General features: G+C 73.1%; 43 protein-coding genes and 2 pseudogenes (1 of these 45 only partly in view). 9 read left to right on the top strand and 36 right to left on the bottom strand.

The window, feature by feature from the left end:
- Positions 1–279 precede the first annotated feature (279 nt).
- From AB0J86_RS16800 to ruvC, 8 genes are all read right to left on the bottom strand, one after another.
- The gene (locus AB0J86_RS16800) at positions 280–2,739 is read right to left on the bottom strand and encodes a bifunctional (p)ppGpp synthetase/guanosine-3',5'-bis(diphosphate) 3'-pyrophosphohydrolase (protein ID WP_363858026.1); all 2,460 of its coding nucleotides are present in this window, start codon (positions 2,737–2,739) and stop codon (positions 280–282) included.
- 679 nt (positions 2,740–3,418) lie between these two features.
- A complete protein-coding gene (locus tag AB0J86_RS16795; protein WP_363857909.1) occupies positions 3,419–3,982 on the bottom strand; it encodes an adenine phosphoribosyltransferase in 564 nt (187 codons plus the stop codon).
- A 109-nt stretch (positions 3,983–4,091) separates the two neighbouring features.
- Positions 4,092–5,279, bottom strand: a complete 1,188-nt coding sequence (gene secF, locus AB0J86_RS16790) for a protein translocase subunit SecF (protein WP_363857907.1) — start codon at positions 5,277–5,279, stop codon at positions 4,092–4,094.
- Between the two features lie 81 nt (positions 5,280–5,360).
- Positions 5,361–7,286, bottom strand: coding sequence for a protein translocase subunit SecD (gene secD / locus AB0J86_RS16785; RefSeq protein WP_363857905.1), 1,926 nt, complete (start codon positions 7,284–7,286; stop codon positions 5,361–5,363).
- 161 nt (positions 7,287–7,447) lie between these two features.
- The gene (gene yajC, locus AB0J86_RS16780) at positions 7,448–7,786 is read right to left on the bottom strand and encodes a preprotein translocase subunit YajC (protein ID WP_363857903.1); all 339 of its coding nucleotides are present in this window, start codon (positions 7,784–7,786) and stop codon (positions 7,448–7,450) included.
- A 138-nt stretch (positions 7,787–7,924) separates the two neighbouring features.
- Positions 7,925–8,995 carry a Holliday junction branch migration DNA helicase RuvB gene (gene ruvB / locus AB0J86_RS16775; protein WP_363857901.1) on the bottom strand — a complete coding sequence of 357 codons (1,071 nt, stop codon included), beginning with the start codon at positions 8,993–8,995 and terminating at the stop codon, positions 7,925–7,927.
- On the bottom strand, positions 8,992–9,597 hold the full coding sequence (gene ruvA, locus AB0J86_RS16770; protein WP_363857899.1) for a Holliday junction branch migration protein RuvA: 606 nt from the start codon (positions 9,595–9,597) through the stop codon (positions 8,992–8,994). The genes ruvB and ruvA overlap by 4 nt, the downstream gene beginning before the upstream one ends.
- Positions 9,594–10,121 carry a crossover junction endodeoxyribonuclease RuvC gene (ruvC, locus tag AB0J86_RS16765; protein ID WP_363858024.1) on the bottom strand — a complete coding sequence of 176 codons (528 nt, stop codon included), beginning with the start codon at positions 10,119–10,121 and terminating at the stop codon, positions 9,594–9,596. Before ruvC ends, ruvA begins: the two co-directional genes overlap by 4 nt.
- A gap of 270 nt (positions 10,122–10,391) precedes the next feature.
- Between ruvC and AB0J86_RS16760 the strand changes: the two genes are divergently transcribed.
- On the top strand, positions 10,392–11,213 hold the full coding sequence (locus tag AB0J86_RS16760) for a 3-hydroxybutyrate dehydrogenase (RefSeq protein WP_363857897.1): 822 nt from the start codon (positions 10,392–10,394) through the stop codon (positions 11,211–11,213).
- Positions 11,214–11,231: 18 nt separating this feature from the next.
- Positions 11,232–13,151: a helix-turn-helix domain-containing protein gene (locus AB0J86_RS16755; RefSeq protein WP_363857895.1), complete on the top strand. Its 1,920-nt coding sequence runs from the start codon at positions 11,232–11,234 to the stop codon at positions 13,149–13,151.
- A 63-nt stretch (positions 13,152–13,214) separates the two neighbouring features.
- Here AB0J86_RS16755 and AB0J86_RS16750 read toward each other — a convergent pair whose 3' ends face one another.
- The 3 genes from AB0J86_RS16750 to AB0J86_RS16740 are packed head-to-tail and all read right to left on the bottom strand — an operon-like array spanning position 13,215 to position 16,098.
- On the bottom strand, positions 13,215–14,432 hold the full coding sequence (locus tag AB0J86_RS16750) for an MFS transporter (RefSeq protein ID WP_363857893.1): 1,218 nt from the start codon (positions 14,430–14,432) through the stop codon (positions 13,215–13,217).
- Positions 14,425–15,183 (bottom strand): DeoR/GlpR family DNA-binding transcription regulator, encoded by a 759-nt coding sequence (locus tag AB0J86_RS16745; RefSeq protein ID WP_363857891.1) that lies wholly within the window; start codon positions 15,181–15,183, stop codon positions 14,425–14,427. Before AB0J86_RS16745 ends, AB0J86_RS16750 begins: the two co-directional genes overlap by 8 nt.
- A 12-nt stretch (positions 15,184–15,195) precedes the next feature.
- Positions 15,196–16,098 (bottom strand): alpha/beta hydrolase, encoded by a 903-nt coding sequence (locus tag AB0J86_RS16740; RefSeq protein ID WP_363857890.1) that lies wholly within the window; start codon positions 16,096–16,098, stop codon positions 15,196–15,198.
- 249 nt (positions 16,099–16,347) lie between these two features.
- Between AB0J86_RS16740 and AB0J86_RS16735 the strand changes: the two genes are divergently transcribed.
- The gene (locus AB0J86_RS16735; RefSeq protein ID WP_363857889.1) at positions 16,348–16,830 is read left to right on the top strand and encodes a GNAT family N-acetyltransferase; all 483 of its coding nucleotides are present in this window, start codon (positions 16,348–16,350) and stop codon (positions 16,828–16,830) included.
- Positions 16,831–16,973: 143 nt separating this feature from the next.
- Here the strand turns inward: AB0J86_RS16735 and AB0J86_RS16730 are convergent, their stop codons facing one another.
- From AB0J86_RS16730 to AB0J86_RS16670, 13 genes and pseudogenes are all read right to left on the bottom strand, one after another.
- Positions 16,974–17,573 (bottom strand): TetR/AcrR family transcriptional regulator, encoded by a 600-nt coding sequence (locus AB0J86_RS16730; protein WP_363857887.1) that lies wholly within the window; start codon positions 17,571–17,573, stop codon positions 16,974–16,976.
- A gap of 19 nt (positions 17,574–17,592) precedes the next feature.
- Positions 17,593–19,173 carry an MFS transporter gene (locus AB0J86_RS16725; protein WP_363857885.1) on the bottom strand — a complete coding sequence of 527 codons (1,581 nt, stop codon included), beginning with the start codon at positions 19,171–19,173 and terminating at the stop codon, positions 17,593–17,595.
- Positions 19,174–19,356: 183 nt separating this feature from the next.
- On the bottom strand, positions 19,357–20,358 hold the full coding sequence (locus AB0J86_RS16720) for a branched-chain amino acid ABC transporter permease (RefSeq protein ID WP_363858022.1): 1,002 nt from the start codon (positions 20,356–20,358) through the stop codon (positions 19,357–19,359).
- A 14-nt stretch (positions 20,359–20,372) separates the two neighbouring features.
- Entirely contained in the window at positions 20,373–21,248 is an 876-nt protein-coding gene (locus AB0J86_RS16715) for a branched-chain amino acid ABC transporter permease (RefSeq protein ID WP_363857883.1), read from the bottom strand.
- A gap of 7 nt (positions 21,249–21,255) precedes the next feature.
- Positions 21,256–22,512 (bottom strand): ABC transporter substrate-binding protein, encoded by a 1,257-nt coding sequence (locus AB0J86_RS16710; protein WP_363857882.1) that lies wholly within the window; start codon positions 22,510–22,512, stop codon positions 21,256–21,258.
- Positions 22,513–22,625: 113 nt separating this feature from the next.
- Positions 22,626–23,339 (bottom strand): ABC transporter ATP-binding protein, encoded by a 714-nt coding sequence (locus AB0J86_RS16705; RefSeq protein ID WP_363857880.1) that lies wholly within the window; start codon positions 23,337–23,339, stop codon positions 22,626–22,628.
- Positions 23,340–23,427: 88 nt separating this feature from the next.
- Positions 23,428–24,168, bottom strand: a pseudogene (locus AB0J86_RS16700) (ABC transporter ATP-binding protein); the annotation flags it as partial.
- A 295-nt stretch (positions 24,169–24,463) separates the two neighbouring features.
- Complete coding sequence (locus tag AB0J86_RS16695; protein WP_363857879.1) at positions 24,464–25,501, bottom strand: aminotransferase class V-fold PLP-dependent enzyme; 1,038 nt, start codon at positions 25,499–25,501, stop codon at positions 24,464–24,466.
- Positions 25,502–25,511: 10 nt separating this feature from the next.
- Entirely contained in the window at positions 25,512–26,609 is a 1,098-nt protein-coding gene (locus AB0J86_RS16690) for a hypothetical protein (protein WP_363857877.1), read from the bottom strand.
- Positions 26,609–26,929, bottom strand: a complete 321-nt coding sequence (locus AB0J86_RS16685) for a helix-turn-helix transcriptional regulator (RefSeq protein ID WP_363858020.1) — start codon at positions 26,927–26,929, stop codon at positions 26,609–26,611. Before AB0J86_RS16685 ends, AB0J86_RS16690 begins: the two co-directional genes overlap by 1 nt.
- A 152-nt stretch (positions 26,930–27,081) precedes the next feature.
- Positions 27,082–28,857, bottom strand: coding sequence for an MFS transporter (locus AB0J86_RS16680; RefSeq protein WP_363857875.1), 1,776 nt, complete (start codon positions 28,855–28,857; stop codon positions 27,082–27,084).
- A 160-nt stretch (positions 28,858–29,017) separates the two neighbouring features.
- On the bottom strand, positions 29,018–29,596 hold the full coding sequence (locus AB0J86_RS16675) for a MarR family winged helix-turn-helix transcriptional regulator (RefSeq protein WP_363857873.1): 579 nt from the start codon (positions 29,594–29,596) through the stop codon (positions 29,018–29,020).
- A 128-nt stretch (positions 29,597–29,724) separates the two neighbouring features.
- Positions 29,725–30,897: a YncE family protein gene (locus AB0J86_RS16670; protein WP_363857871.1), complete on the bottom strand. Its 1,173-nt coding sequence runs from the start codon at positions 30,895–30,897 to the stop codon at positions 29,725–29,727.
- Between the two features lie 164 nt (positions 30,898–31,061).
- Here AB0J86_RS16670 and AB0J86_RS16665 point away from each other — a divergent pair, with 164 nt between their 5' ends.
- Entirely contained in the window at positions 31,062–31,463 is a 402-nt protein-coding gene (locus tag AB0J86_RS16665) for a hypothetical protein (protein ID WP_363857869.1), read from the top strand.
- Between the two features lie 136 nt (positions 31,464–31,599).
- Here the strand turns inward: AB0J86_RS16665 and AB0J86_RS16660 are convergent, their stop codons facing one another.
- From AB0J86_RS16660 to pgsA, 7 genes and pseudogenes are all read right to left on the bottom strand, one after another.
- The gene (locus AB0J86_RS16660; RefSeq protein ID WP_363857867.1) at positions 31,600–32,349 is read right to left on the bottom strand and encodes a YebC/PmpR family DNA-binding transcriptional regulator; all 750 of its coding nucleotides are present in this window, start codon (positions 32,347–32,349) and stop codon (positions 31,600–31,602) included.
- Positions 32,350–33,189: 840 nt separating this feature from the next.
- The gene (pdxT, locus tag AB0J86_RS16655) at positions 33,190–33,795 is read right to left on the bottom strand and encodes a pyridoxal 5'-phosphate synthase glutaminase subunit PdxT (protein ID WP_363857865.1); all 606 of its coding nucleotides are present in this window, start codon (positions 33,793–33,795) and stop codon (positions 33,190–33,192) included.
- Between the two features lie 20 nt (positions 33,796–33,815).
- Entirely contained in the window at positions 33,816–34,769 is a 954-nt protein-coding gene (pdxS, locus tag AB0J86_RS16650; protein ID WP_363857863.1) for a pyridoxal 5'-phosphate synthase lyase subunit PdxS, read from the bottom strand.
- Between the two features lie 319 nt (positions 34,770–35,088).
- Positions 35,089–35,592 (bottom strand): hypothetical protein, encoded by a 504-nt coding sequence (locus tag AB0J86_RS16645; RefSeq protein WP_363857861.1) that lies wholly within the window; start codon positions 35,590–35,592, stop codon positions 35,089–35,091.
- Positions 35,593–35,653: 61 nt separating this feature from the next.
- Positions 35,654–36,814 carry a glycosyltransferase family 4 protein gene (locus AB0J86_RS16640; protein WP_363857860.1) on the bottom strand — a complete coding sequence of 387 codons (1,161 nt, stop codon included), beginning with the start codon at positions 36,812–36,814 and terminating at the stop codon, positions 35,654–35,656.
- Between the two features lie 155 nt (positions 36,815–36,969).
- Positions 36,970–37,848: pseudogene (locus AB0J86_RS16635) on the bottom strand (phosphatidylinositol mannoside acyltransferase); the annotation flags it as partial.
- 4 nt (positions 37,849–37,852) lie between these two features.
- The gene (gene pgsA / locus AB0J86_RS16630; RefSeq protein WP_363857858.1) at positions 37,853–38,482 is read right to left on the bottom strand and encodes a phosphatidylinositol phosphate synthase; all 630 of its coding nucleotides are present in this window, start codon (positions 38,480–38,482) and stop codon (positions 37,853–37,855) included.
- Between the two features lie 252 nt (positions 38,483–38,734).
- On the opposite strand from pgsA, the gene AB0J86_RS16625 reads away from it, so the two are divergent.
- Positions 38,735–40,897 (top strand): elongation factor G-like protein EF-G2, encoded by a 2,163-nt coding sequence (locus AB0J86_RS16625; RefSeq protein WP_363857857.1) that lies wholly within the window; start codon positions 38,735–38,737, stop codon positions 40,895–40,897.
- A gap of 99 nt (positions 40,898–40,996) precedes the next feature.
- Here the strand turns inward: AB0J86_RS16625 and AB0J86_RS16620 are convergent, their stop codons facing one another.
- The 3 genes from AB0J86_RS16620 to thrS form a co-directional block, all read right to left on the bottom strand.
- Entirely contained in the window at positions 40,997–42,001 is a 1,005-nt protein-coding gene (locus AB0J86_RS16620) for an aldo/keto reductase (RefSeq protein ID WP_363857855.1), read from the bottom strand.
- Between the two features lie 132 nt (positions 42,002–42,133).
- Positions 42,134–42,607, bottom strand: a complete 474-nt coding sequence (locus AB0J86_RS16615; RefSeq protein WP_363858018.1) for an HIT domain-containing protein — start codon at positions 42,605–42,607, stop codon at positions 42,134–42,136.
- 190 nt (positions 42,608–42,797) lie between these two features.
- Positions 42,798–44,837 (bottom strand): threonine--tRNA ligase, encoded by a 2,040-nt coding sequence (gene thrS, locus AB0J86_RS16610; RefSeq protein ID WP_363857853.1) that lies wholly within the window; start codon positions 44,835–44,837, stop codon positions 42,798–42,800.
- Between the two features lie 117 nt (positions 44,838–44,954).
- Here thrS and AB0J86_RS16605 point away from each other — a divergent pair, with 117 nt between their 5' ends.
- Complete coding sequence (locus AB0J86_RS16605) at positions 44,955–46,097, top strand: class I SAM-dependent methyltransferase (protein ID WP_363857851.1); 1,143 nt, start codon at positions 44,955–44,957, stop codon at positions 46,095–46,097.
- A gap of 117 nt (positions 46,098–46,214) precedes the next feature.
- Here the strand turns inward: AB0J86_RS16605 and AB0J86_RS16600 are convergent, their stop codons facing one another.
- The gene (locus tag AB0J86_RS16600) at positions 46,215–47,132 is read right to left on the bottom strand and encodes an ADP-ribosylglycohydrolase family protein (RefSeq protein WP_363857849.1); all 918 of its coding nucleotides are present in this window, start codon (positions 47,130–47,132) and stop codon (positions 46,215–46,217) included.
- A gap of 231 nt (positions 47,133–47,363) precedes the next feature.
- On the opposite strand from AB0J86_RS16600, the gene AB0J86_RS16595 reads away from it, so the two are divergent.
- From AB0J86_RS16595 to AB0J86_RS16585, 3 genes are all read left to right on the top strand, one after another.
- Positions 47,364–48,053, top strand: coding sequence for a response regulator transcription factor (locus AB0J86_RS16595; protein WP_363857848.1), 690 nt, complete (start codon positions 47,364–47,366; stop codon positions 48,051–48,053).
- Between the two features lie 29 nt (positions 48,054–48,082).
- Positions 48,083–49,474 carry a HAMP domain-containing sensor histidine kinase gene (locus tag AB0J86_RS16590; RefSeq protein ID WP_363858016.1) on the top strand — a complete coding sequence of 464 codons (1,392 nt, stop codon included), beginning with the start codon at positions 48,083–48,085 and terminating at the stop codon, positions 49,472–49,474.
- A 467-nt stretch (positions 49,475–49,941) separates the two neighbouring features.
- Positions 49,942–50,670, top strand: coding sequence for a hypothetical protein (locus AB0J86_RS16585; protein ID WP_363857846.1), 729 nt, complete (start codon positions 49,942–49,944; stop codon positions 50,668–50,670).
- On the opposite strand, the gene AB0J86_RS16580 is transcribed toward AB0J86_RS16585, so the two are convergent.
- Positions 50,651–51,618 carry the 3' portion of an adenosine deaminase gene (locus AB0J86_RS16580; RefSeq protein WP_363857844.1) on the bottom strand. Its footprint extends 61 nt past the window's final position, so the window shows 968 of its 1,029 coding nt (coding positions 62–1,029); its start codon lies beyond the right edge, outside the window; its stop codon occupies positions 50,651–50,653. The two genes, AB0J86_RS16585 and AB0J86_RS16580, sit on opposite strands and share 20 nt — an antisense overlap.

Here is a 51,618-nt window from a genome sequence, read left to right as displayed (position 1 = left end):
GCCGCGTAGTGTTGGGGGGGGGGGGGGGGGGGGGGGGGGGGGGCCGCCGTGACCGCTCCAGCGCCTATCTTTGATTCGCTGCCGGGGCCCCCCCCCCCCCCCAACCCGTCGGTGGTCGCCGTCCGTGCGGACCCGGGCCTTCTCCGCCGGTACGTACCGCGCGCCGCACGGCGTGGGCCCTGCGGCGCGCGCGTCGTCCGCGTCCCGATGTGGTGGCAGCAGCGATCGGATCGCGGCTCGCCTCGGGGCGGTGTGGCGGGGTGCGGGGCCTTCCGTTCGTCAGGCGCCGGAGGTGACGCGGTAGGCGTCGAAGACCCCGTCGACCTTGCGTACGGCGGCCAGCAGGTGACCCAGGTGCTTCGGGTCCGCCATCTCGAAGCTGAACCGGCTCACCGCCACCCGGTCCCGGGTCGTGGTGACCGTGGCCGAGAGGATGTTGACCCGCTCGTCGGAGAGCACCCGGGTGACGTCGGCGAGCAGCTTGTGCCGGTCCAGCGCCTCGACCTGGATCGCCACCAGGAACGTCGAGGCCGAGGTGAGCTTCCAGCTGACCTCGACGATCCGCTCGACCTGCACCTTCAGGTCCTCGGCGTTGGCGCAGTCGTCGCGGTGCACGCTCACCCCGCCGGAACGAGTGACGAAGCCGAAGACCGCGTCCGGCGGTACCGGCGTGCAGCAGCGGGCCAACTTGATCCAGACGTCGCTGACCCCGCGTACCACCACGCCCGGGTCGTGGCTGGTGCCCCGGGACCGCGGCGGACGGGTGGCCACCGCGGTCTCCGCGATGTCCTCGGCCGCGCCCTCCTCGCCCCCGTAGCCGGCCATCAGCCGCTGGACCACCGACTGGGCCGAGACCTGGCTGTCGCCGACCGCCGCGTACAGCGACGCCACGTCGGCCAGGTGCAGGTCCCGGGCGATCGTCATCAGGTTGTCCGAGCTGAGCATCCGCTGCAACGGCATGCCCTGCTTGCGCATCGCCTTGACGATCGCGTCCTTGCCTGCCTCGATCGCCTCCTCGCGGCGCTCCTTGTTGAAGTACTGCCGGATCTTCGTACGCGCCCGCGGGCTCTTCACGAAGCCCAGCCAGTCCTGGCTCGGCCCGGCCGTGTCGGACTTCGACGTGAAGATCTCGATCACGTCGCCGTTCGACAGCGTCGACTCCAACGGCACCAGCTTGCCGTTGACCCGTGCCCCGATGCACTTGTGCCCGACCTCGGTGTGCACCGCGTACGCGAAGTCCACCGGCGTCGAACCCGTCGGCAGCGGGATCACGTCGCCCTTCGGCGTGAAGACGTAGACCTCCTGGCTGGACAGGTCGAACCGCAGCGCGTCCAGGAACTCGCTCGGGTCGCTCGCCTCCCGCTGCCAGTCCAGCAGCTGCCGCAGCCAGGTCATCTCGTCGATGTGCGCCGGCGGGCCCACGATCTGGGTGCCCTTGTGCTCCTTGTACTTCCAGTGCGCGGCGATGCCGAACTCGGCCGTACGGTGCATCGCGTACGTGCGGATCTGCATCTCGACCGGCTTGCCGCTGGGCCCGATGACCGTCGTGTGCAACGACTGGTACATGTTGAACTTGGGCATCGCGATGTAGTCCTTGAACCGGCCCGGGACCGGCTGCCAGTTCGCGTGGATCACGCCCAGCGCCGCGTAGCAGTCCCGCACCGTGTCGACCAGGATCCGCACCCCGACCAGGTCGTAGATGTCGTTGAAGTCCCGGCCCCGGACGATCATCTTCTGGTAGATCGAGTAGAGGTGCTTCGGCCGCCCGGTCACCTCCGCCCGGATCTTGGCGGCCTTGAGGTCGACCTGCACCTTCTGGGTGACCTGCCGCAGCAGCGCCTCGCGCTGCGGCTGGTGCTCACCGATCAGCCGGTTGATCTCCTCGAACCGCTTGGGGAAGAGGTTCGCGAACGCGAGGTCCTCCAGCTCCCACTTGATCGTGTTCATACCCAGCCGGTGGGCCAGCGGCGCCAGGATCTCCAGGGTCTCCTTGGCCTTCTGCTCGCGCTTCGCCGGCGGCAGGAAGGTCAGGGTACGCATGTTGTGCAGCCGGTCGGCCAGCTTGATGACCAGTACCCGCGGGTCCTTCGCCATCGCGACGACCATCTTGCGGATCGTCTCGGCCTTCGCCGCGTCGCCGAGCTTCACCTTGTCGAGCTTGGTGACCCCGTCCACCAGCAGCGCGACCTCGCCGCCGAAGTCGGTGCGCATCTGGTCGAGGCCGTAGTCGGTGTCCTCGATCGTGTCGTGCAGCAGCGCCGCCACCAGCGTGGTGGTGTCCATCCCGAGGTTGGCCAGGATGGTCGCCACCGCCAACGGGTGCGTGATGTACGGGTCGCCGGACTTGCGGTACTGCCCGGAGTGCCAGCGGGCGGCCACGTCGAAGGCGCGCTGCAACAGCCGGGCGTCGGCCTTGGGGTGCGCCGCGCGGTGGGTGGCGATGAGCGGTTCGAGCACCTCGCTGACCTGGGAGGTCTGCCAGGGCGCGTTGAACCGCGCCAGCCGGGCGCGGACCCGCCGGCCGGTCGGGGCGCTGGCCAGGGCGAAGCCGGTGGCGACCGGGCCGGGCTCGTCGGGTGCGGTGCGGCTGGGCCCCGGGAACGGCACCACGACACCGGAGAGCAACTGCCCGTCGGCACCACGGGTCGCGGCGCCGGCGGTCCCGCCGCTCGAACCGGTACCGCCGGCCGGGCGGGCCGGCGCGGGCGACGCGTTCGCGGACGGGGTGCCGGCGGCCACGGAACCACTCGTCGCGGCGGGCACGTCCGTCCCCGCCGTCCCGTTCGGTTGGGTGGCCCGGTCCGGCTCGGTGGGGCGGGTCGCGTGGTCCCGGTCCGGGCCGCCCGTGGCGGCCGGAACGTCGGCGGCCGGCAGGGGCGCCGCGTCGTGGGGGGTCGAGCCGTTCACAGCGGCCTCAGCCTCGCCAGTCGGGTGCACCGTGCCCTCCACCGGAGGGACGACATCGTGGGACACCGGCCTCCTCACACCTCGCCGAAGACAAGCCGACCGTAGCCTGCCGAGCCTGTCCTTCGCTACCGGCGGGCACCGTCGCCCCCGGTACGAAAAAGGCAATGCTACCCGCCACGGCCACCCGATTACCTCTTCCGACCCGCCCACCCGTTCGGGCGAACGCCCCGCCCCGACCCAAAACCCGATGCCAGGCCCGATACCGGACCAACCGGCTCGGGACGGCGCCACGCGGAGCAGGACGCCCCCGGACGACCACCGCTCCCCTCTGATCATCCCCCCAGGGGCCGACCCGGTGTGCGGCCCGGGCACGGACGCGACCACCCGGGACCGGCGGGAAGGTGGGGCCCGCCGTGCCCGGCGAAGACATCAAGCCTGACGGGATTCGCCGGGCATGGCGGGCCCCCACCCAAAAGCGCAACCACCCACCGAAAGCGCAACCACGCACGGCCTAGACGGTCAGCAGCGCGTGCACCTCCCGGGGCGCCAGCCGCTCCCGCCCGCCCAGGAACGACAGCTCCAGCAGGACGGTGAAGCCCGCCACCACCCCGCCGGCCCGCTCGACCAGCTCCAGCGTCGCCTCGGCCGTACCGCCGGTGGCGAGCACGTCGTCGACCACCAGCACCCGGTGGCCGGCCGTGAACGCGTCCTGGTGCACCTCGAGCGTCGCCTCGCCGTACTCCAGGGCGTAGGAGGCGGAGTACGCGGCCCGGGGCAGCTTGCCGGCCTTGCGCACCGGTACGACGCCGATCCCGGTGGCGTACGCGATGGCGGCGGCGATCACGAATCCGCGCGCCTCGATCCCGACGACCACGTCGAAGGAGTCCCGCCCGTGGTGCGCCACGATCCCGTCGATCACCTCGCGGAAGACCGGCCCGTCCGCGAAGAGCGGCATCAGGTCCTTGAACACCACCCCGGGCTTGGGGAAGTCGGGCACATCCAGCACCCGGCTCGCCACCAGCTGGGCGGTTGCCGGGCCGCTGTCTCCCCGTACCCCTGTCTGCGTCTCCGTCACCTGATTTCCCCTCACCGACACGAAGCGTCCCGCATGCCGTTGTACGGCATGCGGGACGCTACCTTGCCACTCGGGTCCGGTCGGCGGGGTCACGCCCCGCCCGGCCGGTTCAGCGCCGCTTGGCGCCGCCGCCGGAACGGTTGCCGCCGCCCGGACGTCCGCCGCGGGCACCGGTCGGGCGCTTGCCGGTCGGCCGGGCGCCGACCTTCGGCGCCGCGCCGGCCAGGGCCGCCGCCTCGGGATCCACCTCGGCCTCCTCCGCCGGTCGCGGGGCGCGGGCACCCTTCGGGGTGACCTCGCCGCGGGCGACGGCGGAGCGCCGGCCGAGCACCCGCCGGGTGTGTGCCTGGATCCGCGGCTCGTAGTCCTTCAGCGTCACCAGCACGGGGGTGGCGAAGAAGATCGACGAGTAGACCGCGATGGCCATACCGACGAAGAGCACCAGGCCCAGGTCCTTCAGCGTGCCGGCGCCGAGCAGGCCGGCCCCGATGAAGAGCAGGCCGCCGACCGGCAGCAGCGCCACCAGACCGGTGTTGATCGACCGCATCAGCGTCTGGTTGATCGCCAGGTTCGCCGCCTCGGCGTACGTCTGGGTGCTGCTCGCCGTGATCGACCTGGTGTTCTCCTGCACCTTGTCGAAGACGACGACGACGTCGTAGAGCGCGAAACCGAGGATCGTCAGGAAGCCGATCACGGTCGACGGGGTGACCTCGAAGCCCACCAGCGAGTAGATGCCGGCCGTGAGGATCAGGTTGAGGAAGAGCGAGGAGACGGCGCCGACCGCCATCCGCCACTCGAACCGCAGAATCAGGTAGATCGCCACCAGGACGATGAAGATCACCAGCGACAGGATGGCCCGCTCGGTGACCTGCCCGCCCCAGGCGGCGCTCACCCGGTTGGCGCTGATCTGCTCCGCCGGGATCTTGAAGTGCGTCGCCAGGTCGTTCTGCACCTGGGTGGCCTGCTCGGGGCTGAGGTCCGTGGTGCGGACCTCGTAGACGGTGCTGGTGCCACCGATCCGCTGGGTCGAGACCACGTGCTCGGTCGGGCCGAGCTTGCCGAGCGCGTTGGCGACCTCGTCCTCGGTCTGCTGCAGCGTGCCGACGCTCGCCGGCACCTGGAACGAGTTACCGCCGCTGAACTCGATGCCGAGGCTGAACTGACGGATCCCCATGCTGAGGATCGCGATCAGGATCCCCACCGCGGCGACCGTGAACCAGACCTTGCGGCGGCCGATGATGTTGAGACCGGCCTCGCCCTGGTAGAGACGATGGGCCAGACCACCGCGCCCGCTCATGCCGATACCTCGTTCTGTTCCGCGCCGGCCGGGCGGGCCGGGGCACTGGGCCTGATGATTCGCTCGCTGGGCCCGCTCATGCTAGGCCTCCTTCACGCGCGGGTTGCCGGGCTTGGCCGAATCCGGCTCGGCCCGGTCCAGCACCCGACCCAGTCCGCTCACGCGCGGCGACAGGAACGCCCGCGTGTTGGCGAACATGGTCATGATCGGGTGCCGGAAGAGGAAGACCACGACCAGGTCGAGCACCGTGGCCAGGCCCAGCGCGAAGGCGAAGCCCTTCACCGTGCCGACCGAGACGATGTAGAGCACCACCGCGGCCATGAGCGAGATCGCGTTGGCCGAGATGATCGTACGGCGGGCCCGGGCCCAGGCCCGCGGTACCGCGCTGCGCGGGCTGCGACCCTCGCGGATCTCGTCCTTGAGCCGTTCGAAGTAGATGACGAACGAGTCCGCCGCCACACCCAGTGACACGATGAAACCGGCTATACCGGCCAGGGTCAGGGTGAAGTCGATCTGCCGGCCGAGCAGCACCAGCGCGCCGAAGACCAGCACGCCCGAGAGCACCAGGCTCAGGAAGATCACCGTGCCGAGCAGGCGGTAGTAGAAGAACGCGTAGATCGCGACCAGCAGCATGCCGATGCCCGCGGCGAGCAGACCCGCCTTGAGGTACGCCGAACCGAGCGTCGCGCTGACCGTCTGCTGCTCCTGCGGCTCGAAGGTCACCGGCAGCGCACCGAACCGCAGCTGGCCGGCCAGCTCGTTGGCGCTCTTGCTGTCGAAGCTGCCGCTGATCTGCGAGTTGCCGGTGAGTACGCCCTGGATCTCCGGCGAGGAGATCACCTTGTTGTCCAGCACCACCGCGACCCGGCACTTGCCCTGGTCACCGAGGGCGGTCTGGTCGCACGCCTGGCCGTCGTTGTTGAACGCCTCGCGGGTCAGGTTGGTCCACTTCTCCTGGCCGCTGCCGGTGAACTCGAGGCTGACCACCCACTGGCTGGTCTGCTGCTCCAGCACCCCGCTGGCGTCCTTGACGTCGGTACCGAGCACCTTGGCGACGTCGAGGAACTCCTTCTGCACGCCCGACTCGCAGGAGACGACCTTCTGCTTCTCGTCCCGGATCGAGGCCGGCGGGCGGCTGTCGAGCTGCTTGCAGGTGATCGTCGGTACGTTGAACTGCATCTCCGGCGTCAGCGCCCAGACCTCGCGCCCCGACAGCTCGCCGAACGGCTTGAGCTTGTCGGCCAGCGTCGGGTCCTGGGAGAAGTCGGCCGGCGCCTGCAGCGCGCTCGCCGCCTGCCAGGCCGCGGCGCCCACCTTCTGCTGCACGGCGGCCCGCTGCTGCTCCAGCGTCAGGTCGGTCGCCGGGGCGGGCGAGCCGGACGGGGCCGGCGAGGCCGAGGCGCTCGGCGCGGGCGAGCCGTTCGGCGACGGGGCACCCGCGCTCGCCGACGTGCTCGGGGCCGGGGCGCCGCCGCCCTGGCCGCCCGCGTTCGGGCTGGACGAGACGGCCGCTCCGCCCGGGGCGGGGCTGCCGGAGGGCACGGCGCTGCCGGACGGGGCCGGGCTGCCCGACGCGCTGGCCGACGGGGCCGGCGCGGCCGCGGCACCGCTGCCGTCGGTGACCTTGAGGACCTTGCGGAAACGCAGCTCGGCGGCGTTACCGATGTCGTCGAGGTTGCGGTTCTGACCCGGCACGGAGACGACGATGTTCTGGTTGCCCTCGGTCACCACCTCGGCCTCGGAGACGCCACGCGCGTTGACCCGGTCCTCGATGATGCGGCGGGCCTCCTCCAGGTTCTGCGAGGTCGGCGGCTGGCCGTTGAGGGTGCTCGCCTTCAGCGTCACGCGGGTGCCGCCGATGAGGTCCAGACCCAGCTTCGGGTGCAACCGCTCCTGCCAGCCCCCGCTGGCGCCGGCGAAGAAGACCAAGAGGTAAAGGACAACGAAGATGAACCCGAGTACGGCCAGTTGCCGCCCGGGGTGCATCTGTCCCTGAGGTGGTGCCACGGCTGTCCAGTCTCCCTGCACGGTTCGGCCGCTGATGGGCGGCTGTCTGATCGGACGCCGGCCTGTCCGGCGACACGCGCGACGCACCGGCGTGGGTCACGCCGGCACGACTATCCACTAGCTTCGATACCAATACCGCCCCGGGGACGCCGGCGCGGGCCTCACTCCTTGACTTCGGCCTCGTCCGGGATCGTCTCGGCGGCCGGCACCTTGGTCACGACGCGCGCGATCGCGGGGCGGGCGTACCGGGTCTGCACGCCCGGGGCCACCTCCAGCATCACCGTCTCGTCGTCGACGCTGGTGACCGTGCCGTAGAGCCCGCCGATGGTGACGACCTCGTCGCCGGGGCCGATGGAGGACTGCATCTGCTCGGCCTCGCGGCGACGCCGCTGCTGCGGTCGGATCATCATGAAGTACATAACTCCGAAGAGCAGAACAATCATGAGGATCGGCACGAAACTACCCGCTCCGCCACCGCTGTTCTGTGCTGCGATTAGCACCGTTTATTACCTTCCCATTGGCATCCGCCACACCGATACCACCGGAGCGGAGGCGTGATCTCACGTGCTGTACAGTTCGGCGGCGATTCTAGTCCCTATGTCTGAGAACACCGAACAGTGGCCGGGATCACGAACAGATTACGAGGATCCCGGCTGCCCTGAGAAGAGATCGGGCAGCCCGGAACTCGGCGCGCCGAAGGTGCCGTTCGGGGGCGTACGCCCCAGATGGTGCCAGGCGGCCTCGGTGGCGACCCGCCCCCGCGGCGTACGGGCCAGCAGCCCGGCCCGGACCAGGAACGGCTCGCAGACCTCCTCCACCGTGTCCGGCTGCTCCCCCACCGCCACGGCCAGCGTGGAGAGCCCGACCGGCCCGCCCCGGAACGAGTCCACCAGCGCGATGAGCACCGCCCGGTCCAGCCGGTCCAGGCCCAGCTCGTCGACGTCGTAGACCTTCAGCGCGGCGCGCGCGATCTCCACGGTCACCACCCCGTCGGCGCGTACCTCGGCGAAGTCGCGGACCCGGCGCAGCAGCCGGTTGGCGATCCGGGGCGTACCGCGCGACCGGCGGGCGACCTCGACCGCCCCGTCCTCGGTGATCGAGACGCCGAGGATGCGCGCCGAGCGCTGCAGCAGCGACTCCAGGTCGGCCGGGGAGTAAAAGTCCAGGTGCGCGACGAAGCCGAACCGGTCCCGCATCGGACCGGTCAGCAGACCGGACCGGGTGGTCGCGCCCACCAGCGTGAACGGCTCGACGTCCAGCGGGATCGCCGTGGCGCCCGGCCCCTTGCCGACCACCACGTCGACGCGGAAGTCCTCCATCGCGCTGTAGAGCAGCTCCTCGGCCGGCTTGGCGATCCGGTGGATCTCGTCGATGAAGAGCACGTCGCCCTCGGCCAGGCTGGTCAGGATCGCCGCAAGGTCCCCCGAGCGCTCGATCGCCGGGCCGCTGGTGATCCGGATGCCCGAGCCCAGCTCCGCCGCCACGATGTTCGCCAGGGTGGTCTTACCTAAGCCAGGCGGCCCGGAGAGGAGGATGTGGTCGGGCGGGCTGCCGCGGCGCATCGCGCCCTTGAGCAGCAGGTCGAGCTGGTCGCGTACCCGGTGCTGGGCGATGAACTCGGCCAGCCGCTTCGGCCGTACGCTCGCCTCGATGTCGCGCTCGGCGTCGCTGGCGTACGCCGAGACCAGGCCCTCGGGGTCGTCGGTCACCGGGTCCTACCCAGCAGCCGGATCGCCTGCTTGAGCAGGACCGGTACCGGCGGGACCTCCCCGCCGGAGACGCTCTCGGCCACCGCCGTCACCGCCTGGTCGGCCTGGGCGGCGGTCCAGCCCAGCCCGACGAGTGCCTGGCGGACCTGCTCCGGCCAGGCGCCCACGGTCGTCCCGGCCGCGCCGTCCGGACCCACCGGCACCGGCCCGATCCGGTCGCGCAGTTCCAGTACGAGTCGCTCGGCGCCCTTCTTGCCGATCCCCGGCACCCGGGTCAGCGCCGCCGTGTCGGCGTTGGCGATCGCCTTGCGCACCGCGTCGGGGCTGTGCACGGCGAGCACCGCCTGGGCCAGCCGCGGCCCGACCCCGCTCGCCGTCTGGAGCAGCTCGAAGAGGTGCCGCTCGTCGTCGTCGGCGAAGCCGTAGAGGGTCAGCGAGTCCTCCCGCACGACCAGGCTGGTGGCCAGCCGGGCCGGCTCGCCGACCCGTAGGTTCGCCAGCGTGCCCGGGGCGCACTGCACGGCCAGCCCGACGCCGCCGACCTCGACCACCGCGCCGTCGGGCGAGACCGCCGCGACGACGCCGCGCACATGCGCGATCATCTCACTCCTCCCCGCCGGGCCCGGTCGGCCGCGGCGGCCAGCTTGGACCGGGTGCCGCCCCGCCAGATGTGGCAGATGGCGAGCGCCAGCGCGTCCGCCGCGTCCGCCGGCTTCGGCGGGGCGTCCAGCCGCAGCAACCGGGTCACCATGGCGGTCACCTGGCTCTTGTCCGCCTGACCGGAACCGGTCACCGCCGCCTTCACCTCGCTCGGCGTGTAGGTCTGCACCGGCAGGCCGGCCCGCGCGCCCGCCAGCACCGCGATCCCGCTGGCCTGCGCGGTGCCCATCACCGTACGCGCGTTGTGCTGGCTGAACACCCGCTCGACGGCCACGCTCTGCGGCTCGTGCTTGGCGACCAGTTCGGTCAGCATGCGGTCCAGGTGCAGCAGGCGCAGCGGCAGTTCGTCGTCCGGGTCGGTGTAGACCACGTAGTAGGCGACCATCGTGCACTGCCGGCCGGGCATCCCCTCGACCACGCCCACCCCGCACCGGGTCAACCCCGGGTCGACGCCGAGCACCCGCACCGCGCCCCGCAAACCCGCTCCCCTCCCCCGGCGCACGCGCCACCACCGCCGGCACGTACGTGTGTTCGACACCTTACTGTCCAGCGGCCCGGCCGCCGACGGCGACACGCCCCCAGCTCCGACGTCAGCCCCGGGCGACGGCGGCCCGGCGGACGGCGAGGGGCGGGCCGACGACGGCGCGGCGCGGACCGGGCGCCACATACCCCCTGCGGCGAGTATGTGTCCGGCGACCATGTGCGACCCGCCGTACGGCTCGTAACTTCATGCGCCATGACGGCACAACCCTCGCCCGAGCGCGGGCCGGCGGACGCCCAGCGGCCGGATGTGGCGGAACTCCACGTCGTCCGGCTCGACCTGTCGGGGCGTACCGCCCTGGTGACCGGCGGTGCCAGCGGCATCGGCCGGGCCTGCGCGGTCCGGCTCGCGGCGGCCGGCGCGAAGGTGCGCGTGGTCGACCGCAACGCCGAGGCGGCCGGGGCGGTCGCCGCCGAGATCGGCGGGTACGCCGAGGGGGTGGACCTGGCCGAGCCGGGCGCGGTGGAGCGGCTCGACGCCGACGTCGACATCGTGGTCAACAACGCCGGCCTGCAACACGTGGCGCCGCTGCCGGACTTCCCGCCCGAGCGCTTCGCCTACCTGCACCGGGTGATGGTCGACGCCCCGTTCCAGCTGATCCGGCGGGCGCTGCCGCACATGTACGCCCGGGGCTGGGGGCGGATCGTCAACATCTCCTCGGTGCACGGGCTACGCGCCTCGCCGTTCAAGGCCGCCTACGTCTCGGCGAAGCACGCGCTGGAGGGGCTCTCCAAGGTCGTCGCGCTGGAGGGCGCCGAACACGGGGTGACCGCGAACTGCATCAACCCCGCGTACGTGCGTACCGCCCTGGTGGAGAGCCAGATCGCCGACCAGGCCGCCACCCACGGCATCCCCGAGGACGAGGTGGTGGAGAAGATCATGCTGGCCCGGGCCGCGATCAAGCGGCTGATCGAGCCGGCGGAGGTGGCCGAGCTGGTCGCGTACCTCTGCTCGCCGCCCGCCTCCTTCATCACCGGTACGTCGATCGCCCTGGACGGGGGCTGGACGGCCAGCTGAGAGATCGGCGCGCGCACAATGGGCCTCATGTCCTCACCGATCGAGTTCCTGGAGCTGCTGGCCCGGGAGGCCGCGGCCGTGGAGTTCGAGGGTCCGCTCGTCGCCGCCCGGGCCGCCGGCCTGGCCCCGGAGCGGCTCGCCGAGCTGGAGCAGGCGAAGCTGGTGGCGCTGCGGGTACGCGGGCTGCTGGAGCGGCGCCGTCAGCGCGAGGTGGAACTCTCCGGCCTGTACGACACCGCCAGCGACCTGGCCGGCCTGCGGGACCTGGACGCGGTGCTGCGGGCGATCGTGCGCCGGGCGCGCACCCTGCTCGGTACCGACGTGGCGTACATGACGCTCAACGACGACGCGCGCGGGGACACCTACATGCGGGTCACCGACGGGTCGATCTCGGCGCGGTTCCAGCGGCTGCGGCTGCCGATGGGCGCCGGGCTGGGCGGCCTGGTGGCGCAGACCGGCACCCCGTACGTGACCGCGAACTACCCGGAGGACGAGCGCTTCCACCACACCGGGGAGATCGACGCGGGGGTCGGCGAGGAAGGGCTGGTCGCGATCCTGGGGGTGCCGCTGCGGCTCGGCCCGAGCGTGATCGGGGTGCTCTACGCGGCGAACCGCTCGGCCCGCCCGTTCGCCCGGGAGGAGGTCGCGCTGCTGGTGTCGCTGGCCGCGCACGCGGCGGTGGCGATCGACACGGCCCGCCTGCTGGCGGAGACCCGGTCGGCGCTGGAGGAGCTCTCCGCGGCCAACACCACCATCCAGGCGCACAGCGCCTCGGTGGAGCGGGCCGCCGCCGCGCACGACCGGATGACGGCGCTGGTGCTGCGCGGCGGCGGGGTGGAGGACGTCGCCTCGGCCGTCACGGACGTGCTCGGCGGGGCGCTGCTCGCGCTGGACGCGCAGGGGCGGCTGCTGGCCCGGGTGGGCGAGATCGCCGAGCCGGAGCGGTCCGCGCTGGGCGAGGCGGTGGCGGCCAGCCGTACGGAGGGGCGCAGCGTCCGCCGGGGCGACCTCTGGTACGCCGCGGTGGTCGCCGGCACCGAGAACCTGGGCGCGCTGGTGCTGCACCCCGACGAGGAGCTGGTCGACGCCGACCAGCGGATCCTGGAGCGGGCGGCGCTGGTGACCGCGCTGCTGCTGCTCTTCCGGCGCACGGTCGCCGAGGCCGAGGGGCGGGTCCGCGGTGAGCTGCTGGACGACCTGATCGCCCGGCCGGTGCGCGACCTGGAGGGGCTGCGCGGGCGGGCCCGGCGCCTCGGCGTGGACCTGGACGCCCCGCACGTGCTGGTGGCGGTGGGCGACGAGACGGTCGCGGGCAGCGGCTCGGCCCGGCAGCGGGTGATGTCCTGGGCGAACACGTACGCCTCGACCCGGGGCGGGCTGGCCGCGGCGCGGGACGGGCGGGTGGTGCTGATGCTGCCCGGCCAGGACGCGGGCGGCGCGGCCCGCGCGGTGGCCCGGGACCTGTCCCGGGTGACCGGGCGGCCGATGACCGCGGGCGCCAGTGGCCCGACCAGCGACCCGGCGGCGCTGCTGACCGCCTTCCGGGAGGCCGACCGGTGCCTGACGGCGCTCTCGGCGCTGGGGCGCGCGGGCGAGGGGGCGAGCACGGCCGAGCTCGGCTTCGTCGGGCTGCTGCTGGGCGCGGTGGGCGACCGGGGCGACCGGGACGTGACCCGCTTCCTCGCCGACACGGTCGGCCCGGTGGTGGACTACGACGCGCGCCGGGGCACCGCGCTGGTGAAGACCCTGGAGGCGTACTTCGGGGTGGGTGGCAGTCTGGCCCGCGCCGCCGAGCTGCTGCACGTGCACGTCAACACGGTCACCCAGCGGTTGGAGCGGGTGGCCCAGCTGCTCGGGCCGGACTGGCAGAAGCCGGAGCGGGCCCTGGAGGTCCAGCTCGCACTCCGGCTGCACCGCCTCCGCCCGCCAGCCGGCTGAACACCAGCGCCGTCGATCTAGGGCAAATCCTCGTTAATGGATATCCATTAACGAGGATTTGCCCTAGATCGACGAGGCGGGCGTCGGGGCGGGGTCGGGGGTCGCGGCCGGGGTGTCGTACCGGGCCTGCTCGATGGCGCGGTTGCGGACCGAGGCCGCCGCGATCAGCAGCATCAGTACGGGCAGCAGGCCGAGCGCGACCGGCTGCGACGTACGGTCGGCGACGAACCCGATCACGGGCGGCCCGCACATGAACCCGGCCCAGCCGATGGCCGAGACGGTCGCCACCGCCGTGCCGGGGGCCAACCCGGGCTGGTTCCCGGCGGCGCTGAAGACGACCGGGATCACCGGCGCGACGCCGACGCCGAGCGCGGCGAAGCCGACGATCGCGACGACCGGGTGGCCCGTGAGCAGCCCGGCCGCCATCCCGGCGGCGGCCAGCACCGACAGGGTCCAGAGCAGCCGGCCCGGACCCAGCCGGTCCTGCAACCGGGCGCCCGAGAGGCGTACCGCGACCATCGCGGCGGCGCAGGCCGCGTAGCCGAGGCCGGCGGTACCGGCGTCCAGGTGCAGGCTCTCCCGCAGATAGACGCTGGACCAGTCGGCCACCGCCCCCTCGCAGACCAGCCCGGCGAACGCGATCCCGCCGAGCACCAGCAGCGCGCGGCTGGCCCGGGGGCCGCCCGCCCGCTCGTTCCGGTCGGCCGGCGGGTCGGCCACGAAGCCGCGGGTGAAGAGCAGCCCCGCCACCAGCAGCGGTACGCCGAGCGACAGCACCTGCGGGGTGAGCGGTACGCCCAGCGCGGCCCCGGCCGCGCCGATGCCGGCGCCGGCGAGCGCGCCCACGCTCCAGGCGCCGTGCAGGGTGGACATGACGGGCCGGCGGCGCAGCCGCTCGACGGCGATGCCCTGGGCGTTCATGGCCACGTCGAGCACGCCGGCGAAGGCGCCCCAGCAGGCGAGCGCGGCGCCCAACTGCGGTCCCGACGCCGCGATGCCGACCAGCGCGCCGGCCAGGCAGTAGCCGACCAGGCAGACCCGGACGACGGTACGGCTGCCGGCGCGGGCCAGCACCAGTCCGGCGAGGACGGTGGCGGTGACCGAGCCGACCGGCGCGCCGAGCAGGGTCAGGCCGAGCGTCCCGTCGGTGAGTCCCAGGTGCGCCTTGATCTGCGGGATGTGCGCGGTCCAGGAGGCGAAGAGGACCCCGTGCAGGGCGAAGATCGCGGTGACCGCGACCCGGGCGGTGCGTACCCGCCCGGCGGGGAGCGGCTCAGACACGGTGCACCTCGATCTCCAGTTCGTCGAGCGCGGCGCCGACCTCCGCCGGCAGCCCGGCGTCGGTCACCACCACGTCGATCCGCTCGAACGGCGCCACCAGCGCCATCGCGGTGCGGCCGAACTTGGCGGCGTCGGCGGCGAGTACGACGCGTCGCGCCGAGGCGATGGCGGCGGACTTCACGGCGGCGTCGGGCAGGTCGTACGCGGTGACGCCGTGCTCGACCGCGGCCCCGCAGCAGCCGAGCACGGCGGTGTCGAAGCGCAGCGCGCGCAGGGCCGCCTCGGCGAGCGGGCCGGAGACCGACAGCTCGCCGGGGAGCAGCTCGCCGCCGGGGAGGATGACCCGGGTCGGCGGGTGGGCGGCGAGCACGTCGGCGGCGGGGAGCGAGAGCGGCATGACCCGTACCCGCCGCCCGGCGAGCGCCCGCGCCACCTCCAGCGTGGTGGTACCGCTGTCGAGGACCACCGCCTCGCCCTCGGCGATCAGGTCGGCGACGGCCGCCCCGATCCGGCGCTTGGCGTCGGCGGCGTCGCGTTCCCGCAGCGCGAACGGGGGTCCCTCGCCCCGGGCCTGCAGGCTCACCGCGCCGCCGCGGACCCGCCGGAGCAGGCCCTGCGCGGCGAGCTGCTCCAGGTCGCGGCGGATCGTCACCTCGGAGGTACCGATCCAGGCGGCCAGCTCGGCGACGCCGAGCCGGTCCGCCACACGAAGCCGCTCTACGATCGCGGCATGCCGTTTCGAAAGCTCCACCCGATCATACGATCAGGTTTCGCTTTCGGAATCAAGGGCAAGTGAGCGGAGGAACCCGTCCACGACCCGCCGGAACTCCGCCGGCCGTTCCACCCACGGGAAGTGCCCGCACCCCTCGATCACCACGGCCCGGCCCGCCGGGAAGAGCCGCGCGAGCGCGCTCACCCGGGCCACCCCGGCGCTGCAGTCCTCGGCTCCCGCGACGGCCAGGACCGGGGCGGCGACCCGGCCCAGGCGCTGCGCGAGGTCCCCGGGCGGGTCGACGCTGAAGTACGCCCGGTTCGCGGCGAAGCTGAACCGCCAGGAGGCCGCGTGGGCCCGTTCCCGCGCACCCCAGGCGGCGTAGCCGAGCGGGGCGGCCCGTTGCTGCCAGGCGTTGAACCCGGCGTCGTCGAGGACCTCGGGTCCGGCCTCCCAGGCGGCGACGGCGGCGTCGAAGGCCGGTTCCCCGCGCCGCCGGTCGATCAGCTCCGGGGTGTCGGAGGGCACGTCGAGGTACTCGGCCGGCGGCGTCACCAGCACCAGGCCGGCGAGCCGTTCCGGGTACCGCGCGGCGTAGCTGACCGCCAGCCGCGTGCCGGCGGAGTGGCCCAGCAGCAGCACCCGGTCGAGACCGAGGTGTCCGCGCAGGCGCTCGATGTCCTCGGCCTGCCGCCAGTACGACGCCAGCTCGACCGCCTCGGGCAGCGGGGACCGGCCGACGCCGCGCAGGTGCGGCACGATCAGGCGTCGGTCGGCGCCGATCCCGGCCAGTTCGCCCAGGTAGTCGGGGTGCAGGGCCGCGCCGCCGGCGAGCGCGACGATCGGTGGGCCCGCCTCGGCGCCGTCGCGGGGGCGCGGTTCGTCGTAGTGGAGGGAGGCTCCGTCGGAGCCCGGGTAGACGCCGTCCGAGATCGGTTCGTGAGTGGAACGCACAGGTTTGTCGCCTTTCGGGGATGCCTCGTGGGCGCCCCGACGGCCACCTGGGTCAGTGGAACCGTGCCGTCCTGACGGAGGGGAGCGCCCAACCGGATGCAGCGGTAATGGGTCTCACCTCCTCGGGTCGTCGTCTGCGGCAGGGGACGCTACCAGAGACCGGCCGCGCCCGGCGGCCGTGGTCACCGTCACGTCGCGCGGTCACGCACGGCCCGCCCGCGCGCGGCCCGACCCGGGTACGGTCCAAACATGATCAACGTACGGAGGGCGCTGGCGTCCGACGTCGACGAGCTGGTACGGCTGCGTGGGGTGATGCTCGGCGCGATCCACGGGCGGACGGTCGAACCCGGTTCCTGGCCGGAGGCGGCGGCGCGGAGCCTGCGTGAGCGGTTGCCGGGGCCGGAGCCCTCGCTGGTCGCCTTCGTGGTCGAGCGACCGGACGAGCCGGGCCGGCTGGCCGCGTGCGTCCTCGGGGCCGTCGAGTCCCGGTTGCCGGGCCCGAGCAACCCCTCCGGGCTGATCGGGCACGTGTTCAACGTGGTCACCGACCCGGACCACCGGCGGCGCGGCTACTCGCGGGCGTGCATGGAGGCGCTGCTCGACTGGTACCGCCGGCGCGGGGTGACCCGGATCGAGCTGAACGCCTCGCCCGCCGGGGAGCCGCTCTACCGTTCGCTGGGCTTCACGCCCCGGACCACCCCGGCCATGCGCCTGACCACCCCGACGAACTGACGCGAGATCGCGCTGCTGCGGGCGGCGCCGGACCGGGGCGAGATCCCGCTCCTGCGGGGAAACAGTGGCCTCGAACGGCGTTCGAGGGGCCGGTTTCCCCGCAGTAGCGCGGCGGCTCGCTCCCCCACGGGCGGAACCGTGGATCAGGCGGGGGCGGCGCCGGCCAGGACGGTGTCGACGACCCGTTCGGCCAGCGTCTGCTCGGCGACCTCCGGTTCCCAACCGAGCATCCGGTGCATCAGCATCGGCCCGGTCAGCAGCCCGATGGTCACCTCGACGTCGAGGTCGGCGCGGAGTTCACCGGTGACCATCCCGCGCTGGAGCACCTCCCGCATCACCTGCCGGCGCGGCGCGGTGATCTCCTGCCAGATCCGCATCCGGTCCGCGCTGCGGTTGATCTCGGGGATCAGGCAGGGCATCACCCGCGCGGCCCGCTCGTCGGGCGTACGGCCGACGGTCACGAGCAGCGTCAGCAGGTCCGCGCGGACCGACTCGCCCCGCGGTACCGGCGGCGGGCCCTTGAGCTTGCGGAGCGCGTCGATCACGAGCGCGTCCTTGCCCGGCCACCGCCGGTAGATCGTGGCCTTCCCGACGCCGGCCCGGCCCGCGATCGCCTCGATGGAGAGGGCCTCGATGCTGGTCCCCTCGCTGATCAGATCGAGGGTCGCCTCGACTATCGCCTCGTCCGCGCGGACGCTCCTCGGTCGGCCGGGCGACCGAGGAGCGTCCGCGGCGGTAATCATGCGGTCCATTGTTACGGTCTTATGACGCCGATGCCAGCTCCGGCTCACCGACCGGCTCCGGCTCCAGCTGGGCCGGCGCGGTGCGTCCGGGCATCCAGCGCAGCACCACCAGCACGCCGAGCGCCGCGATCAGCGTCGACAGCCCCGCCGCCCAGTGCATCGCCACCATGAACGCGTCGTTGGCCGCCGACATCAGGTGCGGGCCGGCCGCGCCGAGCCGCTCGGCGACCCCGTACGCGCCGGAGATCGACTCGTTGGCGGCGTCCCGGAGCGGGCCGGGCAGCGCCCGGGTGGCCGGCTCGATCTCGCCCCGGTAGACCCCGGCGAGCACGGAGCCGAGCACCGCGATGCCGAGCGCACCACCGACCTGCCGCACCGTGTTGCTCACCGCCGAGGCGACGCCGGCCCGCTCCCGGGGCAGCGACGACATGATCGACTCCATCGCGGGCGGCATGATGTTGGCCATGCCGGCGCCCTGCACGAAGAAGGCCAGGGCGACCACCCAGATCGGGGTCTCGGCGCCGATGAAGATGAAGGCGGCGAGCGCGGCGGCGGTCAGCAGCAGGCCGACCGCGGAGACGGCCTTGGCGCCGTACCGCTTGACCAGGGCGGCGCTGCGCGGCGCGAAGACCAGCTGGCCGATCGCGAACGGCAGCAGGCTCACGCCGGTCCGCAACGGCGAGTAGCCCCGCACCAGCTGGAGGTAGAACGAGCCGAAGAAGAAGACGCCCATGGCGGCGAAGAAGACCAGCCCGACCACGCCGACCGGCGCGGCGAACCGGGGCAGCCGGAACAGCCGTACGTCCAGCGACGGGAAGGCGATCCGGCGCTCGTACGCGACGAAGGCCGCCAGCACCGCCAGCCCGCCGACGATGGAGACCCAGACCAGCGGCTGGTCGAAGCCGTGCTCGCCACCGTCGATGATGCCGTACGTGAGGCCGACCAGGCCGATCACCGAGAGCAGCACGCCGATGATGTCGATCTTGTTGGGCTTCGGGTCCTTCGACTCGGGCACCAGCAGCGCGACCGCGATCACGCCGATGGCGACCACCGGGACGTTGATCAGGAAGACCGAGCCCCACCAGAAGTTGCGCAGCAGCAGGCCGCCCAGGATCGGGCCGATCGCGACGCCGAGACCGACGGCGCCGGACCAGATGCCGATCGCCCGGGCCCGGTCCCTCGGGTGGAAGACGTTCGAGATGATCGACAGCGTCACCGGCATGATCGCCGCACCGCCGAGGCCCATCAGCGCCCGGGCGGCGATGAGCTGCCCCGGGTTCTGGGCGTACGCCGACGCGAGCGAGGAGAGGCCGAAGAGGACCAGCCCGACCAGCAGGAAGCGCTTGCGCCCGAGCCGGTCACCGAGGATGCCGAAGGTGAAGAGCAGGCCGGCGAAGACCAGGGTGTAGGAGTTGATCCCCCACTCCAGCTGCCCCTGGGTGGCGCCGAGGCCGTGCTCCGGGTCCGCGATGGTCCGCAGGGCGACGTTGAGGATGGTGTTGTCCAGGACCACCACGAGCAGGCTGATGACCAGCACGCCCAGGATCGCCCACCTTCTCGGGTGGCCGTTGTGGTGTTCCGACAGCTCTTGTGGCTGCATGTACGGTTTCTCCCCCCATGTGGTCCGTCCGTGAATACGAAACGGCACGGACTCGTAACGTCAGCCACGCTAACGGAGGGCGGGAGAAATACGAAACGACTTCGTCTCGTATGTGAGGGAGGACACGCGGCGAGGACCCGCGGGCCGGCGGAGGACCCGCGACGGGGGCCCGCGGGCCGGCGGCTACTCGCGGCGCCGGGCCGACCAACGGGCGACCAGGTCGGCGACGCTGCCCCAGATCCCCTTGCGGAACAGCAGCACCACCAGCACGAAGATCCCGCCGGTGACCAGGCCGATCGACTCGAAGCCGGAGAACGAGAGCCAGTCCTCCAGCCGGACCAAGATCGCCGCGCCGATCAGCCCGCCCCAGAGGGTGCCGATGCCGCCGAGCACGACGACGATGACGGCCTTGCCCGAGATGGTCCAGTGCAGCACATCCAGCGCGACGAACCGGTGCGCGACCGCGAAGAGCCCGCCGCCCAGCCCGGCCACGAACGCAGAGAGCACGAAGGCGACCAGCTTGTACCGGTGCACCGGGTACCCGAGCGCCCGGGCGCGGGCCGGGTTGTCGCAGATGCCGACCAGCACCCGACCGAACGGCGAGTGCACGATCCGCCAGGCGACGAAGAGCCCGACCAGCACGATCGGCAGGGCCGCGTAGTAGAAGTAGTAGTCGTCGGTGAGATCCACACCGGGCAGCACCCGGGGGACGCCCTGGAGGCCGTTCTCGCCCCGGGTCACGCCGCGCCACTCGTTGGCGATGAAGTAGATCATCTGGGCGAAGGCGAGCGTCACCATCGCGAAGTAGATGCCGGTGCGCTTGACCGCGAGGTAGCCGATCGGTACGGCCAGCACCGCCGCCGCCACCGCCCCGGCCAGTACGGCCAGCGGGAACGGCGCGCCGGAGTGGATCGCGACGAGCCCGGTGACGTACGCGGAGGTGCCCCAGAACGCCGCGTGCCCGAAGGACATCAGCCCGGTGAAGCCGAGCAGCAGGTCCACCGCGACGGCGAAGAGCGCCCAGCAGAGCATGTCCACCGCCACGGCCGGATAGAGCCCGTTCGGCAGCCAGAGGGCGAAGCCGAGCCCGGCGGCGAGCAGCGCGTAGCGTACCCAGGCGGGCGCCGTGGCGACGGCGCCGAGCGCCGACCGCGGCCGGCCGGGCGAGGCGGCCGGCGCTTCCACAGTGGAGGTCTCGGTCACGCCGGTGACTCCTCACGTCCGAACAGGCCCGCCGGCCGCCAGAGCAGCACGACGGCCATCACGATGAAGACCAGGGTCTGCGACAGGATCGGCGGCGCGTACGCCTCGCCCCAGGCCTGGATCAGTCCGATGCCGAAGCCGGCGGCGACCGAGCCGAAGATCGAGCCGAGCCCGCCGATCACCACCACGGCGAAGACCACGATGATCAGGTCGGCGCCCATCAGCGGGTTCACGGCCCGCATCGGCGCGGCCAGCACCCCCGCCAGGCCGGCCAGCGCGATGCCGAAGCCGAAGACCGGGGTCACCCAGCGTCCCACGTCGATGCCGAAGGCCCGGGTCAGCTCCGGGCGCTCGGTGGCGGCCCGGACCACCAGGCCGATCCGGGTGTGCGAGAGCAGCCACCAGACGGCGACGCAGACCAGCACCGCGAAGCCGAGGATGAAGACCCGGTAGGTGGGGAAGTCGAAGAGCCCGAGGTCGACCGAGCCGTCCAGCTCGCCCGGGGTGGCGTACGGGCTGGACTGCACCCCGTACCGGGACTTCACCAGGTCCTGGAGGATCAGCGTGAGGCCGAAGGTGAGCAGGAAGTTGTAGAGCGGGTCGAGCCGGGTCAGCCGGTGGATGAGGGTCCGCTCCAGGAGCACGCCGAACAGGCCGAGCCCGACCGGCATGATCACCAGGGCCCACCAGAACGGCACCCCCGCCTCGGCGAGCAGCACGTACGCCCCGAACGCGCCGAGCATGTAGAAGGCGCCGTGGGCGAAGTTCACCACCCGCAGCATGCCGAAGATGACCGCGAGCCCGAGGGCGAGCAGGGCGTAGAACGCCCCGCTCACCAGCCCGTTGAAGGTGTTCTGCAGGAAGCCGGTCATGGCCGGGTCACATCTTGCAGTCCGGCGACGGGGCGCGGAACGCCTCGGCCGCCGGGATGGTCTTGAGGATCTTGACGTAGTCCCACGGCTCGGTGACCTCGGCCGCGGGCTTCACCTGAGCCAGGTACGCGTCGTGCACCACCCGGTGGTCCTCCGGCCGGATCTTGCCGTTGCGCAGGAAGACGTCCTCGATGGTCTTGCCCTCCAGCTGCTTGACGATCGTGTCCGCGTCGTCGGTGCCGGCGGCCTGGACCGCCTCCAGGTACTGCAGCGCGGCGGAGTAGTTGGCCGCGTGGGAGAAGGTGGGGCGCACCCCGGCCACCTTCTGGAACCGGTCGGCGAACTCCCGGTTCTTGGCGTCGAAGTTCCAGTACCAGGCGTCGGTGTAGGTGGTACCGGCGAGCGCGTCGGGGGTCAGCGAGTGGATGTCGGTCAGGAACATCAGCCCGACCGCCAGCCCGACGCCCTTGTCCCGCAGCTTGAACTCGTTGTACTGCTTGACCAGGTTGACCAGCTCGGCCCCGGCCTGCATGGTGCCGAGCACGTCCGGCTTCGGGTTCAGCGTCGGCGCCTTGAGCAGGTAGGTCGAGTAGTCACCGGAGGTGTTCGGGAACGGCGCCGCGTCCTTGGCGACGATCCGGCCGCCGGCCGCCTGCACCGCCGCCGAGAAGCTCTTCTCCATGTCCTGGCCGAACTGGTAGTTCGGGTAGACCACGTACCAGTTCTTCGCGCCCTGCTCGGTGGTGTTGCGCCCGGTCCCGTTCGCCAGCATGTACGTGTCGTACGCGTAGTGGAACGTGTACCTGTTGCACTTCGTACCGGTCAGCGTGGTGGTCGCGGCAGTGATGTTGAAGTAGAGCTTCTTCTTCTCCTTCGCCACGTCGGCCACCTTCTCCGCCGCCGACGAGGTCGGCACGTCGAGGATCGCGTCGACGGCCTTGCGGTCGTACATCTCGGCGGCCTTGGTGTTCGCGACGTCCGGCTTGTTCTGGTGGTCGGCGGTCTCCACCGAGATGTTCTTGGTGATCGCCTTGTCGCCGTACTTGGCCTTGAAGTCCTCGACGGCCAGCTCCACCGCCTTGACCGAGTTCTTCCCGGACGCCTCCAGGTACGGCCCGGACTGGTCGTTGAGCACGCCCAGCACGATCTTGTCGTCGGTGAGCTTCGAGTTGGCCGAGCCCCGGGGCCCGCCGCCGCCACAGCCGGTGAGGAGCAGCACGGTGGCCGAGGCCACCGCGACGGGAGCGGTTGCGCGCATAACCATCCCTCCAGATCCGCGCCGGGCGCGGCTCGCGGTCGTCGATTGCGGATGAGGTGTTCGGCCGGTCGGGTGTTCCGCCGGTGCCGACGCGCTCGCCGGCCGGCGCCCGCCCGGGGTCAGATGCCCAGGTACGACAGGAGTTCCCGCTCCCGGGAGCGCACCTCGGAGTTCGCCATCGCCTCCGCGATGCGGCCCTGGGCCAGCAGGTAGTGGCGGTCGGCGACCTCCGTGGCGAAGTGCAGGTTCTGCTCGACCAGCAGCACGGTCACGCCGTGCCGCTTGGCCTGCCGCAGGATGTCGCCGACCTGGGAGACGAGCAGCGGGGAGAGCCCCTCGGTCGGCTCGTCGCAGAGCAGCAGCCGGGCCCCGGAGCGCAGCACCCGGGCCAGGGCGAGCATCTGCTGCTCGCCGCCGGAGAGGGTGGTCGCCGGCGAGCCCCGCCGGGCGTACAGGTTGGGAAAGGTCTCGTAGATCCGGGCCAGCGGCCAGGAAAGGTCGGCGGCACCCGGCCCGCTCGGCCGTACCGCCGGCGGCAGGGCGAGGTGTTCGGCGACGGTCAGGCTGGCGTAGCTGCCCCGGTCGTCCGGTACCCAGCCGAGGCCGAGCCGGGCCCGCCGGTGCGCCGGCAGCCGGTGGATGTCCCGACCGTCCAGTTCGATCACGCCGCGCTGGCCGGCGTGCAGGCCCATGAGGCAGCGCAGCAGCGTGGACTTGCCGGCGCCGTTGCGCCCCACCAGGGTGACGACCTCACCGGTGCCGACCTCCAGGCTCACCTCGCGCAGCACCTGCGCCTCGCCGTACCAGGCGGAGAGTTGGTCAACGCGCAGCATCGGTGGCCCCCTCCCGCCCGGCACCGGCCGCCGGCTCGGCGTCGGTCCCGGCGCCGCCGTGGGTGCCGGGTGGCGGGCCGGCGGCCCGGCCCAGGTACGCCGTGATCACGCGCTCGTCGGCGCGGACCTGCTCGTACGCCCCCTCGACCAGCACCCGGCCGGCCTGGAGCACGGTGACGGTGTCGGCGAGCCGGCCGACCACGCTCATGTTGTGCTCGACCATGACGACCGTCCGTCCCTGTCGGACCCGGCCGATCAGCTCGACGGTCCGGTCGACGTCCTCCAGCCCCATCCCCGCGGTCGGCTCGTCCAGCAGCAGCACCTTCGGCTCCAGCGCCAGCGCGATGGCCAGTTCGAGCGCCCGCTTGCGGCCGTAGGCGAGCGCGTCGGCCGGCGTCTCGGCCAGCTCGGCGAGGCCGACCAGGTCGAGCAGCTCGACGGCGCGGGGCGTGTAGCGGCGCATCAGGGCGGCCGAGCGCCAGAACCGCCAGCCCAGGCCGCTGGCGCTCTGCAGCGCGAGTTCGACGTGCTCCCGGGCGCAGAGCCGGGGAAAGAGGCTGGTGATCTGGAAGGACCGCGCCACGCCGAGCCGCGCCACCCGCTCGGGCGGCAGCCCGGTCACCTCCCGGCCGCCCAGCACGATCCGCCCGGCGCTGGGGCGCAGAAAGCCGGTGAGCAGGTTGAACAGGGTGGTCTTCCCGGCGCCGTTGGGGCCGACGAGCGCGTGGACCGTACCGGCCGCGATGTCGAGGTCCACGCCGTCGACCGCCCGGAACCCGCGGAAGTCGCGGGTCAGCCCGCGTACCGACAGGAGCGCCTCGCCGGCCATCGCCACCCTCCGAACTGGTCCCGCGATCCGGCCGCCCGACTCGTGACGGGCATCACAGATCGACGCGTTCCCGGAAACCTACGGCGGCCGATGCGTGACGGGCCATGTCGTGGCTCTACATATTCAGATAGATTGAAGCGGGTTGCCGCTACATGACGAGACGGTTACGGTTCGCGCCGCCGGGCGGACCGCCCGGTCCGCCGACGAGATCGACCACGTTGCATGTGTTCGGGCCACGGCCGGTGCGCCGCACCATGGCCGCCCGTCGATATGCGCACCCTCCCGAGGCCGGCGCTCAGGCGGTCAACGCCGCGACCGCCGTCTCGACGTCCTCCACCGTGGAGTAGACGTGGAACGAGGCGCGGACCCGGCCGGCCCGTACCGCCGCACGGACGCCGGCCGCGGCGAGCCGCTCCTGGGCCCCGGGCCGGTCGACGGAGACGATCGCGCTGTCGCCGGGCGGCAGGCCGAGCCCGGCGCGGAACCGGTTGGCCAGCCCCACGTTGTGTTCCCGGATCGCGGCCAGCCCGATCTTTTCGATCAGCTCCAGCGCGGGCGCCGCGCCGACGTAGCTGAACCAGGCGGGCGAGATGTCGAAGCGGCGGGCGTCGTGGGCCAGCCGCAGCGGCGGGCCGTAGTACGAGTCGTGCACGTCCTCGCCGGCGTACCAGCCCGCGGCCGAGGGGGTCAGCCGTTCGCGCAGTTCGGGGGCGAGATAGGCGAAGGCGGCGCCCCGGGGCGCCATCAGCCACTTGTACGCGGCCACCACCACCGCATCCGCCCGGCCCGCCTCGAACGGCAGCCAACCGCAGCCCTGCGTCGCGTCCACCACCACCAGCGCGCCGTGGGCCCGGGCGGCCGCCACGATCTCGTCGTACCGGGCGACGCCACCGTCGGCGGACTGGACCAGGCTGAACGCCACGACGTCGGTACCGGCGTCGACGGCGCCGGCGAGGGCGTCCACGGCGACCGTGCGCACCCGTACGCCCCGGCCGGCCTGCGCCAGCCAGGGGAACAGGTTGGAGGTGAACTCCACCTCGGGCACGAGCACGCTCGCGCCCTCGGGCACGGCCGCCGCGACGGGCGCGAGAAGCTGGGAGACGGCGCTGCCGACCGCGACGTCCTCGGCCGGTACGCCGACCAGGCGGGCGAAGGCCGCCCGGGCCCGCCCGGTCGCCTCGCCCCACCCCTCCCACGAGGTACGCCCGGCGCGCCACTCGTCCAGCGCCGCTTGGAGGGCGAGCCAGGCCGGCTCGGGCGGGAGCCCATAGCTGGCGGTGTTGAGCCATCCCGGTTCGGGCCGCCACAGCGACCGCGCCCGCGCAAGATCCACGTATCGAACTCTAACCGGCGCGGGGGACGGTGCCCACCGGCTCGCGGTCGGGCCGGGGCAGGGCCGCCAGCGCCAGTCCGAGCAGCGCGGCGCCGCAACCGACGAGGAACAGCAGCGAGAACGTCGGTTGGCCGAGCCACTCCCACATCGGGTGCCAGGACGGATGTGGTTCGTCGAGGTGGTGCTGGGCCGCGAGGGGAAGCGTCCACAACGTCGGCACCCACCAGAAGAAGAGCACGACGCCCAACAGCGGCTTCACCGCGACGCGGGCCGGGTGCCGTCCCTCGGTGCGGCGGCTGGCCCAGCCGAACACCAGGAACGCGACCACGGCACCGAGGAGGCCGCCGACGAGCCCGAACGGGTACACGGCCACCGGGGTCGCCCGCTGGAACACCGCCCCGAGGTAGCCGGGGTTCCCGGCGTACGCGGGGTTGACCTCCATCGTGAACGTCGTGTCCCCGCGCCGCGCCACGATGGTGGCGCCGGTGGGAATCGCCGCGGGGTCGCAGGGCGGGCCGACGCAGCCGTACATGTCGCGGAGCGTCGTGGGATAAACGGTCCAGCCGTGTTCGCGCAGGTTGCGCTGGACCAGCTCGACGGTCTCCCCCGGCGGGCGCGCCGGGACGCCCACGGCAGAGCCGCCGACCCCCGCCTGGGCGTACTCGCCACCGTCGAAGAAGAGCAGGCTGTGCGCGGCGTTCCAGCTCAGCGGCTGCCCGTAGATGACGAACAGCGCGGGGGCGTCCTCGATGTCGTCGAACTCCTGGCCGGGCAGGACCTCGGCGAGCATGGCCCGCGCCTCGGCGGCGCGTGGCAGCGGCCGGGCGGTCTCCCATCCGGCGCGGGTGGCGAACGCGGCGGCGAACACGCCGCTGACGACCGCGACGAGCACGGCCCAGGCGACGACGGTACGGCTGGCCGGCCGGCCGAGGCGGGCCCGCAGCCCGTGCCGGATCAGGTCGGCGGCCTCGCGCGCGGTGGGTCGGGCGCGCCCCGGCGGGGCGGCGTCGAGCAGCGCGCCGAGCAGTTCGTCGCCGCGGGCGCGGCGGTACGCGCGGGGATAGGCGAGCAGCAGCCGGCGGTACCGGCGGGTGAGCGGGCCGGTCATCACGCGGTCCTCGGGCGCACGGACCGGAGCCGCTCCTCGGCCGCCGTGGTGAGCTGGCGGAGCCGGGCGGTCTCGGCGGTGAGCGCGGCGAGCCCCTCGCCGGTGAGCCGGTAGTAGCGCCGCAGCCGCCCGTCGACCTCTTCCTCGTGGTCGAGTTCGACGAGCCCTTCGGCGGCGAGCCGGTCGAGCGCCGTGTAGAGCGTGCCGGTCAGCAGGCTGACCCGCCCGTCGGAGAGCACCCCGACCTCCCGCACGATGCCGTACCCGTGTCGGGGTCGGTCGGCCAGCGCGGTGAGGATGAGGAAGGTCGGTTCGCGCATGCCTTTCACGAGCGCTCACGATATATAAATGATCAAGCTATGGCAATGGCCGGCGACCGGGACGGCCACGCTCCGGGTACGCGGAAGGGCCGGGTACGCGGAAGGGTCCCCGGTCGCGCGGGCGGCGACGACCGGAGACCCTTCCGACCGCCTCAGCTCGGGTTGTCGGTCAGCGGGGTGGCCGCCCTCGGCGTCGGGGTGAGCGGCTCCGCGCCGTAGAGCTCGTCCACCAGCTCGGACTCGCGGGTCACGAGGTCGGCCGGTGCGGCCGGCCTGCCGGCCGGGGTGAGCAGCGAGGCGATCGCGCCGACGACGGCCATCGCGATGGCGAGCCAGAACACGATCACCAGGCCGTCGTGGAACGGCACCGAGATCAGATGGGGGAAGAACTCGCGTCCGGTGAGCGTGTGCGCGTTCGCCGCCGGCAGCGTGTTCAGGATGGCCGGTCCGAGCAGCTGCTGGATCGGGTTGTAGCCGAGGAAGGCGGCGAAGAGCGTACCGACCGGTGGCAGCTGGGCGATGGTGTTCGCGGCGGAGGCCGGTACGCCCTGCGCGGTCAGCCCGGCGTCCAGCGTGCCCGGCAGCGAGCCGGCGAGACCGGCGACCATCAGCGAGAAGAAGACGCCGATGGAGAGGACCATACCGGCGTTCTGGAAGGTGGCCCGCATGCCGGAGGCGGCGCCGCGCAGCCGGGCCGGGACGCTCGACATCACCAGCGCGGTGTTCGGGGCGGCGAAGAGGCCGCCGCCGAGCCCGTTGAGGAAGACCAGCGCGGCGAAGACCCAGTAGTTGAAGTCGCTCGGGATGAGCAGCAGTCCGGCGAAGGACGCGGCCATCACGAGCAGGCCGCCCGCGGCGAAGAGCCGGGCGCCGAAGCGGTCCGAGAGCGCGCCGGAGAGCGGTCCGGCGGCAAGGAACCCGACGGTGAGCGGCAGTAGGTAGATGCCGGCCCAGAGCGGGGTGCGCTCGTAGTCGTACCCGTGCAGCGGCAGCCAGATTCCCTGCAACCAGATGATCAGCATGAACTGGAGCCCGCCCCGGGCGATCGAGCCGAGCAGGCCGGCCGCGTTGCCGCTGGAGAAGGCGGCAATCTTGAACAGGCCGAGCGGGAACATCGGCTCCGCCACCCGGGTCTCGATCAGGCAGAAGAGCGCGAGTACGGCGCCGCCGCCGATCAGCCCGGCCAGCACCCACGGGTTGGTCCAGCCCATGGTGTGCCCGCCGTAGGGCTGGATGCCGTACGTGATGCCGGCCAGCAGCGCGGTCAGTCCCACGGCGAAGGTGAGGTTGCCCCACCAGTCGATCCTCGCCTTGACCCGTACGCCCGCGTCGCGCAGCGAACGGTAGGCCCAGACGGTACCGATGATGCCGATCGGCACGTTGACCCAGAAGACCGAGCGCCAGTTCCACTCGCTGAGCACGCCGCCGAGGACCAGGCCGATGAAGGACCCGGCGATACCGGCGACGATGTTGATGCCGAGCGCGGTGCCCCGCTGCTTGGCCGGGAAGACGTCGGTGATGATCGCGGCGGAGTTCGCCATCAGCATCGAGCCGCCGACGGCCTGCAACACCCGCCAGCCGATCAGCCAGAGCGCGCCGCCGCCGCCGTCCAGCGGGTCGAGCGAGAGCACGATCGAGGTGATCGTGAAGAGGGCGAAGCCGGCGTTGTAGATGCGTACCCGGCCGTACATGTCGCCGAGCCGGCCGAGCGTCACCACCAGCACCGCCGTGACGAGCATGTAGCCCATCAACATCCAGAGCAGGTAGCTGACGTTGGCGGGCTGCAACGGGTCGACGTGGATCCCGTTGAAGATCGCCGGCAGGGAGATCAACACGATCGACGAGTTGATCGTGGCCAGCAGCATGCCCAGGGTGGTGTTGGAGAGGGCGATCCACTTGTACCGCGGATGCTCCACGCCCCCGCTCATCACGCCCCGCACACCCGCGCCCGTACGGGCGCCGCCCCGAGCGGATCCAGTCGATGCCATTACGTCCCATTCCCTCGTTCGAGGCGTGACGCCTCGCTCACGGCGCCCACGCCCGGCCCGGCGGCGGAATCACCCGACCGGACGGCGCGGCGCGCCCCAACTAGCCGGCGGAACCGGCGGGCGGCCCGGAGAGCCTTCCGGCGAGCCGGTCCAGGACCTCCAGCGACCGGGTGATCGCCGCCCGGTCCTCGGCGGGCAGGTCGGCCAGGAGCCCGGAGAGCTTCCCGGCGCGCTCCCGGCGCCGGCGGAGGATCGACTCGCGGCCCGCCGCGGTGATCTCGACGACCACGACCCGCCCGTCCGCGGGGTCGCCGCGACGCTGCGCCAACCCCTCGCGCTCCAGCCGGGAGACCAGCTGGGTCATGCCCGGCTGGGTCACCCCCTCCGCCGCCGCCAGCTCGGAGAGGCGGTGCGGGCCCAGGTCATCCAGGCGGACGAGCGTGGCGACCGTGGTGAGGCTCATCCCGTCGGGGGCGGTCAGCCGCCGCAGTACCCGGGTGAAGCGCTCCACGGCCGTCGCCAGCCGGACGACGTCGGCGTCGGTCCCGCCGCCGCCCGCGCCGCTTCCGGCGTCACCGGCGGCGTCGGTTCCGGTGTCGTCGACGGCGCCGGTTCCGCTGTCGTCAGCGGCACCGCCGGCCACGACCTCCGCCTCGGCCGACCAAGATCCAGATTCCACTCGGTCAGTTATATCAGCTGCTTATAGAAGCGGCTTATGGTTTGCGACACAGTCGGGTCGCGGGGATCGACGCGCGTCGCGACGGCCGGCCAGCCAGCCGCTCGGGCGCCCGGGCGGCGCGGGCCCGGTCAGCGGATGTTGCCGGTGTGGCCCAGCGAGTACCGGCCGGGCTGCGGCCAGATGGTCAGCCCGTGCGGGCCGTTGCCGGCCGGGATGCGGGCCAGCAGCCTCCCGTCCGCGGTGCTCAGCACGTACACCTCGTTGTGGTAGCGGCCGGAGAGCCAGAGTTCACGACCGTCGGCGGAGAGCCCGCCCATGTCCGGGCTGCCGCCGCCGGGGATCCGCCAGGTGGCCGTCGGCTTGAGCGTGGCCAGGTCGAGCACGGTGATGCTGCCCTCGTCCCGGTTGGTGACGTACCCGGAGCGGCCGTCGCGGCTGAAGTAGATCCCGTGCGCGCCCCGACCGGTCGGGATGAAGCCGGTCTGCCGGGTCGCCGCGCCGTCGAAGACGTAGACGCCGTGGGCGTGCATGTCCGCCACCAGGAAGTGCCGCCCGTCCGGGGTGAGCCGGGTGTCCTGGGGCATGCCGTCGCGCACCACGGTCAGGTCGAACTGTCGCAGCTTGCGGGCGGACGCGGTGTCCAGCACCAGCATCCGGTTGGCGAACTCGCAGCTGAACAGCATCGTCTTGCCGTCGACCGAGTAGTCCATGTGGTTGATGCCGGTGCACTCGGGGAAGCGCGCGGAGCGGGTCTTGCGCCAGGTCCGCGCGTCGTAGAAGTCCAACCGCTGGTACGCCTCGGCAACCACGATCGCCTCGCGCCCGTCCGGGGTGAAGTAGAGGTTGTAGACGTCCTCAAGGTTGCGGAAGGCGCCCGGCTTGCCGGTACGCGGGTCGATCGGGATCACTCCCCCGGTGGGGATCTTGCTGGAGGCGACGTACAGCGTGCGCAGGTCGTACGAGGGGACCACGTGCTGCGGTTCCGGCCCGCCGGGGAACTTGTCCACCACCTTGCGGGTGGCCGGGTCGATCACCCAGACGTCGTCGCCCTTGGTGTTCGGCACGTAGACCAGCGGCCTGTCGCCGCGCACGGCCGGGCTGAGCATGTCGGGACCGGCCGCCGCGTAGACGTCGGCGCGGGACGGGTACGCCGGCATCCCGGGCAGCAGGGCGGGACCGGCCGGCAGCGGCGAGCGGGACTCGCGCAGCGCGGCGGCCGGCTTCCGACCTCCGGTACAGCCGGCGACCGCGCAGAGCAGCAGCGCTACGAGCGCGACGCCGATCCGGTCACCCCTGCTCACAATTCGTGATGCTAGGCCCGGCCACGTGTTGATCATGGAGTTCTGGCCGGAACAAACCCCATCGACACCGGCGAACCGGCCGGCCACAACTCCATGATCGGCGGACCCGGGGGGGCCACAAACTCGATCGTCGGCGGAGCGAACCCGTGTCAGGATCGACGGCCATGAGCCCACCCGACGCGACGTACCTGCGCGCGCTCGCGGACGAGTGCGTGGACCTGGTCTCCCGGCAGTTCAGCCGTCGACTCGACTGGTCGCCGGAGAGCCTGTCGACGCTCGACGAGATCTGCGCCGAACTACTCGCCGACGGGCCGCTCGTGGGCGAGCGCCGCGACCTGTGGTGGCAGCTGATCGGCGCCTACACCGGCGAGGTGACGATCCGGGCCCACGGCGGCGAGTGGATCGAGCACGAGCGGGCACCCGGCGTGCCGGCCGTCTCGGCGCTCGGCGTGACCGGGTTTCCGTTCGGACTGGCCGCCCGGGTCCTGGACGGCGAGCCGTACAAGAGCCTCGCCTCGTTCTCGCGCGCCCTGCCGGCCATCGCGGAGCGGACGAGCCGCGACTGACCGCCGCGGCCGGACCGGCCGGACGCGGCGCGGCGCCAGCGCGGCGCCACCGGACCCGGGGACACCAGGCACCGGCCCGGACATGGAAACGCGCCGCCGAGCCGCGTGACCGGCTCGACGGCGCCCGGGACCGAGGTCAGCCGACGGCGGCCATGACCTCGTCGGAGACGTCGAAGTTCGCGTAGACGTTCTGCACGTCGTCGCAGTCCTCCAGCACGTCGATCAGCTTGAAGATCTTGCGCGCGCCCTCCTCGTCGAGCGGCACGTTGACGCTCGGCACCAGGGAGGACTCGGCCGACTCGTACTCGATGCCGGCGTCCTGCAGTGCGGTACGCACCGGGATCAGGTCGGCCGGCTCGGAGACCACCTCGTACGCCTCGCCGAGGTCGTTGACCTCCTCCGCGCCGGCGTCCAGCACGGCCAGGAGCACGTCGTCCTCGGAGAGCCCGGCCTTCGGCACGATCACGACGCCCTTGCGGGAGAAGAGGTACGACACCGAGCCCGCGTCCGCCAGCGAGCCGCCGTTGCGGGTCAGCGCGGTACGTACCTCGGTCGCCGCGCGGTTCCGGTTGTCGGTCAGGCACTCGATCAGCAGCGCCACGCCGTTCGGGCCGTAGCCCTCGTACATCACCGTCTGCCAGTCCGCGCCGCCGGCCTCCAGGCCGGAGCCGCGCTTGACCGCGCGGTCGATGTTGTCGTTCGGTACCGAGTTCTTCTTCGCCTTCTGGATGGCGTCGTAGAGGGTCGGGTTACCGGCCGGGTCGCCGCCGCCGGTACGGGCCGCCACCTCGACGTTCTTGATCAGCTTGGCGAACATCTTGCCGCGCTTGGCGTCGATGACCGCCTTCTTGTGCTTGGTCGTCGCCCACTTTGAGTGGCCGGACATCTACAACCTCCATTGCTACCCGCCGTATGGCGTCGACTGCGTACCGCGCCGCCCCCACGCCCGCCGCCATGGCGGACCGGCGTACGCGAGATCGACGGTCGGCTCTGGACGGAGGCCGCGGCGTTGGGGTTACCCCACGGAACAGCGGCAATCCTACCGACGCTACCCCGATCGGTGTCACATGCCGGTACCGACCCGCGCCGCGAACCAGCGGCGGCGGATACGAACGGCGATTACCGCGAGATCATATTGTCTGGGTGGTCCCACGATCGTCACGACGACCCGCGGCGCCGGTCCCGGCCTCGGAAGAGCCAAGGCCGCAGGCGGTCGGGATATTCCCTCCGGCGGCCGGCGGAGGGGTCGGGACCAGCCGAAACGCCCCGGGGGCCGGTCCGCCGGGCCACCGCTACGGCAAGATCAGATTGTATCCGTGGTGGTACGTCCGTCCGGCCACCCGCACCGGATGGCCGAGCGGCAACCTCGGCTCCGACAGGTCCGGGATCGGCACCCGCGCCGAGGCCCACGCGTCGGCGTCGATCTCCAGATCGAGACTCGTCGCCAGCTCACCCCCTGGAACACCTCCAGCCGCGCGGACTCGATCGGGGCCTCGTCGTCGCCGAGCATCTCGTCCAGCGCCCGGCGCAGCTGGGCCGGATCGGTGAGGACGAGACTCTCCTCCGAGGTGTCGCCGCTGTTGCCGCAGGACCCGCTCGGCCTCGCCGCGCTCCCCGGCGGCCGACAGCACGCGCGACAGCTCCACGGCAGCAGAAGACATCGGGCAATCATGTCACCGGGGTCGATAGCCGGCAGGCCGCCGGCCCCCTTCCGGGGGCCGGGCGGTCAGCCGGCGTTGCGTACCAGGTCGACGAAGTACCGGTGCACCCGGAGGTCACCGGTCAGCTCCGGGTGGAACGAGGTGGCGAGCAGGTTGCCCTGCCGTACCGCGACGATCCGGTCGGCGGCCGGTCCGTCGGTGACCCGCCCGAGCACCTGGACCTCGTCGCCCACCCGCTCCACCCAGGGGGCCCGGATGAAGACCGCGTGGAACCGGGGCCCGGGAAGACCGTCGATCTCGACCGGCGCCTCGAACGAGTCGACCTGCCGGCCGAACGCGTTGCGTCGCACGGTCATCTCGATCCCGTCGAAGCCGCGCTGGTCGGGACGTCCGTCCAGGACCTCGGTGGCCAGCATGATCATGCCGGCGCAGGAGCCGTAGGCCGGCATCCCGCCCGCGATCCGCTTGCGGATCGGCTCCAGCAGGCCGAACTCGTCGGCGAGCTTGCTCATCGTGGTCGACTCGCCGCCCGGGATCACCAGGCCGTCGACCTCCTCCAGTTCCTCGGGTCGCCGTACGCCCCGGGCCCGCGCGCCGGAACCCGTCAGCGCGCGTACGTGCTCGCGCACGTCACCCTGGAGCGCGAGCACGCCGACGACCGGCTCAGCCACGCCAGTGGTCATCGGCCCGGTCACCAGCCCCGCTCGGCGAGCCGGTGCGGAACGGGGATCTCGTCCACGTTGAGGCCGACCATCGCCTCGCCCAGGCCACGGGAGACCTTGGCCAGCACGTCCGGGTCGTCGTAGAAGGTGGTCGCCTTCACGATCGCCGCGGCCCGCTGGGCCGGGTTGCCGGACTTGAAGATCCCGGAGCCGACGAAGACGCCCTCCGCGCCGAGCTGCATCATCATGGCCGCGTCGGCCGGGGTGGCGATGCCACCCGCGGTGAAGAGCACCACCGGCAGCTTGCCGGTCTCGGCCACCTCGCGGACCAGCTCGTACGGGGCCTGCAGCTCCTTCGCCGCCACGTACAGCTCGTCGGCGGGGAGCGAGCTGAGGCGGCGGATCTCGTCGCGGATCTTGCGCATGTGGGTGGTGGCGTTCGAGACGTCGCCGGTGCCCGCCTCGCCCTTGGAGCGGATCATCGCGGCGCCCTCGGTGATCCGGCGCAGCGCCTCGCCGAGGTTGGTGGCACCGCAGACGAAGGGGACGGTGAACGCCCACTTGTCGATGTGGTTGGCGTAGTCGGCCGGGGTGAGCACCTCGGACTCGTCGACGTAGTCGACGCCGAGCGCCTGGAGGATCTGCGCCTCGACGAAGTGGCCGATGCGCGCCTTGGCCATGACCGGGATGGAGACCGCGTTGATGATCCCGTCGATCATGTCGGGGTCGCTCATCCGGGAGACCCCGCCCTGGGCGCGGATGTCGGCCGGTACCCGCTCCAGCGCCATGACGGCGACGGCGCCCGCGTCCTCGGCGATCTTCGCCTGCTCCGGGGTGACCACGTCCATGATCACACCGCCCTTGAGCATGTCGGCCATGCCCCGCTTCACCCGGGACGTACCGACGACCGGCGTGGCGGTGAGGGACTGCTCGGCATCCCCGGCCGGCTGGACCGGACCGGACTGGGTGGCGGACTCGGACACGAGTTATCGCTCCTCAAAGGCGGTGAAAAGGGTTCCTCACGATGCTACCGCCGGATCCGGGACGGCTCCGACAGCCAATCGACCCCCCGGTGGCCTGCCCTGTGGCGACCGTCACCCGCAGGGCGGGCGGGAGGGACGCTGCCGGTGCCGGCGGACCGCGGCGGTCGCCTCGGGGGTACAGCAACGCGCCCCGGCCGGCCATTCCCCGTCGCCGGGGTCACGCCGGGCCGGTGCCGGCCGGAGCGGGCCGGGGTCGCGCCGGGCCGGTGCCGGCCGGTGTCGCGCCGAGCCGGGGTCGGCTGGGGCGGGGCGGGGGTCGTCAGCCGACCGGCAGGTCGGGCTGGGTGATCAGGGTCGGGTCGTCGACGTCGAAGTAGCGCGGACGCTCGTGCTTGCGTGCCATCCGGAACAACCGGACGATCGGGCGTCGGCGCGCGGAAAGCGCGTCCCGCACCAGGTCGGTATGGACCTGGCGGGCCAGCGCCAGCCGGCGACTGGCGGCTACCACCGGCTCGACCGCCGGGTCGTCGGCGGCCAGCGGCATGTTCCGCAGCTGCCGGGTCAGGTCGTTCTCCGCCGCCTCCCGCTCCTCGGGTCCGGCGTCCAGCGCGATGCGGGCCGCCGCGTACAGCTCGGTGGCGTACCGCTCCTCCGCCAGTACCGCCGCGGCGGCCGCGCGCCGCAGCAGGTGCGCGTCGAGAGCCCGCGCCGCCGCGGCGACCCGCGAGTGCAACCGCTCCACCCGGGCCGCCGTCCACACCAGGTACGCCGACACCAGGACCACTCCGGCCAGTACCGCCACCACCCACCGCATGTCCGGCATCGTAGTGTCGCCCCCTTTCCGCCGCCCGGGGCGCGGCGCGCTCCCGGCGCCCCGGCCCAGCTCAGCGCGGTTCGACCCACTCCTCGTCGAGGACCCGGCCGTCGGTGGCCTCGATCGCGGTGGCGTACACCTCCAGGACCCGGCGGGCCACCACCGGCCAGTCGAAGCCCGCCACCACCTGCCGGCCGCACGCCGCCAGCTCGGCGCGGCGGTCCGGGTCGTCCAGCAGCCCGGCGAGGACCCGGCGCAGCGCCACCGCGTCGCCGGTGGGGAAGAGCTCGCCGGCGCGGCCGCCGTCGAGCACCCGGCGGAACGCGTCGAGGTCGCTGGCCACGACCGTGGTACCGGCCGCCATCGCCTCGGTGAGGATCATCCCGAACGACTCGCCGCCGGTGTTCGGCGCGACGTAGAGGTCCACGCTGCGCAGCATCCGCGCCTTGTCCTCCTCGGAGACCTTGCCGAGGAACGTGATCCGCGAGTGCAGCTCGGCCGGCACGTCCTCGTAGAGCTCCTCCGCCTCGCCCGGACCCGCGACCAGCAGCCGCAGCCCCGGCCGATGCGGCGCGAGCGCCACGAACGCCTCGCGCAGCACGGCGAACCCCTTGCGCGGCTCGGTGAAGCGGCCGAGGAAGCCGATCGTCCCGCCCTGCCCGGTGGTGCAGGTACCGGGCCAGCCGGGCAGCGGTACGGCGTCGGCGAACTTCGCCACCGCGACCCCGTTCGGGATCTCCACCGCTCCCCCGTCCAGGTGCTCGACCTGGACCTTGCGGGCCGAGGCGCTGACCGCGATCCGCGCCGTGATCCGTTCCAGCACCAGCTGGAGGATGCCCTGGGCGGCGGCGAGCGCCCGGGAGCGGGTCATCGCGGTGTGGAAGGTGGCCACCACCGGTCCCCGCGCGCTGAGCACCGCCAGCAGCGAGACGCTCAGCACGAACGGCTCGTGCACGTGCAGCACGTCGAACTCGCCCCGGGCCAGCCAGCGGCGTACCCGGGCGGTGGAGACCGGGCCGAAGGTGATGCGGGCGACCGACCCGTTGTACGGGAACGGCACCGACCGGCCGGCCGGGACCACGTACGGCGGGAGCGGGGCGTCCTCGTCGGCCGGAGCGAGCACGCTCACCTCGTGCCCGAGGCCGATCAGCGCCTCGGCGAGGTCCAGCACGTGGTTCTGCACCCCGCCCGGTACGTCGAACGAGTACGGGCAGACGATGCCGATCCGCACTACGACCCTCCCCCTCAGGCCTGCCCGGGTGTCACGGGCGGCCTCGTCGCGGACGCTTCCGGGCTCGCCGAGGAGGCGCCGGTCGCGGCCGCCCCCGCCGCCGCGACCCCGCCCGGAGACCCGGCGACCCCGTCCGCGGGGGCGGTCGGGCCGGGCTCGTCCAGCCAGAGCCGTTGCAGCATGTGCCAGTCCTCGGGATGCCGGGCGATGCCGGCGGCGATCAGGTCGGCGATCCGCTGGGTCACCTCGCGAACCCGCTGATCGAGCGGGCCGGAGTCCGGGTCGGGCAGCGGGATCGGCCCCTCCAGCAGGCCCCGCGCCCGCTCCGGCTCGTACCACAGGGAGGCGACGTAGAGCGGCGCCCCGGTACGGATGGCCAGCAGCGCGGGACCGGCCGGCATCCGGGTCCGGCCGCCGAAGAAGGTCACCTCGACGCCCCGGGCCGACAGGTCCCGCTCGGCCAGCAGCGGGACCACGTGCCCGGCCCGCAGCCGCTCCACGAGCACGTCGAACGGGGGTCGCTCGCCGCCGCTGGCCGGCAGGATCTCCATCCCGAGCCGCTTTCGGAAGGCGAGGAACCGCTGGTACACGCCCTCGGGCCGGAGGCGTTCCATGACGGTGGTCAGCGGCCACCCCCGCGCCGCCACCCAGGCGCCGGCCGCGTCCCAGTTGCCCGAGTGCGGCAGCGCGACCACCACGCCGCGACCGGCCGCCACGGCGGCGGCCAACTCCTCCTCGCCGTCCAGCCGGAAGGCGTCACGCACCTGCTCGCGGCTGAGCGACGGGAGGCGGAACGCCTCCATCCAGTAGCGCGCGTAGGAGCGCATGGCCCGGCGGGTCAGCTCGGCCAGCTCCGCCTCGGGCAGGTCGGGGCCGACGACCCGACGCAGGTTGGCGGCGAGCCGGGTGACCCCGCGGCCCCCGCCGCGGTACGCGCGGTCCGCGCCGGCCCGGAACGCCGCCGCGGCGACGGGTCGGGGCAGCGCGCGCACCAGCCGCCAGCCGGCCAGGTAGCCGAACTCGACCAGGTTCACCAGGTCACGCGTCCACGCTGACCTTGGCGTCCCGGGCCTGCCCGTGGACGTGGGCGACGCGCTGACCGACCGTGATCACCGAGAGCACCGCGAGAATCCAGAGCACGGCCGACAGGCCCCAGTCGAGCCCCACCGCGCTGAGCAGGCCGCCGACGCCGACGGTGATCAGTCGCTCGGGGCGCTCGGCGATGCCGACGTTGCAGGTCATCCCCAGTCCCTCGGCGCGGGCCTTCACGTACGAGACGACCTGGCCGGCGGCGAGGCAGATCAGCGCGGCCACCAGGCCGAGGCGGTCGTCCTGGGTGGCGAGCCAGTACGCCACGGCGCCGAAGATGGCGCTGTCGGCGATCCGGTCCATGCTCGAGTCGAGGAAGGCACCGAAGCGGCTGGTGCCGCCGCGCAGCCGGGCCATCGTCCCGTCGAGCATGTCGGTCAGCGCCGACAGGGTGACGATGATCAGTCCGGGGATGAACTGGCCGCGGGCGCCGAAGCCGATGGCGCCGACGAGCACGCCGACGGTACCGGCCACCGTGACCGTGTTGGGGGACACTCCGGCCCGCAGCAGACTGCGGGCGAGTGGCTCGACGACGCGGGTCATGCCGGCGCGCACCGAGACTCTGAAGATCTTCGCCATGGCGGTCCCACGATAACCGTCGGTGGCCCGGAGGCGGTACGACCGGTCGTGCTTACTTCGCGCTACGGGGTTGTGCCAGCTCGCGGGCGGGTGTGGGATCGGAAGAACGAGTGACCCAGGTCACCCGCGTGAACCGTCCCGTACCCGGCACAACGCACGCCACCCGAGGATATCGCCGCGGATTCCGCCCGGGCCGCTTCCCCGTCGCGCGCGGCGGTCGTCACCAACCACCGGCTGAGGGAGGTGCGCCCCATGGCGCAGAGGAGTCAGGAGAAGGGGGTCACCGGCGGCGCGCCGGTGGTGGACGAGCCCGGCAGGGTTCGCAACGTGGTGCTCGTCGGGCACTCCGGCGCCGGCAAGACGACCCTGGTCGAGGCGCTGCTCGCCGCGACCGGCACGGTCGACCGGGCCGGTACCGTCACTGACGGCACCACGGTCTGCGACCACGACCCGGCCGCCGTGCGCCAGCAGCGCTCGGTGACGCTCGCCTGCGCGCCCGTACTGCACGACGGAATCAAGGTCAATTTGCTGGACACCCCCGGCTACGCCGACTTCGTCGGTGAGCTGCGCGCCGGGCTGCGCGCCGCCGACGCCGCGCTCTTCGTCGTCTCCGCCGTCGACGGCATGGACGCCGCCACCGCCGCCCTGTGGGAGGAGTGCGCGGCCGTCGACATGCCCCGGGCCGTGGCCGTCGCCCGGCTGGACCATCCGCGCGCCGACTTCGACGAGACGGTGGCGCTCTGCCAGCGGGTCTTCGGCGACAACGTGCTCCCGCTCTACCTGCCGATGCTCGGCGACGACGGCGTCTCCGTGGCCGGCCTGCTCGGCCTGATCACCCGGCGGGTCTTCGACTACACCGGAGGGCTGCCGCCGGCGGTACGCGAGCCCGACCCCGAGCACCTGCCCGCCATCGGGGAGGCCCGCGACGAGCTGATCGAGGGGATCATCGCCGAGAGCGAGGACGAGACCCTGATGGACCGGTACCTCGGCGGCGAGGAGATCGAGCCGGCGGTGCTGATCGAGGACCTGGAGAAGGCGGTCGCCCGGGGGCACTTCTACCCGGTGATCCCGGTCTGCGCGGGCACCGGGGTCGGCCTGGACGCGCTGCTGGAGGTGCTGACCGCGGCCTTCCCCTCGCCGCTGGAGCACGACCTGCCGGTGGTGACCGGGGTCGACGGTTCCCCCCGGCCGCCGCTGACCTGCGACCCGGAGGGGCCGCTGGTGGCCGAGGTGGTCAAGACCACCGTGGACCGGCACGTCGGACGGGTCAGCCTGGTCCGGGTCTTCTCCGGCACGCTCCGCCCCGACCAGGTCGTCCACGTCTCCGGGCACGGCCTGGCCGGGCGCGGGCACCCCGACCACGACGCCGACGAGCGCGTCGCCCACGTGTACGCGCCGCTGGGCGCCGCGCTGCGCGAGGTGCCGGCCTGCGTGGCCGGCGACATCTGCGCGATCACCAAGTCGGGCAGCGCGGAGACCGGTGACACCATCTCCGGCAAGGACCAGCCGCTGCTGATCGCCCCGTGGGAGATGCCCGAGCCGCTGCTGCCGGTGGCGATCGTGGCCCGCAGCCGGGCCGACGAGGACGCCCTGGCCAAGAACCTGGCCCGGCTGGTCGCCGGCGACCCGACGCTGCGGCTGGAGCGCAATCCGGAGACCCACCAGCTGGTCCTCTGGTGCATGGGCGAGGCGCACGCCGACGTGGTGCTCGACCGGCTCCGCTCCGGCGGGGTGGAGCTGGAGACCGAACCGGTACGGGTGGCGCTGCGCGAGACCTTCACGGCCGGGTCGAAGGGGCACGGGCGACACGTGAAGCAGTCCGGCGGGCACGGCCAGTACGCGGTGGCCGACATCGAGGTGGAGCCGCTGCCGCGCGGCGCGGGGTTCGAGTTCGTGGACCGGGTCGTCGGCGGCGCCGTGCCGCACAACTACATCCCGTCGGTGGAGAAGGGCGTACGCGCCCAGATGGAGCGCGGCATCGTCGCCGGCTACCCGGTGGTCGACGTGCGGGTGACCCTCTTCGACGGCAAGGCGCACAGCGTGGACTCCTCCGACGCGGCGTTCCAGACCGCCGGCGCGCTGGCCCTTCGGGACGCGGCCGAGAAGGGGCAGCTCACGCTGCTGGAGCCGGTGGACGAGGTGACGATCCGGGTGCCGGACTCGTTCGTCGGCGCGGTGATGAGCGACCTCTCCGGCCGGCGCGGCCGGGTGCTCGGTACCGAGCCGGACGGCGACGGGGTCGAGCGGACGCTGGTACGCGCCGAGGTGCCCGCCACCGAGCTGCTCCGGTACGCGGTCGAGCTGCGCTCGATGACCTCGGGGATCGGTACCTTCCGGCGCCGGTTCGTCCGTCACGAGCCGATGCCGGCCCACCTGGTCGAGCAGGCCACGAAGCTGGCCACGAGCGCCCAGTGACCTCGTCGATCTAGGGCAAATCCTGGTGATTGGAGATCCACTAGCAGGGATTTGCCCTAGATCGACGGGGAGGGGCGGGGCGCGGGGCGGGCGCGGGGGTTAGTGCGTCTGGACCACACGGATCGCGGCCAGCAGGCGCTCCACCTCGGCGAACTGCTCCGGGGCGAGCGGACCGCGGGCGAGCGCGGCGGCGTTCTCCTCCAGCTGCGCGACGGTACGGCAGCCGGGGATCGGTACCGCCCGGCCGCTGCGCGCCCAGATCCAGCCGAGCGCGCCCTGGGCGAGGGTACGGCCGTCCGCGGTGAGCGCGTCCCGGACCGCGCCGACCCGGCGCAGCCACTCCGGTGCGGGCCGGCCGCCCCGGAACCAGTCCAGCCACTGCGGGGCCACGCCGCGCACGTCGTCGGCGCCCAGCGTCGTGGTCGCCGTGTACTTGCCGGTCAGCAGGCCCATCCCGAGCGGTCCCCGGTTGATGCTGGCCAGCTCGTACTTGTCGCAGACGGCGAGCACGTCCGGCGCGTCCTGCAACACCGACAGGGAGTGCTGGATCGCGGTGGCGTGCTCGCCGCCGACGGCGTACGCCTCGGCCCGGTCGGCGAAGTCGGTGCTCCACCCGTACGACCGGATCTTGCCCTCGGCGACGAGCCCCTCCAGCGTCTCCAGCAGCGCCTCGGCCCGGCCGATCGGCAGGTCGTTGAGGTGCAGCTGGTAGAGGTCGATCCGGTCGGTGTCCAGCCGGCGCAACGACGCCTCCACCGCCCGGCGCAGGTACTCCGGCGACGCGTCGGGGCCGGTGGCCTGCCGGGTCGCCTCGTCGAAGGTGTTGCCCCACTTGGTGGCGATCACCGCCTCGTCGCGCCGGCCCGCGAGCGCCCGGCCGAGCACCCGCTCGCTGTGCCCGGCGCCGTACGTGTCGGCGGTGTCGAAGAGCGTGACCCCGAGCTCCAACGCCCGCCGCACCGTACGCACCGACTCGTCGTCGTCGACCTGTCCCCAGCCCAGGGGCTGCTCACCGGCGTACCAGGGTCCGCCGATGGCCCAGCAGCCCATGCCCAGCGCGCTGACCTCGATGCCGCTGCGCCCCAGAATGCGCGTGGTATCCATGCCCGCGATCCTGTCACTTCGAGTGCGCTGGAAGACAAGGGCCGGCCATGCCGGGCCGGCCCGGCGACGCTGGACGGGTCACGGTGCCCGGTCAGCCCGGCCAGGCGCCGCTGGGCGGGTCGCGGTGCCGCGTCAGCCCGGCCAGGCGACGCTGAGCAGGTCGCGGGTGTCGTGCAGCAGCTGGGGCAGCACCTTGGTGCGCCCGATGACCGGCATGAAGTTGGCGTCGCCGCCCCAGCGGGGCACCACGTGCTGGTGCAGGTGGTTGGCGATGCCGGCGCCGGCCACCCCGCCCTGGTTCATCCCGATGTTGAAGCCGTGGGCGCTGCTGACCTGCCGGATCACGCGCATCGCGGTCTGGGTGGCGGTGGCCAGCTCCGCCGTCTCCCCCGGTTCCAGTTCGGTGTAGTCGGCCACGTGCCGGTACGGGCAGACCAGCAGGTGTCCGGGGTTGTACGGGTAGAGGTTGAGCACCACGAAGACCAGCTCGCCCCGGGCGACCACGAGGCTGGTCTCGCTCGGCTGGCTCGGGGCGAGGCAGAACGGGCAACCGGAGGGCTTCTCGTACCCCTCGGCGGGCCGCTCCTGCCCGGAGATGTACGTCATCCGGTGCGGCGTCCAGAGCCGCTCCAGCCCGTCGGGCAGACCAACGTCCGGCTGCTGCCGTTCCACCCCTGTCACGCCGATGATCCTACTGACCGGTCGGCGGACACCGTCCGCGCGTGCCCGCGGGCCGCGCCCGCCCTGCCCGTACCGCCGAGGCCGGCCCGCGTACGTGGGCCGGCCTCGGCGGGGGTCACGCCTCCGCGGCGGGGCCGACGTTGGTGCGCGAGCGCACCACCTCGACCACGTGCGCCACGGCCTCGGCCAGCGGTACGCCGTTGCGCTGCGATCCGTCGCGGTAGCGGAACGACACCGTGCCGGCCTCGACGTCGGCGTCCCCGGCGATGGCCATGAACGGGATCTTCTGCTGCTGCGCGGTGCGGATCTTCTTCTGCATCCGGTCGTCGGAGCCGTCGACCTCGGCCCGGATCCCCTCGGCGCGCAGCGTCGCCACGAAGGCGTCCAGGTACGCCGCGTGGTCGTCGCGGATCGGGATGCCGACGACCTGCACCGGGGCGAGCCAGGCCGGGAAGGCCCCGGCGTAGTGCTCGGTGAGCACCCCGAAGAACCGCTCGATCGAGCCGAAGAGCGCCCGGTGGATCATGACGGGCCGCTGCCGGCTGCCGTCGGCGGCCTGGTACTCCAGCCCGAAACGCTCCGGCTGGTTGAAGTCGACCTGGATGGTGGACATCTGCCAGGTCCGGCCGATCGCGTCCCTGGCCTGCACGCTGATCTTCGGACCGTAGAAGGCCGCGCCGCCCGGGTCGGGCACCAGGTCCAGCCCGGAGGCCTCGGCCGCGGTGCGCAGCGCCTCGGTCGCCTCGGCCCAGTGCTCCTCGGAGCCGATGAACTTCGGCGAGTCGTCGCGGGTGGACAGCTCCAGGTAGAAGTCGTCCAGCCCGTAGTCGCGGAGCAGGTCCAGCACGAACGTGAGCAGGGTGGTCAGCTCGCCGGCCATCTGCTCCCGGGTGCAGTAGATGTGCGAGTCGTCCTGGGTGAGCCCGCGCACCCGGGTCAGCCCGTGCACCACGCCCGACTTCTCGTACCGGTAGACCGTGCCGAACTCGAACAGGCGCAGCGGCAGCTCCCGGTACGACCGCCCGCGTGCCCTGAAGATCAGGTTGTGCATCGGGCAGTTCATCGCCTTGAGGTAGTACTCCGCGCCCTCCAGCTTCATGGCCGGGAACATCGTGTCGGCGTAGTACGGCAGGTGGCCCGAGGTCTCGAAGAGGTGCGCCTTGGTGATGTGCGGGGTGTTGACGAACTCGTACCCCGCCTGCTCGTGCCGCTGCCGCGAGTAGTTCTCCAGCTCGCGCCGGATGATCCCGCCCTTGGGATGGAAGACCGCGAGCCCCGAGCCGATCTCGTCGGGAAAGCTGAACAGGTCCAGGTCGGCACCGAGCTTGCGGTGGTCGCGGCGGGCCGCCTCCTCCAGCAGCCTCAGGTACGCCTTCAGCTCGTCGCGGGTCGGCCAGGCCGTGCCGTAGACCCGCTGCAGCTGCGGGTTGCGCTCGCTGCCCCGCCAGTACGCCGCCGCCGAGCGCATCAGCTTGAACGCGCCGATCAGGCGGGTGTTCGGCAGGTGCGGGCCCCGGCACAGGTCCGACCAGCAGACCTTCTCGCCGCTGGCGTCGAGGTTGTCGTAGATGGTCAGGTCGCCGGCGCCGACCTCCATCACCTCGCCCGCGTCGAGACCCTCACCCGCCTGGCCCCCGGCGCCCTTGATGTCGATCAGTTCGAGCTTGTACGGCTCGTTGGCCAGCTCGGTACGGGCCTCCTCCAGGCTGTCGAAGCGCCGCCGCCGGAACCGCTGCCCCGACTTGACGATCTCCTGCATCCGCTTCTCGAGCCGGGCCAGGTCGTCGGGCTGGAACGGCTTGTCCACGTCGAAGTCGTAGTAGAAGCCGTTCTCGATCGGCGGGCCGATGCCGAGCTTGGCCTCGGGGAAGACGTCCTGCACGGCCTGGGCGAGCACGTGCGCGGTCGAGTGGCGCAGCACGTTGAGCCCGTCCGGGGAGTCCAGCGGCACCGGCTCGACGGCGGTCTCCCGCTCGGGCACCCAGTCGAGGTCGCGCAGCCGCCCCTCGGGGTCGCGGACCACCACGATCGCCTTCGGGCCGGCGCTGGGCAGGCCCGCCGCGGTCACCGCCTCGGCCGCCGTCGTCCCGGCCGGAACGACGACCGGGTCGCCACCCACGACGGACGGGCCTGACGGGCGCTGCGGAGCGGACACGCTGAACTCCTTCAATAGGGACAAACCGGGCAGAGCCCGGAACCTCGGGCCCTCCGATGCTATCGGTCTCCGTTTCTACTGCTGCCGCCGACGCGACCCCGGCGATAGATTGGCGCCGTGGCAGCCTCGCAACTGGTCAACGCCCTGCAGCGCAGGTACGACACATTCTTCGCCACGCGACCGGCAATGCCGTTCGCGGTGGCCACCGTCGGTACGCCGGCCCACACGTTCGGCAACGGCACCCCCCTCTTCACCATCACCGTCCGTGACCCCCGCGGCGCCAAAGCGCTCGCCGCGCTCGACCAGCTCGGCGTCGCCGTGGCGTACCTCCAGGGCTGGCTCGACGTGGACGGCGACCTCGCCGCGGCGCTCAAGATGCGCGCCTTCTTCCGCGACTTCCACCCCGCCGCCTTCGTCGGCCGCTTCCTGCCCGCCCTCTGGCGCGGCCGGAAGGAGGACGACCGGCGCACCATCTCCCACCACTACGACGAGGACTCCGACTTCTTCCTCACCTTCCTCGACACCCGGCACCGCTGCTACACCGAGGGTGTCTTCGCCCGGGACGACGAGCCCCTCGAAGACGCGATGACCCGGAAGATGGACCTCGCCCTGGAGGCGATCGGGGTCGGCCCGGGCGACCGCGTGCTGGAGGTCGGCGGCGGCTGGGGCGCCTTCGCCGAGCACGCCGCGCGGCGCGGCGTACGGGTCACCACCACCACACTCTCGGTGGAGTCCGAACGCTTCCTCACCGACCTGTTCCGTCGCGAGGAGCTGCCGGTACGGGTGGTCCGGCAGCACATCTTCGCGTACCGGCCGGACGAGCGGTACGACGCGATCGTCAACATGGGCGTCACCGAACACCTGCCCGACTACCGCACCACCCTGCGCAAGTACGCCGAGCTGCTGCGCCCCGGCGGGCGGGTCTACCTGGACGCGCTGGCGATGCGCCGCAAGCACATCGCCTCGACCTTCATGAAGCGCTACATCTACCCCGGCGCCTCGGCGCCGCTGCTGCTGCACCAGTACCTGCGCCAGGTCGCGCGCTCGCCGTTCGAGCTGCTCAGCGTGGAAGACGACCGGCACAACTACTACCTGACCTGCCGGGAGTGGGCGCGCCGGCTGGACGAGCGGCGCGACGAGATCGTCCGGCGCTGGGGCGAGCCGCTCTACCGCCGGTTCCGGCTCTTCCTCTGGGGCTCGGCCGCCGGCTTCGACACCGGCCTGGTCCAGGCGTACCGCTGGGTGCTCCGCCTGCCGTAGCGCGGCCTCGGGAGGGCCCGCCGCGCCGGCGACGGGACCTCCCGACGGCCCGGCCCCGGCCGAAACCGTGGCCCACAGCCGGCCGGGATCGTGCTTCGCGGCCTCGGGAGTCGCGGCTCAGCCGAGCCAGGTCGGGAGCGGTTCGCGGGCCTCGATCCAGTCGGCCGGCACCCCGCCGGGCGTACCGACGCCGGTGTACGCGGCCACGATCCCGCCCGCGATCGCCGCCGTGGTGTCCACGTCCCCGCCGGCCTCGACGCAGGCGCGCACGGCGGCCGGGTAGTCGGCCAGGTGCCGGGCGGCCGCCCAGAGCGCGAACGGCACCGTGTCCGGCGCGGTGACCCGCCCGCCGTTGCCCAGCTCCCGCGCCGCCTCCGGCACCGGGCGGTCGAGCAGCCCGATCGCCCGGTCGATCCCGGCGCGCACCGCGCCCGCCGGGTCGAGCACCGCCGCGACCGCGGCCAGCAGCCGGTCCGGGTCCGGCCGGTCGCCGGAGAGGCGCGCGCCGGCGGCCCGCGCCGCGGCGACCGCCACCGCCACCCCGCCGGCCACCCCCTCCGGATGCGCGTGGGTGACCTCCGAGGCGACGGCCGCCTGCGCCGCGGCCCGGGCGGGCGAGTCGGCGAGGTACGCCCCGAGCGGGGCGATCCGCATCGCCGCCCCGTTGCCGTACGAGCCCTGCCCCGCGAAAACGGAGACGGAGGCGACCGGCCAGGGCGTGCCGGAGCGGATCAGTTCGAGCAGCTCCACCGCGCCGGCACCGTACCGCCGGGCCGGGTCGTACCGGTTCGCGAAGCTCGCGGCCAGCTCGTCGGGGTCGACGGCGCCCCGCCGGGCAAGGACGGCCAGCACCGAGCACGCCATCTCGGTGTCGTCGCTCCACTCCCACGGGGGTTCGGGCAGCTCCTCGCCCCACCCTCCCGTACCGCGCCCCGGCCGGAAGTACCGACCGCCGAGCGCGTCGCCCACGGAGAGACCGGCCAGGCTGTCCCGGGCCAGGGCGAGCCGGGCGTCGTCGACGAGTACGAAGGTCATGACCCGGTGAGCATGCCCGCTCGCCGTCACCCCGCGCAACGCGCTTCCGCGCGCCGGCACCGCCACCCGCCGGCACCGCCGGCACCGCGTCCGGTCGGGGCGCCGAGCCGCCCCGCCCAGGGGGCCGAGCCGCCGCTCGACGCCCGGCGGCGGCCGCCTCGACGCGAGGCGGCGAATTTCGGCACACGGGTGGGGCGGGCTTCCGCTTGCCAGGGGCAGTACCGTGCTGGGGTGGCCACGGTGCTTTTGGTCGAAGATGACCATGTCGTACGCGGTGCGATGCTACGTTCCCTGGCCGACCGCGGTCACGCCGTGCACGCGGTCGGCACGGCGCTCGACGCCCTGCGGCGGGTGGCGGCCGAGACACCCGACCTGGTCGTGCTCGACCTCGGGTTGCCGGATCTCGACGGCGCCGACGCGCTGCGGATGCTCCGCGGCATCACGGACATACCGATCATCATCGCCACCGCCCGGGACGACGAGCAGGCGATCGTACGGCTGCTGCGCGCCGGCGCGGACGACTACATGGTCAAGCCCTTCACCGGCGCCCACCTGGACGCCCGGATCACCTCCGTGCTGCGGCGGGCCGGCCGGGCCAGCCGCAGCGTGCAACCCGCGGTGCACGAGGTCGGCGGCCTGCGGGTCGACGTCGGCGAGCGCAGCGCCCACCTCGACGGGGTGCCGCTGGCGCTGACCCGCAAGGAGTTCGACCTGCTGGCGTATCTCGCGGCGCGGCCCGGCCGGGTAGTGTCCCGCCGGGAACTCTTGGAGGAGGTATGGCGTCAGCCATCGGTCGGCGAGGACCAGACCATCGACGTACATCTTTACTGGCTGCGCCGCAAGCTGGGCGAGTCCGCGGCGAAGCCGCGCTTCCTGCGCACCGTGCGGGGGGTCGGGTTCCGGTTGGTGGTACCGGACTGAGGTTGGCGCTGGCCTATCTCGGGGCCGGCATGACCTCGATCGTCGCCCTGGTCTTCCTGATCCCGCTCGGTCTGACGCTCCAGCAGGACGCCCGTGAGCAGGCGCTCGCCGACGCGGCCCGGCGCACCGCGCTGGTCGCCGGGGTGCTCGGCGTCAGCGCCGACCCGAACGCGGTCCGGCGGGCCATCGACGCCACCGGGATCGACCCGGGGCGTCGGCCGGTCGTACACGGGCTGGCGACCGGCGGGCAACCGCGCGCCCGCGCCCGGGACGTGTCCCGCGCCGCCGAGACCGGCCGGCCGCTCGTGGCCGACGTCCCCGGCGGGGTGGTCCGGCTCGAACCGGTCGGCGCCGGCGGCCGGACGCTGGTGGTCGAGGCGTTCGTCGACGACGCGGCGCTGCACGCCGGCACCGGCGGCCGGTGGCTCATGCTCGGCGCGATCGCGGCCGGGCTGGTGGTCGCCTCGGTGATCGTCGTGGACCGGCTCGCCGCCCGCGCGGTCGCGTCGGCGCGCGAGCTGGTGCGGGCCGCGATGGCCGTCGGCGACGGGGACCTCGGCGTCCGCGTCCAACCGAGCGGCCCGCGCGAGCTGGCCGAGGCCGGGTACGCCTTCAACCGGATGGCCGACCGGCTGGTGACCTCGCGTACCGACGAACGGGAGCTGGTGGCCGACCTGTCGCACCGACTGCGCACCCCGCTGACGGTGCTGCGCCTCGACGCCGACGCGCTGGACTCCGACGACACCAGCGTCGGCTCGTTCAGCGAGGCCGAACTCGACCGGCGGCGCACCATCCGCCGGATCCGCCAGGCGATCGTGACGCTGGAGGGCGAGATCGACGTACTGATCAACACCACCCGCAAGACCGTCGCGCAGGAGGCCGAGCCCGGGGTCTGCGACGTCAGCGAGGTGGTCCGGGACCGGATGGTCTTCTGGGCGGCGCTCGCCGGCGACCAGAACCGCTCGTACCAGGTCAGCGGCGCGCAGCTGCGGATCCCCGTACCGGTCCCCCGCGCCGAACTCGCCGCGGCGCTGGACGCGGTGCTCGGCAACGTCTTCCGGTACACCCCGCAGGGCACCGCGTTCGAGGTCGCGGTCTCCCGCCGCGACGGCTACATCGCGATCCGGGTGGACGACGCGGGGCCGGGCATCGCCAACCCGGACCGGGCCCTGCGCCGGGGCGCGAGCGATCAGGGCTCGACCGGGCTCGGACTGGACATCGCCCGCCGGGTGACCCGGCAGGCGAACGGTTCGCTGAGCATCGACCGGGCCCGGCTCGGCGGCGCCAGCGTGGTGATGCTGCTCGCCGACCCGGAGGCCGCCCCGCGCCAGGTGAACCGGTTCGGCCTGGTCGGCCGCCTGGCCCGGGAGCGCGAGACCCGCTCGCGGCGCTGGTCCCGCCCGCGCCCGTCGGAGAAGTGACGGTCCGGACCGGGCCGCCGGGCGAACGGCAAGAGAGCTTCAAGTTCGCCTTAGGTCTGGGTTAACGCGGGTCGCGGCCGGGCCCGGCGGTGGCAGCATCGGAGGGGATCCCAACCAGTTCCGCCGGATTATCGCCCACAGATCCCATCCGGTCCGGCGGAGGCGTGCGCGCGGCGGGAGCCGGTCCCCCCACACTTGCCTTCCCGCCGCGCGCGCCCGGACGCGAAGGAGGCGCGGGACGACAGCACCGGCCGATCCTCCCCGGTCGGCCCATCCGGCAACGACCCCCTAACGGGGGGCTGCGCAGTAATCGACATCGCGCGATACTGGCAGGGCCCCGGCACCCGTTCGCTCCGGCTCGTCCGCGGCGGCCGTGACGCCGGACCCGTTGCCCCACGTCACTGGCCCGGCGCGGCCGCCCGCAGCACCCCGCGCCGGGCCAGTCACGTCCCCACCCGAGGTGCTGCATGACCGCTCCGTCCCGCCACCGTGGCCTGCCGGCCGCCTGGATCCGTACCGCCCCGACCGGGCTGGCCCGCCGCGCCGCGCTGCTGTTCGCCGCCGTGGTCGCGCTGCTCACCGCCGCCGGCGCACCGGCCTGGGCGCACGACGGGTTGCGGCTGACCATCCAGCACGACGGGCGCGGCTCGGTGTGGGTCGCCGTGGCCTGGGACGACGGCCACGAGGTCACCGAGCCGGTCGGCGCCACCTTCACGGCCCGGGAGTCCCAGGGCCGCACCGTCACTCCGCAGCCCATGCGCACCGCGGGCTCGTCCGGCTCGGTGGTCTACACCGGCACGCTGCCGCCGGGCCGCTGGACGGTCGACGTCGAGGTCGCGACGCCGGGTGCGGTCTCCTGCGCGGCGGTGCTGGTGGTCGGGCCGGACGCGCCCGCCGAGTCGCTGCCCTGCGACGGCGCGCCACTGGCCGCCTCGGGCGCGCTGGGCGGCACCGGTTCGCTGCTGGTGGCCGGCCTGCTCGCCGTGGGTGCGCTGGTGCCGATCCTGCTGATCGTGCTGGCGCTGCGGCGCACCCGCACCGGGGCCTACCCGGCGGGCAACTCCGAGCCGGCCGAGGCCGAGACCGCCGCGACCGAGCCGGCCGAGCCCGGGGCTGCCGAGGCTGCCGGGCCCGAGCCGGTCGAGGCCGGGACCGTCCCGGCCGGGGAGGGCGCGGTCAGCCGGCGAGAGCCGTGACCGCGTACGCGTCGAGTTCGGCGTGCAGCCGGGCCCGCTCCGGTTCGTCCAGGAAGGACGCCTCGATCCCGTTGCGGGCGAGCTGGAGCACCTGCTCCGGACCGGCGCCGAGCAGCCGCGCGGCGACGGCGTACTCGTTGTTGAGGGTGGTACCGAACATCGGCGGGTCGTCGGAGTTGATCGTGACGAGGACCCCCGCCTCGACCATGGTCGGCAGCGGATGCTCCTCGATCGTCGGTACCGCCCGGGTGCGCACGTTGGAGGTGGGGCAGACCTCCAGGGCGATCCGCCGTTCGGCCAGGTACGCGAGCAGTTCGGGGTCGCGTACCGCCGAGGTGCCGTGTCCGATCCGCTCCGCGCCGAGTTCGCGCAGCGCGTCCCAGATGGTCTCCGGTCCGGTGGTCTCGCCGGCGTGCGGTACCGAGCGCAGTCCCGCCGCCCGGGCCTTGTCGAAGTAGGGCTTGAACTGCGGGCGGGGCACCCCGATCTCCGGGCCGCCCAGGCCGAAGCTGATCAGCCCGTCGGGCCGCTCCTCCAGGGCGACGCGCAGCGTCTCCTCGGCGGCGGGCAGCCCCGCCTCGCCGGGGATGTCGAAGCACCAGCGCAGCCGGATGCCGAAGTCCGCCTCGGCGCGGCGGCGGGCGTCCTCGATCGCCTCGCAGAACGCCGGTGCCGGGATACCCCGGTGCACGTGCGAGTACGGGGTGACGGTCAGCTCGGCGTACCGGACCTGCTGCGCGGCCAGCTCGCGCCCGATCTCGTGGGTGAGCAGCCAGACGTCCTCCGGGTCGCGGATCAGGTCCACCACCTGGAGGTAGATCTCGATGAAGTGCGCGAAGTCGCGGAACTCGAAGAACCGTGCCAGCGCCTCCGGGTCCGCGGGCACCCGGGTGCGACCCTCGTGCCGGGCGGCCAACTCCGCCACGATGCGCGGCGAGGCGGAGCCGA

The sequence above is a fragment of the Micromonospora sp. NPDC049559 genome (genome assembly GCF_040676675.1).
GTDB lineage: Bacteria > Actinomycetota > Actinomycetes > Mycobacteriales > Micromonosporaceae > JBFAPK01.
The sequence above is the reverse complement of the archived record's forward strand: the minus strand, read 5'-3'. Positions and strand labels throughout refer to the sequence as shown.

Excerpts from the sequence above, each read along its gene's own strand:
- AB0J86_RS16585 (WP_363857846.1), top strand. The coding sequence starts at position 49,942 with ATGACCGCTCCGTCCCGCCACCGTGGCCTGCCGGCCGCCTGGATCCGT.
- AB0J86_RS16755 (WP_363857895.1), top strand. The coding sequence starts at position 11,232 with ATGGGCCTCATGTCCTCACCGATCGAGTTCCTGGAGCTGCTGGCCCGG.
- AB0J86_RS16685 (WP_363858020.1), bottom strand. The coding sequence starts at position 26,929 with ATGCGCGAACCGACCTTCCTCATCCTCACCGCGCTGGCCGACCGACCC.
- AB0J86_RS16690 (WP_363857877.1), bottom strand. The coding sequence starts at position 26,609 with ATGACCGGCCCGCTCACCCGCCGGTACCGCCGGCTGCTGCTCGCCTAT.
- AB0J86_RS16710 (WP_363857882.1), bottom strand. The coding sequence starts at position 22,512 with ATGGTTATGCGCGCAACCGCTCCCGTCGCGGTGGCCTCGGCCACCGTG.
- AB0J86_RS16680 (WP_363857875.1), bottom strand. The coding sequence starts at position 28,857 with ATGAGCGGGGGCGTGGAGCATCCGCGGTACAAGTGGATCGCCCTCTCC.
- AB0J86_RS16665 (WP_363857869.1), top strand. The coding sequence starts at position 31,062 with ATGAGCCCACCCGACGCGACGTACCTGCGCGCGCTCGCGGACGAGTGC.
- AB0J86_RS16760 (WP_363857897.1), top strand. The coding sequence starts at position 10,392 with ATGACGGCACAACCCTCGCCCGAGCGCGGGCCGGCGGACGCCCAGCGG.
- AB0J86_RS16625 (WP_363857857.1), top strand. The coding sequence starts at position 38,735 with ATGGCGCAGAGGAGTCAGGAGAAGGGGGTCACCGGCGGCGCGCCGGTG.
- ruvA (WP_363857899.1), bottom strand. The coding sequence starts at position 9,597 with ATGATCGCGCATGTGCGCGGCGTCGTCGCGGCGGTCTCGCCCGACGGC.
- AB0J86_RS16615 (WP_363858018.1), bottom strand. The coding sequence starts at position 42,607 with ATGACGTACATCTCCGGGCAGGAGCGGCCCGCCGAGGGGTACGAGAAG.
- pgsA (WP_363857858.1), bottom strand. The coding sequence starts at position 38,482 with ATGGCGAAGATCTTCAGAGTCTCGGTGCGCGCCGGCATGACCCGCGTC.
- AB0J86_RS16725 (WP_363857885.1), bottom strand. The coding sequence starts at position 19,173 with ATGCAGCCACAAGAGCTGTCGGAACACCACAACGGCCACCCGAGAAGG.
- AB0J86_RS16660 (WP_363857867.1), bottom strand. The coding sequence starts at position 32,349 with ATGTCCGGCCACTCAAAGTGGGCGACGACCAAGCACAAGAAGGCGGTC.
- AB0J86_RS16735 (WP_363857889.1), top strand. The coding sequence starts at position 16,348 with ATGATCAACGTACGGAGGGCGCTGGCGTCCGACGTCGACGAGCTGGTA.
- AB0J86_RS16590 (WP_363858016.1), top strand. The coding sequence starts at position 48,083 with ATGACCTCGATCGTCGCCCTGGTCTTCCTGATCCCGCTCGGTCTGACG.
- AB0J86_RS16730 (WP_363857887.1), bottom strand. The coding sequence starts at position 17,573 with ATGATTACCGCCGCGGACGCTCCTCGGTCGCCCGGCCGACCGAGGAGC.
- AB0J86_RS16705 (WP_363857880.1), bottom strand. The coding sequence starts at position 23,339 with ATGCTGCGCGTTGACCAACTCTCCGCCTGGTACGGCGAGGCGCAGGTG.
- AB0J86_RS16715 (WP_363857883.1), bottom strand. The coding sequence starts at position 21,248 with ATGACCGGCTTCCTGCAGAACACCTTCAACGGGCTGGTGAGCGGGGCG.
- AB0J86_RS16620 (WP_363857855.1), bottom strand. The coding sequence starts at position 42,001 with ATGGATACCACGCGCATTCTGGGGCGCAGCGGCATCGAGGTCAGCGCG.
- secF (WP_363857907.1), bottom strand. The coding sequence starts at position 5,279 with ATGAGCGGGCGCGGTGGTCTGGCCCATCGTCTCTACCAGGGCGAGGCC.
- AB0J86_RS16645 (WP_363857861.1), bottom strand. The coding sequence starts at position 35,592 with ATGCCGGACATGCGGTGGGTGGTGGCGGTACTGGCCGGAGTGGTCCTG.
- AB0J86_RS16600 (WP_363857849.1), bottom strand. The coding sequence starts at position 47,132 with ATGACCTTCGTACTCGTCGACGACGCCCGGCTCGCCCTGGCCCGGGAC.